Origin of the sequence: Curvibacter sp. PAE-UM (assembly GCF_001432305.1) — a bacterium.
Lineage (GTDB): Bacteria > Pseudomonadota > Gammaproteobacteria > Burkholderiales > Burkholderiaceae_C > Hylemonella.
The window spans coordinates 378,385-432,819 of the sequence record NZ_KQ483358.1; the positions used below are offsets into that span (position 1 = coordinate 378,385).

54 protein-coding genes and 1 pseudogene are annotated in these 54,435 nt (G+C 64.5%); 23 read left to right on the plus strand and 32 right to left on the minus strand.

Annotated elements, in window-relative coordinates; translation table 11 throughout:
- Positions 1–63: 63 nt before the first annotated feature.
- The gene (recG, locus tag AO057_RS01860) at positions 64–2,172 is read right to left on the minus strand and encodes an ATP-dependent DNA helicase RecG (protein WP_057674026.1); all 2,109 of its coding nucleotides are present in this window, start codon (positions 2,170–2,172) and stop codon (positions 64–66) included.
- Positions 2,173–2,286: 114 nt separating this feature from the next.
- Between recG and queA the strand changes: the two genes are divergently transcribed.
- On the plus strand, positions 2,287–3,336 hold the full coding sequence (gene queA, locus AO057_RS01865; protein WP_057674027.1) for a tRNA preQ1(34) S-adenosylmethionine ribosyltransferase-isomerase QueA: 1,050 nt from the start codon (positions 2,287–2,289) through the stop codon (positions 3,334–3,336).
- Positions 3,337–3,429: 93 nt separating this feature from the next.
- Positions 3,430–3,924, plus strand: coding sequence for a hypothetical protein (locus tag AO057_RS01870; protein WP_156404449.1), 495 nt, complete (start codon positions 3,430–3,432; stop codon positions 3,922–3,924).
- 198 nt (positions 3,925–4,122) lie between these two features.
- Here AO057_RS01870 and AO057_RS01875 read toward each other — a convergent pair whose 3' ends face one another.
- Positions 4,123–5,544 carry an FAD-binding oxidoreductase gene (locus AO057_RS01875; RefSeq protein WP_057674029.1) on the minus strand — a complete coding sequence of 474 codons (1,422 nt, stop codon included), beginning with the start codon at positions 5,542–5,544 and terminating at the stop codon, positions 4,123–4,125.
- Between the two features lie 200 nt (positions 5,545–5,744).
- Here AO057_RS01875 and AO057_RS01880 point away from each other — a divergent pair, with 200 nt between their 5' ends.
- From AO057_RS01880 to AO057_RS17360, 3 genes and pseudogenes are all read left to right on the plus strand, one after another.
- Positions 5,745–6,449, plus strand: coding sequence for a winged helix-turn-helix transcriptional regulator (locus AO057_RS01880; RefSeq protein ID WP_057674030.1), 705 nt, complete (start codon positions 5,745–5,747; stop codon positions 6,447–6,449).
- A 47-nt stretch (positions 6,450–6,496) separates the two neighbouring features.
- Positions 6,497–6,711 (plus strand): annotated as a pseudogene (locus AO057_RS18175) (S-adenosylmethionine:tRNA ribosyltransferase-isomerase); the annotation flags it as partial.
- 196 nt (positions 6,712–6,907) lie between these two features.
- A complete protein-coding gene (locus tag AO057_RS17360) occupies positions 6,908–7,726 on the plus strand; it encodes a toll/interleukin-1 receptor domain-containing protein (protein ID WP_082605371.1) in 819 nt (272 codons plus the stop codon).
- 116 nt (positions 7,727–7,842) lie between these two features.
- Here the strand turns inward: AO057_RS17360 and fghA are convergent, their stop codons facing one another.
- A complete protein-coding gene (gene fghA / locus AO057_RS01895) occupies positions 7,843–8,676 on the minus strand; it encodes an S-formylglutathione hydrolase (protein WP_057674033.1) in 834 nt (277 codons plus the stop codon).
- Positions 8,677–8,809: 133 nt separating this feature from the next.
- Positions 8,810–9,778, minus strand: a complete 969-nt coding sequence (locus tag AO057_RS01900) for a Bug family tripartite tricarboxylate transporter substrate binding protein (protein WP_057674034.1) — start codon at positions 9,776–9,778, stop codon at positions 8,810–8,812.
- A gap of 97 nt (positions 9,779–9,875) precedes the next feature.
- Here AO057_RS01900 and AO057_RS01905 point away from each other — a divergent pair, with 97 nt between their 5' ends.
- From AO057_RS01905 to AO057_RS01920, 4 genes are all read left to right on the plus strand, one after another.
- On the plus strand, positions 9,876–10,595 hold the full coding sequence (locus tag AO057_RS01905; RefSeq protein WP_057674035.1) for a class II aldolase/adducin family protein: 720 nt from the start codon (positions 9,876–9,878) through the stop codon (positions 10,593–10,595).
- A 118-nt stretch (positions 10,596–10,713) separates the two neighbouring features.
- Positions 10,714–11,895, plus strand: coding sequence for a tRNA guanosine(34) transglycosylase Tgt (gene tgt / locus AO057_RS01910; RefSeq protein WP_057674036.1), 1,182 nt, complete (start codon positions 10,714–10,716; stop codon positions 11,893–11,895).
- 42 nt (positions 11,896–11,937) lie between these two features.
- The gene (locus AO057_RS01915; protein WP_057674037.1) at positions 11,938–12,543 is read left to right on the plus strand and encodes a sigma-70 family RNA polymerase sigma factor; all 606 of its coding nucleotides are present in this window, start codon (positions 11,938–11,940) and stop codon (positions 12,541–12,543) included.
- Positions 12,537–12,731, plus strand: coding sequence for a zf-HC2 domain-containing protein (locus AO057_RS01920; protein WP_057674038.1), 195 nt, complete (start codon positions 12,537–12,539; stop codon positions 12,729–12,731). The genes AO057_RS01915 and AO057_RS01920 overlap by 7 nt, the downstream gene beginning before the upstream one ends.
- A 7-nt stretch (positions 12,732–12,738) precedes the next feature.
- On the opposite strand, the gene AO057_RS01925 is transcribed toward AO057_RS01920, so the two are convergent.
- Together AO057_RS01925 and ybaL are read right to left on the minus strand one after the other, a co-directional pair.
- On the minus strand, positions 12,739–14,604 hold the full coding sequence (locus tag AO057_RS01925; protein WP_057674039.1) for a hypothetical protein: 1,866 nt from the start codon (positions 14,602–14,604) through the stop codon (positions 12,739–12,741).
- A 55-nt stretch (positions 14,605–14,659) separates the two neighbouring features.
- Positions 14,660–16,381, minus strand: coding sequence for a cation:proton antiporter domain-containing protein (gene ybaL / locus AO057_RS01930; RefSeq protein WP_057674040.1), 1,722 nt, complete (start codon positions 16,379–16,381; stop codon positions 14,660–14,662).
- 146 nt (positions 16,382–16,527) lie between these two features.
- Here ybaL and AO057_RS01935 point away from each other — a divergent pair, with 146 nt between their 5' ends.
- Complete coding sequence (locus tag AO057_RS01935) at positions 16,528–17,370, plus strand: phosphate/phosphite/phosphonate ABC transporter substrate-binding protein (RefSeq protein WP_057674041.1); 843 nt, start codon at positions 16,528–16,530, stop codon at positions 17,368–17,370.
- Between the two features lie 2 nt (positions 17,371–17,372).
- The gene (locus AO057_RS01940) at positions 17,373–19,829 is read left to right on the plus strand and encodes a hybrid sensor histidine kinase/response regulator (RefSeq protein WP_057674042.1); all 2,457 of its coding nucleotides are present in this window, start codon (positions 17,373–17,375) and stop codon (positions 19,827–19,829) included.
- A 14-nt stretch (positions 19,830–19,843) separates the two neighbouring features.
- Here the strand turns inward: AO057_RS01940 and AO057_RS01945 are convergent, their stop codons facing one another.
- The 4 genes from AO057_RS01945 to AO057_RS01960 form a co-directional block, all read right to left on the minus strand.
- Positions 19,844–20,884: an HD-GYP domain-containing protein gene (locus AO057_RS01945; protein WP_057674043.1), complete on the minus strand. Its 1,041-nt coding sequence runs from the start codon at positions 20,882–20,884 to the stop codon at positions 19,844–19,846.
- A gap of 130 nt (positions 20,885–21,014) precedes the next feature.
- Positions 21,015–21,818 (minus strand): DUF2145 domain-containing protein, encoded by an 804-nt coding sequence (locus AO057_RS01950; protein ID WP_057674044.1) that lies wholly within the window; start codon positions 21,816–21,818, stop codon positions 21,015–21,017.
- Positions 21,815–22,270, minus strand: a complete 456-nt coding sequence (locus tag AO057_RS01955; RefSeq protein WP_057674045.1) for a hypothetical protein — start codon at positions 22,268–22,270, stop codon at positions 21,815–21,817. The genes AO057_RS01950 and AO057_RS01955 overlap by 4 nt, the downstream gene beginning before the upstream one ends.
- Before the next feature lie 26 nt (positions 22,271–22,296).
- A complete protein-coding gene (locus AO057_RS01960) occupies positions 22,297–22,758 on the minus strand; it encodes a YiaA/YiaB family inner membrane protein (protein ID WP_057677137.1) in 462 nt (153 codons plus the stop codon).
- 177 nt (positions 22,759–22,935) lie between these two features.
- On the opposite strand from AO057_RS01960, the gene AO057_RS01965 reads away from it, so the two are divergent.
- Positions 22,936–23,889 carry an IS1595 family transposase gene (locus tag AO057_RS01965; RefSeq protein ID WP_057674046.1) on the plus strand — a complete coding sequence of 318 codons (954 nt, stop codon included), beginning with the start codon at positions 22,936–22,938 and terminating at the stop codon, positions 23,887–23,889.
- A gap of 38 nt (positions 23,890–23,927) precedes the next feature.
- Here the strand turns inward: AO057_RS01965 and AO057_RS17665 are convergent, their stop codons facing one another.
- From AO057_RS17665 to AO057_RS01995, 10 genes are all read right to left on the minus strand, one after another.
- Positions 23,928–24,392 (minus strand): hypothetical protein, encoded by a 465-nt coding sequence (locus AO057_RS17665; protein ID WP_156404450.1) that lies wholly within the window; start codon positions 24,390–24,392, stop codon positions 23,928–23,930.
- Positions 24,393–24,402: 10 nt separating this feature from the next.
- Entirely contained in the window at positions 24,403–24,963 is a 561-nt protein-coding gene (locus tag AO057_RS17365; protein WP_082605372.1) for a Panacea domain-containing protein, read from the minus strand.
- Between the two features lie 218 nt (positions 24,964–25,181).
- A complete protein-coding gene (locus tag AO057_RS17370; protein ID WP_082605373.1) occupies positions 25,182–25,940 on the minus strand; it encodes a DUF1828 domain-containing protein in 759 nt (252 codons plus the stop codon).
- On the minus strand, positions 25,937–26,314 hold the full coding sequence (locus AO057_RS17670) for a hypothetical protein (protein ID WP_156404451.1): 378 nt from the start codon (positions 26,312–26,314) through the stop codon (positions 25,937–25,939). The genes AO057_RS17370 and AO057_RS17670 overlap by 4 nt, the downstream gene beginning before the upstream one ends.
- Positions 26,315–26,592: 278 nt before the next feature.
- A complete protein-coding gene (locus AO057_RS01970; RefSeq protein ID WP_057674047.1) occupies positions 26,593–27,150 on the minus strand; it encodes an NADPH-dependent FMN reductase in 558 nt (185 codons plus the stop codon).
- Between the two features lie 70 nt (positions 27,151–27,220).
- Entirely contained in the window at positions 27,221–28,483 is a 1,263-nt protein-coding gene (locus AO057_RS01975) for a TolB-like translocation protein (protein ID WP_156404452.1), read from the minus strand.
- Between the two features lie 118 nt (positions 28,484–28,601).
- The gene (locus AO057_RS01980) at positions 28,602–29,144 is read right to left on the minus strand and encodes a flavin reductase family protein (protein WP_057674049.1); all 543 of its coding nucleotides are present in this window, start codon (positions 29,142–29,144) and stop codon (positions 28,602–28,604) included.
- 266 nt (positions 29,145–29,410) lie between these two features.
- The gene (locus AO057_RS01985; RefSeq protein ID WP_168163347.1) at positions 29,411–30,754 is read right to left on the minus strand and encodes an ATP-binding protein; all 1,344 of its coding nucleotides are present in this window, start codon (positions 30,752–30,754) and stop codon (positions 29,411–29,413) included.
- A 156-nt stretch (positions 30,755–30,910) separates the two neighbouring features.
- Positions 30,911–32,839, minus strand: a complete 1,929-nt coding sequence (locus AO057_RS01990; RefSeq protein WP_240480714.1) for an MFS transporter — start codon at positions 32,837–32,839, stop codon at positions 30,911–30,913.
- Between the two features lie 13 nt (positions 32,840–32,852).
- Positions 32,853–33,614, minus strand: coding sequence for a hypothetical protein (locus AO057_RS01995; RefSeq protein ID WP_057674052.1), 762 nt, complete (start codon positions 33,612–33,614; stop codon positions 32,853–32,855).
- A gap of 137 nt (positions 33,615–33,751) precedes the next feature.
- Between AO057_RS01995 and AO057_RS02000 the strand changes: the two genes are divergently transcribed.
- Positions 33,752–34,483, plus strand: coding sequence for a helix-turn-helix domain-containing protein (locus AO057_RS02000; protein ID WP_057674053.1), 732 nt, complete (start codon positions 33,752–33,754; stop codon positions 34,481–34,483).
- Positions 34,484–34,504: 21 nt separating this feature from the next.
- Here the strand turns inward: AO057_RS02000 and AO057_RS02005 are convergent, their stop codons facing one another.
- Together AO057_RS02005 and AO057_RS17375 are read right to left on the minus strand one after the other, a co-directional pair.
- Positions 34,505–34,948 (minus strand): hypothetical protein, encoded by a 444-nt coding sequence (locus AO057_RS02005; RefSeq protein ID WP_057674054.1) that lies wholly within the window; start codon positions 34,946–34,948, stop codon positions 34,505–34,507.
- Positions 34,949–34,995: 47 nt separating this feature from the next.
- Complete coding sequence (locus tag AO057_RS17375; RefSeq protein WP_082605375.1) at positions 34,996–35,895, minus strand: CC_3452 family protein; 900 nt, start codon at positions 35,893–35,895, stop codon at positions 34,996–34,998.
- A gap of 351 nt (positions 35,896–36,246) precedes the next feature.
- Between AO057_RS17375 and AO057_RS02010 the strand changes: the two genes are divergently transcribed.
- Together AO057_RS02010 and AO057_RS02015 are read left to right on the plus strand one after the other, a co-directional pair.
- Positions 36,247–37,521 carry an NAD(P)/FAD-dependent oxidoreductase gene (locus AO057_RS02010; protein ID WP_057674055.1) on the plus strand — a complete coding sequence of 425 codons (1,275 nt, stop codon included), beginning with the start codon at positions 36,247–36,249 and terminating at the stop codon, positions 37,519–37,521.
- A 10-nt stretch (positions 37,522–37,531) separates the two neighbouring features.
- Positions 37,532–37,966: a hypothetical protein gene (locus AO057_RS02015; RefSeq protein WP_057674056.1), complete on the plus strand. Its 435-nt coding sequence runs from the start codon at positions 37,532–37,534 to the stop codon at positions 37,964–37,966.
- A gap of 11 nt (positions 37,967–37,977) precedes the next feature.
- Here the strand turns inward: AO057_RS02015 and AO057_RS02020 are convergent, their stop codons facing one another.
- The 5 genes from AO057_RS02020 to AO057_RS02040 form a co-directional block, all read right to left on the minus strand.
- Positions 37,978–39,234 (minus strand): FIST signal transduction protein, encoded by a 1,257-nt coding sequence (locus AO057_RS02020; RefSeq protein ID WP_057674057.1) that lies wholly within the window; start codon positions 39,232–39,234, stop codon positions 37,978–37,980.
- A gap of 7 nt (positions 39,235–39,241) precedes the next feature.
- Positions 39,242–39,802, minus strand: coding sequence for a PhaM family polyhydroxyalkanoate granule multifunctional regulatory protein (locus tag AO057_RS02025; protein WP_057674058.1), 561 nt, complete (start codon positions 39,800–39,802; stop codon positions 39,242–39,244).
- Between the two features lie 33 nt (positions 39,803–39,835).
- On the minus strand, positions 39,836–42,433 hold the full coding sequence (locus AO057_RS02030) for an EAL domain-containing protein (RefSeq protein WP_240480715.1): 2,598 nt from the start codon (positions 42,431–42,433) through the stop codon (positions 39,836–39,838).
- Between the two features lie 80 nt (positions 42,434–42,513).
- The gene (locus AO057_RS02035) at positions 42,514–43,491 is read right to left on the minus strand and encodes a tripartite tricarboxylate transporter substrate binding protein (protein WP_057674059.1); all 978 of its coding nucleotides are present in this window, start codon (positions 43,489–43,491) and stop codon (positions 42,514–42,516) included.
- Between the two features lie 46 nt (positions 43,492–43,537).
- Positions 43,538–44,419 carry a fumarylacetoacetate hydrolase family protein gene (locus AO057_RS02040; protein WP_240480716.1) on the minus strand — a complete coding sequence of 294 codons (882 nt, stop codon included), beginning with the start codon at positions 44,417–44,419 and terminating at the stop codon, positions 43,538–43,540.
- Between the two features lie 178 nt (positions 44,420–44,597).
- Here AO057_RS02040 and AO057_RS02045 point away from each other — a divergent pair, with 178 nt between their 5' ends.
- Positions 44,598–45,266 (plus strand): FadR/GntR family transcriptional regulator, encoded by a 669-nt coding sequence (locus tag AO057_RS02045; RefSeq protein WP_057674060.1) that lies wholly within the window; start codon positions 44,598–44,600, stop codon positions 45,264–45,266.
- A 3-nt stretch (positions 45,267–45,269) separates the two neighbouring features.
- Here AO057_RS02045 and AO057_RS02050 read toward each other — a convergent pair whose 3' ends face one another.
- The 3 genes from AO057_RS02050 to AO057_RS02060 form a co-directional block, all read right to left on the minus strand.
- Positions 45,270–45,725, minus strand: coding sequence for a copper chaperone PCu(A)C (locus tag AO057_RS02050; RefSeq protein WP_057674061.1), 456 nt, complete (start codon positions 45,723–45,725; stop codon positions 45,270–45,272).
- 49 nt (positions 45,726–45,774) lie between these two features.
- Positions 45,775–46,194 (minus strand): DsrE family protein, encoded by a 420-nt coding sequence (locus AO057_RS02055; RefSeq protein ID WP_057674062.1) that lies wholly within the window; start codon positions 46,192–46,194, stop codon positions 45,775–45,777.
- Between the two features lie 115 nt (positions 46,195–46,309).
- Positions 46,310–46,675 carry a DUF2946 family protein gene (locus AO057_RS02060; RefSeq protein WP_057674063.1) on the minus strand — a complete coding sequence of 122 codons (366 nt, stop codon included), beginning with the start codon at positions 46,673–46,675 and terminating at the stop codon, positions 46,310–46,312.
- A 107-nt stretch (positions 46,676–46,782) separates the two neighbouring features.
- On the opposite strand from AO057_RS02060, the gene AO057_RS02065 reads away from it, so the two are divergent.
- Positions 46,783–47,154 (plus strand): TraR/DksA family transcriptional regulator, encoded by a 372-nt coding sequence (locus tag AO057_RS02065; protein ID WP_057674064.1) that lies wholly within the window; start codon positions 46,783–46,785, stop codon positions 47,152–47,154.
- 45 nt (positions 47,155–47,199) lie between these two features.
- The gene (locus tag AO057_RS02070; protein WP_057674065.1) at positions 47,200–47,637 is read left to right on the plus strand and encodes a hypothetical protein; all 438 of its coding nucleotides are present in this window, start codon (positions 47,200–47,202) and stop codon (positions 47,635–47,637) included.
- 36 nt (positions 47,638–47,673) lie between these two features.
- Here the strand turns inward: AO057_RS02070 and AO057_RS02075 are convergent, their stop codons facing one another.
- On the minus strand, positions 47,674–48,840 hold the full coding sequence (locus tag AO057_RS02075) for a mandelate racemase/muconate lactonizing enzyme family protein (RefSeq protein ID WP_057677140.1): 1,167 nt from the start codon (positions 48,838–48,840) through the stop codon (positions 47,674–47,676).
- A gap of 105 nt (positions 48,841–48,945) precedes the next feature.
- Between AO057_RS02075 and AO057_RS02080 the strand changes: the two genes are divergently transcribed.
- Entirely contained in the window at positions 48,946–49,863 is a 918-nt protein-coding gene (locus AO057_RS02080; RefSeq protein ID WP_371258260.1) for a LysR family transcriptional regulator, read from the plus strand.
- Positions 49,864–49,874: 11 nt separating this feature from the next.
- Here AO057_RS02080 and AO057_RS02085 read toward each other — a convergent pair whose 3' ends face one another.
- The gene (locus AO057_RS02085; protein WP_057674066.1) at positions 49,875–50,885 is read right to left on the minus strand and encodes a fumarylacetoacetate hydrolase family protein; all 1,011 of its coding nucleotides are present in this window, start codon (positions 50,883–50,885) and stop codon (positions 49,875–49,877) included.
- 63 nt (positions 50,886–50,948) lie between these two features.
- On the opposite strand from AO057_RS02085, the gene AO057_RS02090 reads away from it, so the two are divergent.
- The 4 genes from AO057_RS02090 to AO057_RS02105 all read left to right on the plus strand — a co-directional run bounded on the left by AO057_RS02090 (position 50,949) and on the right by AO057_RS02105 (position 54,407).
- Positions 50,949–51,728 carry an IclR family transcriptional regulator gene (locus AO057_RS02090; protein WP_057674067.1) on the plus strand — a complete coding sequence of 260 codons (780 nt, stop codon included), beginning with the start codon at positions 50,949–50,951 and terminating at the stop codon, positions 51,726–51,728.
- Between the two features lie 2 nt (positions 51,729–51,730).
- A complete protein-coding gene (locus AO057_RS02095) occupies positions 51,731–52,753 on the plus strand; it encodes a DUF3108 domain-containing protein (RefSeq protein WP_057674068.1) in 1,023 nt (340 codons plus the stop codon).
- A gap of 73 nt (positions 52,754–52,826) precedes the next feature.
- The gene (locus AO057_RS02100; protein ID WP_057674069.1) at positions 52,827–53,117 is read left to right on the plus strand and encodes a BTH_I0359 family protein; all 291 of its coding nucleotides are present in this window, start codon (positions 52,827–52,829) and stop codon (positions 53,115–53,117) included.
- Positions 53,118–53,252: 135 nt separating this feature from the next.
- A complete protein-coding gene (locus AO057_RS02105) occupies positions 53,253–54,407 on the plus strand; it encodes an ABC transporter substrate-binding protein (RefSeq protein WP_082605376.1) in 1,155 nt (384 codons plus the stop codon).
- Positions 54,408–54,435: the final 28 nt, after the last annotated feature.

A 54,435-nucleotide genomic window follows, 5' to 3' on the forward strand; every position in this document is an offset into this window, starting at 1 on the left:
CGCGCGCCTAGATTGGCGCCGTTTGCACCCCGTTCGCACTTGAGAAATCAGTGTGAACAGGCCCTACGCCTTCAGGTAATCCGTTCGGCTGCCCAGCCAGCGCATCACGTGCCGTTCGGCCAGGTCCGGGTGCCGGTCCAGCATCACGGGCGCCGCATCGCGGGCCCAGGCCAGCAGGTGGCTGTCTTCCGCCAGGTCGGCAAAACGCAGCAGGGCTGCACCGGACTGGCGCGCGCCCAGGAACTCGCCCGGCCCGCGGATGTCCAGGTCGCGCCGCGCGATCTCGAAGCCGTCGCTCGTCTCGGCCATGGCTTTCAGGCGCTCGCGCGCCGTCTCACCCAGGCGTGGTGCGTCACCGGTGGAATACAGCAGCACGCAGGCCGAAGCCGCCGCCCCGCGCCCCACCCGCCCACGCAGCTGGTGCAGCTGCGACAGGCCGAAGCGCTCGGCATGCTCGATCACCATCAGCGTGGCATTGGGCACATCCACCCCCACCTCGATCACCGTGGTGCTGACCAGCACGCCCATCTGCCCGCTGGTGAAGAGCGACATCACGGCCTTCTTCTCGGCCACGGGCATGCGCGAATGCAGCAGGCCCACCAGCACGCCGGGCAGAGCTGCGCTGAGCTCCGCGTGCGTCTCGGTCGCGTTGCTCAGGTCCAGCATCTCGCTCTCCTCGATCAGCGGGCAGACCCAGTACACCTGCCGCCCCTGCGCCAGCTGGCCGCGGATGCGCTGGATCACCTCGTCGCGCCGCTGCTCGGACACCACCTTGGTCACGATGGGGCTGCGGCCCGGCGGCAGCTCGTCGATGGTGGAGACGTCGAGGTCCGCGTAATAACTCATGGCCAGCGTCCTCGGTATCGGGGTCGCCGTCATCATCAACATGTGTGGCTCCAGGTCCTCGCCGTTGGTCTTGCTGCGCAGGGCCAGGCGTTGCGCAACGCCAAAGCGGTGCTGCTCGTCGATGATGGCCAGCGCCAGGTTCTTGAACTGCACCTGCTCCTGGATCACCGCGTGTGTGCCCACCACCAGGCCGGCCTCACCGCGCTCGATCAGGCCCAGCATCTCGGTGCGCTCTTTTTTCTTCTGGCTGCCCGTGAGCCAGGCCACGCGCACGCCCAGCGGCTCCAGCCAGCCCACCAGCTTGCGGAAATGCTGGTCGGCCAGGATCTCGGTGGGCGCCATCAGCGCGCACTGCCAGCCCGCATCCATGCAGATCGTGGCGGCCAGTGCGGCCACCACCGTCTTGCCGGAGCCCACGTCGCCCTGCAGCAGGCGGTGCATCGGTTGGTGCAAGGCCAGATCCTGTGCAATCTCCGTGCACACGCGGCGCTGCGCTGCGGTCAGCTGGAACGGCAGCGCGGCCAGCAGGCGTTCGTGCAGCGCACCCGCGCCCCGGGTGTGCAGCTCGGGCGCGCGCAGGTGCTCGCGCTCACGCCGCGACTGCAGTTGCGAAAGCTGCTGGGCCAGCAACTCCTCGGCCTTCAGGCGCAGCCAGGCGGGGTGCGTGTGGTCTTCCAGCTGGGCCAGCGAGACATCGGGGGTGGGGTGGTGCAAAAAGGTCAAGGCCTGGCGCAGGTCCCACAGCGGCTTGAACCTGAGCCCGGCCGCCAGCTCGGGCGCAAAGGTGTCGGACAACTCCGCGCGCGCCAGGCCGCTGAGCACGGCCTTGCGCAGATAGGCCTGGGGCAGCGCGGCCACCGTGGGGTAGACGGGCGTGAGCGCCGTGGGCAGTTCGCCACTGGCGGCCCGGGTGTGCGGGTGCATCATGGTCCAGCCCAGGAAACCGCCACGCAGTTCACCCCGCGCGCGGATGCGCGTGCCCACGGCCAGGGCCTTCTGTTGCGAGGGGTAGAAATTGAAGAAGCGCAGCACGCAGGTGTCGCTGCCGTCGTTCACCGTCACCAGCAGCTGGCGGCGCGGGCGGTAAGCCACCTCACAGGCCGTGACCTCGGCCTCGATCTGCGCCGTGTCGCCTTCGCGCGCGTCGGCCAGCCTGGTGATGCGCGTCTCGTCCTCGTAGCGCAGGGGCAGGTGCAGGGCCAGGTCGATGTCGCGCCGCAGGTTGAGCTTTTCCAGCGCCTTCTGCGGCAGGCTCTTGGCCGGCACGCCAGCGGCCGAGGCCCTGGGGGCTTTTTTCTCGGCGGTAGCGGGTCGCTTGGCGGGCATGGGACAATTCTGCCTTCTCTTTCACTTGGAATGGGTTTCTCCGCCTTGCGGCGAAACCCGAAGGGTGTTTCATGAAATGCATCGCGACCGCGATGCATAGCAACCCTCAAGCACATGCCTACCGTCTCCGGCGCCCAACGCGCCCACACCCTCAGCGATTTCGACTTCGAGCTCCCGCCCGAACTCATCGCCCAGCACCCCACAGCCGAACGCAGCGCCTCGCGCCTGCTCGACGGCCGTGGCGCGCAACCGGTGGACCGTATCTTCCGAGAGCTGCCTGGTCTGCTGCAGGCCGGTGACCTGCTGGTCTTCAACGACACCAAGGTGGTGAAAGCGCGCCTCTTTGGGGAGAAGCCCACCGGCGGCAAGCTGGAGCTGCTGATCGAACGTGTGCTGACCGGCCACGAGGTGGTGGCCCACATGAAGGTCAGCAAAAGACCGGCCGTGGGCACGGTGCTGCAGATGACCGGGGGCTACACGGCAGAGCTGCTGGGCCGCTGGCCCGATGAAGACGGGCAACTCTTCCGCCTGCGTTTCAGCGATGAGCCGCACCAGTTGATGGAGCAGCACGGCCACGTGCCGCTTCCTCCCTACATCGAACACGGCGACAGCGCCGAAGACGTGGCGCGTTACCAGACCGTCTTCGCCGCCAAACCCGGCGCCGCCGCCGCACCCACCGCCGCCCTGCACTTCGACGAAAGTCTGCTGGCCGCACTGGAAGCGCGCGGCGTGCAGCGTGCCAGCGTCACCCTGCACGTGGGCGCCGGCACCTTCTCGCCCGTGAAGACCGAGAACCTGGCCGAGCACCGCATGCACCGCGAGTGGTACGAAGTGCCCGCCGCCACGCAGCAGGCCATTGCGGAAACGAAAGCGCGCGGCGGCCGCATCGTGGCCGTGGGCACCACCACCATCCGCACCCTCGAATCCTGGGCCAGGACGGGCCAGGCCAGCGGCGACACCGAAATCTTCATCACCCCGGGCTTCGCGTTCAAGGTGGCTGACCTGCTGGTCACCAACTTCCATCTGCCCAAGTCCACGCTCATGATGCTGGTCAGCGCCTTTGCGGGCTACGAGCACATCATGGGGCTGTACCGGCATGCGATCAGCGAGCGCTACCGCTTCTTCAGTTATGGGGATGCGATGCTGCTGGAGCGGTTGCGGTAGTCACAACTGTTACGGATGCGCCGCTGGCGGCCAGGAACGGCCTGCAGCAGGCGCCCGTAGAATACATAAGACAACCTGCATGGATAAACCCCCGTGTTGAACACCGACTTCCGCCCCTCCCAGCTCCCCGAGTTCACCCCACCTTCGGTGCCGCAAACGAAGCTCAAAAGAGCGGCGGCCGAATACGCGCTGGTTGCGCTCGCCGCGGGCATCGGGGGCGTGCATGTGCTGGTGACCAGTTACCTGACCCGCCTCGCGCTGGCGCCTGCCATCGCCATCGGGGTGCTGCTGACCCTGCACCTGGGCACGGTGTTCGTGGCACGACTGCGGCAAGGCGAATGGCTGGGGCTGACCGGGCTTCTGATCACCCTGCTGGCGGCCCTGGTGGCACCGGCTACCGCCGGCCTGGCCGACCCCACGGACCACATGGCCCCGGCGGGCGGCTACGTGCCCCTGCCCACCGCGTCCACGGACCACTCGATCGCGGGCAGCGCCCGCGCCCTGGCCGACAACGCCGGCCCCATCGTGGTGATCATCGGCGCCCTCATCAGCAGCTGGTTCGCGGTGCACAACGCCAAGCCGAGATAGGCTGCGGGGATAGCCCCGGGCCCGGCAGCCGGGCTGCTTTCTGGCTTGCGGCGACGCCGAGATCTTCATCACCCCGGGCTTCGCGTTCAAGGTGGCCGACCTGCTGGTCACCCCATCAATTTACCGTCGTCCTCTCAGGGAAGCCAAGCGCACCGTATCAAGCGCTACCTTTGGGTGACATCAGACCTCGCTGGCTTATCAAGCCGTAACCCTCTTCGTATGGCGGAAGAAATTGCCGGGGTCGTATTGCTGCTTCAGTGCCGCGAGCTTGTCCAGGTTGGCCTTGCCATACGCGGCTTCGATGCGGTCCGCCCCCTCCTCTTCGGTCAGGAAATTGATGTAGGTGCCTCCCGTCGAACAGGGTCGCATGGCCTCAAAGCAGGCGCGGGCCCACTGCATATGAAGGTCATCCTCCCCTGGCTTCTCCCAGGATGCCGCAATGTTCAAGACATAGGCCGCGTCGCGATTGCCAGCGGGAGAATGCCCGGCCGGCAACTCGCCCAATGCCCCCTGTATCTGGAACAGAAGAATGGCTGAATGGGGTGATTGAATTCGGCCCGCATGTTCCACGGCGAGGTCTATGGTTTTTTGCTCGATGCCGGCCAGGTAGTGTGACTTCCAGTAATAACGCCGACCCTTGGGCTGCGTGCCATCCAGCAAGGATTGCATTTGCGCATAGGGCCGACGCGTCACGATGTCGGCCACGGGCTGCCCGATGGCACGCAGCGTCTTCATGAGGGCTTCACCCTCTTCGACCTTGCCGGTATGACACACGAAAATGGCCACGATGGGCTTGCCATGCACCTCCTTGGGCAGCCAGGGTGCCGGTGGCGCAATCCGGAGCACGGCCACACTGGTCAGTTCCCGTGGTGCTGCAGCGCTGAATGCCCGATAGGCCTGGAGAACCTCCTGGGCCTTGTCGCCGGTCCAGGCCATGGCACCCCCGAGGATTTCGGGCCCGACGGGAAAGAGCTGGTATTCAAAGGACGTGACGATGCCGAAATTGCCGCCGCCGCCCCGCAAGGCCCAGAACAGGTCTTGGTTCTCGTCGGCCGATGCACGCAACACCGTGCCGTCTGCGCTGACCACTTCCATCGACACCACGTTGTCGCACGTCCAGCCATGGCGGCGCGTCAGGTAGCCAAATCCACCACCCACTGTGAGGCCCGCGATCCCCGTGGCCGAGACAAAACCCAGCACGGCGGCGAGACCGTGCAGTTGCGTCTCGCGGTCGACGTCAGCCAGTGTGCAACCCGCTTGAGCGCGCGCCCTGCGGTTCACCGGATCGACCCAGACGGCACGCAGGAAAGACATGTCGATCATGAGCCCGCCGTCGCAGACGGAAAGCCCGGCAATATTGTGGCCACCGCCGCGCACAGAACTGAGCAGACCGTGTTGTCGTGCGAAACGCACGGCCTGCACCACATCGGCCGTGCCGGTGCAGCGCGCCACCAGGCCGGGCCGCCGGTCGATCATCGCGTTCCAGATCGTGCGGGACTCCTCATACTCCGGGTCGTCTGCCGTCAGAACCCGTCCCTTGAATGCAGTCTTGAAGGCCTGCAGGGTCTCCGGTGCCAGGTCGACGGTGCCGCCGTCCAGTGTCGCGAGCTTGATGGTCATGGTGATCCGCCTTGGGTGTGTTGAAGTCTCAGGCTGCCCCATCGGCCACGATGTACCGATGCAGTCAGCCGCCTGGTTTCTCCCTACCCGCGCGTACCGGTTCAAGGTCTACGCGATGTAGGGCAGGGCCAGCTTGCGCGTGACAAGCCACGGTGACCAGTCCAGAATCTGAAGTGTTTCCAGTTTTCGGAGGCGATGCGATGGAAGCCAGCTACGGCCAGTTCTGTACCGTTGCACGGGGTGCGGAGGTCTTGTGCGAGCGATGGACGCCGCTGGTGGTGCGCGAGCTGCTGTGCGGAAGCAGGCGCTTCAACGACCTGCACCGGGGCGTGCCGCGCATGTCCACCAGCCTGCTGGTGCAGCGGCTTCAGCGCCTGGAAGAATTCGGGATCGTGCGCCGCACTGCTGTCGGCAAAGTCTGGGAATACAGCCTCACGGCCGCCGGCGAGGATTTGCGTCCGATTGTGATGGCGCTGGGCCATTGGGGCGCGCAGTGGATAGGCAGCCGCTTGCGCGACGATGAACTGGATGCCGGCCTGCTCATGTGGGACATCCGCCGATTCGCGCGCGTCCAGGAGTTCCCGGAGAAGCCCGTGGTGATCAACTTCCAGTTCCGGGACGCACGCATACGCGAGGATGCATGGTGGCTCGTGGTGGAAAGCCGTGTGGCCGACCTGTGCCGCGATGACCCCGGGCGCGAATTGACCCTGGTGGTGGATGCCTCCGTGCGTGCGCTGACCGAGGTATGGGCCGGCGACCTGACCCCCCAACAGGCCCTGCGTTCGCGCGAAATCCGTGTGGACGGGCCGAAGCGTGACGCGGAAGACCTGTGGCGATGGCTGGGAACCAGTGCGTTTGCCCCAACACGCCTGAAAAGAGGTGGCTCATCGAAGAGGATGCGCTGAATTTCTGCGGGGTTCAAGGGCCTGCGTTAGCAGCAAGGCTGCATCCGGCTGGTGACACCGAAATCTTCATCACCCCGGGCTTTGAGTTCCAGGTGGCCGACCTGCTGGTCACCAAATCCAATTTACCAAAGTCCCCCCTCATGGTGCTCGTCAGCACCTTTGCGGGCTACGAACACATCATGGGGCTGTACCGACATGCGATCGCGCAGCACAATCGGTTTTTAGTTATAGGGATGCGATGGTGCTGAAAAATCAGCGCTAATTTTTTTTACAGCCTAAGGTCAGAGGCAGTTTGAAGTACCGTCGAAGCTAATCAACCACGCGGCCCCGCAAAAAAGTGAATCCACCTAAGTGGGCACGGCTCTTAGAATCAGTCGTAGTGTTTCCGTCAGGTGCAAATGCTGCTTAGCCCCGCTCTCTTCAAACGTTGTCAGCCCTAGCGGGATGGAGAAAATGAAATGGCATCTTTGAAGTTTCGGGAGAGGAAAGTTCTTGAGGATTTCCTTGAGATGGGTAGCGGCTATGTCTTGAATTTCAGTGATCGCACGTTTGCTGAATTCTTTCGGGACTTTGGCGTCGATATTGACGATGCTCAGTACCTTGAAGGACATAGCGGCTCCAAAGCCAATCGGATGCGTAGCTTCTTAGATCGTGCACCGGACTTGTTGGCAGGGGAAGTAATCGAAGAGCTTATTGGCTACGCAGAGTCGTACCGAATAGGCCACAAAACTGCCAGTCAATGCCTGTCTATCGCTGCTCGACTACGGGAAACGCAATCGAATCCGTCTAAACCTTCGGCGACCGCAGCCGCTAGCCCTTACGGAATACAACGATTCAGTGCGCGCCCAATCGAAATCTTCTTCTCTTACGCACATGAGGATGAAGCGCTGATGGATGTTATTCGCCTTCAGCTCGTAGTGCGAGAACGCATCGGCGAGATCGTAAAGTGGCATGACCGCATGATTCCTGCGGGCGACGAATGGCGAACCCAGATTGACAAGAGGATTGAAAGCTCTCACGTCATCCTGCTCTTCATAAGCCCTCACTTCCTCGCTTCTCGCTACTGCTACGAAATTGAAGGTGAGATCGCCCTTCGCAGACACCGAGAAGGCACTGCACGGGTCATCCCCGTGATACTGAGAGCCTGTGATTGGACCGTTACTCCTTTTGCTGAGCTTCAAGCGCTCCCCAGGGATGGCATTCCGATCACACAATGGCCCGATCGAGATCAGGCATCTCTAGATGTCGCGCGTGGGATCATGGAAAGTGTCCAGTGATTATTTTGCCAAGGGCTCTAAACCAAGCGCTTTGGCAAGCTTAGTTTGATCGAAAACCAGCGTTCCATCACTAAGCAACGCTTCAGTTTCGGTGGCCATTAGCCTACCAATCACTACTAGCCTTTAAGGCCCTGCGCATGATGCGCAAAATGGTCCGCCATGAAGCTCGCAATGAAGTAATAGCTGTGGTCATAACCCGCATGGCGGCGCAGCGTGAGCGGATGGCCCGCGGCAGTGCAGGCAGCCTCCAGCAGCTCCGGCCGTAGCTGCTTGCGCAAAAACTCATCGGTCTCGCCCTGGTCCACCAGGATAGGCAGACGTTCCTGCGCGGTGGCGACCAGTTCCACCGCATCCCATTCCTTCCACGCTGAAGCGTCCGCGCCCAGATAGGCCGTGAAGGCCTTCTGGCCCCAGGGCACCTGGCTGGGGGCGACCACGGGGGCGAAGGCCGAGACGCTGCGGTAACGGCCGGGGTTGCGAAGGGCGGTGACGAGCGCGCCGTGGCCGCCCATGCTGTGGCCGAAGATGCCGCGCGCATCGGTGGCGGGGAAGTTCTGCTCGATCAGTGCGGGCAGCTCCTGCGCCACGTAATCCTGCATGCGGTAGTGCTGGGACCAGGGGGCCTGGGTGGCGTTCACATAAAAGCCCGCGCCTTCGCCCAGGTCGTAGCTGTCTTCATTGGGCACGCCGGGGCCGCGTGGACTGGTGTCGGGGGCGACGAGGATGAAGCCGTGGCGCGCGGCGTGTTCCTGCGCGCCGGCCTTGGTGATGAAGGTCTGTTCGTTGCAGGTCAGGCCGGCCAGCCAGTAGAGCACGGGGCAGCGCTGGCCCTCGACAGCAGCGGGCGGCAGGTAGATGCCGAACTTCATGTCGCAGCCCAGCACTTGGGACTGATGTTTCCAGACTTCCTGGCGGCCGCCAAAGCTGGCGTGTTTCTCAACGCGGTTCATGGGTTTCCTCGGGGTGAATCACGAAATTATCCCTTCGGGCCTGGCCCTTCGCCAGGCCCAGGGCAAACGGCGAGCACAAAGAAAAGCCCGGCGTACCGGGCCAGGCCTGGATGCGGCCGCAGGCCGCTGCCGCTTATTCAGCCTTGATGCCCGCATGCGCGGCCACGCGCGACCAGCGCACCAGCTCGGAGCGCATGAAGTCGGTGGCCTCGTCCGGGCTGGCGTAGACGATGTCGAAACCCATGCCTTCGAGCTTGGCCTTGGTCTCGGGCTGCTTGAGCACCTTGGTGTAGGCAGCGTGCAGGCTCTTGACCACGGCCGGCGGCGTGGAAGCCGGGGCGTAGAGCGCGAACCAGTTGGAGACCTCGGCGCCGGGGTAGCCGGACTCGATCAGCGTGGGCGTCTGGGGCAGTTCGCGGTGGCGCTGCTTGGCGGCCACGGCCAGCACGCGGATACGGCCCTGCTTGATGAAAGGCAGGGCGTTCTGCAGCGGGCTGAACATGTAATCCAGCTGGCCGCCCACCAGGTCGTTCATGGCCTGTGACTGGCCCTTGTAGGGGATGTGGTTGGAGCGGGTGTTGGCGAGCTGGTTGAAGTACTCGGCCGTGAGGTGCTGCGAGCTGCCCGTCCCGGCCGAGCCGTAGTTGAGCGCGCCGGCCTTGCTGCGTGCCAGCTCGACGAACTCTTTCACGTTCGCCGCCTTGACCGAGGCGTGCACCACCAGGGCCACGTCGGTCTGACCGACCAGGGCCACGGTCTGGAAATCCTTGAGCAGGTCGTAGGGCAGCTTGCGGTAGACCGCCACATTGGTGGCGATGGTGCTGGGCGAGAACAGCAGGGTGTAGCCGTCGGCCTTGGCCTTGGCCACGTACTCGGTGCCGATGTTGCCGCCGGCGCCCGTCTTGTTCTCCACCACCACGGGCTGGCCCAGCAGCTCACCTACCTTCTGGCCGACCGCGCGGGCCATCACGTCGGTGCCGCCACCGGCCGAGACGGGCACGATGAGCTGGATGGGGCGTTGCGGGAAGCCCTGCGCCAGGGCTTGCGAGAAGCCCAGCGCTCCCAGCACCAGGCCAGCGGACATGCGATGCAGAAAGTTCATGGCGGTCTCCTTATGTTGTCGAAATCGATCTTATGACGATAATCATACTTATCATCAATGCAAGTCAGGAAAACACTGACTGCCCAGGAGACCCGACATGAACCCCACAGCCAACCCCGCGCTGATCGACGACCTCGTCATCGCCAACCACATCCTCGTCAACGAGGGCGTGCTCGACGGCTTCGGCCACATCAGCGTGCGCCATGACAAAAATCCCGACCGCTTCCTGATCGCACGCAGCATGGCGCCGGGCCTGGTGACGGCCGACGACATCGTGGCCTGTGACCTGGACGGCAACGTGCACGACGAGCGCGGCCGCAAGACCTATGTGGAGCGCTTCATCCACAGCGAGATCTACCGTTGCCGCCCCGACGTGATGGCCGTCATCCACAGCCACTCGCCGGCGGTCATCCCCTTTGGCGTCACGGGCGCGCGCCTGCGGCCCATCTGCCACATGAGCGGCTTTCTCGGCGCGCAGGTGCCGGTGTTCGAGATCCGGCACACGGCCGGCGAGAGCAGCGACCTGCTGATCCGCAACCAGGCGCTGGGCAAAGCCCTGGCGGCCAGCCTGGGGCAGCAAGCCGTGGCCCTGCTGCGCGGGCACGGCAATGTGGTGGTGGGCTTCTCCATCCAGCAGGTGGTGTTCCGCGCCATCTACACCGAGAGCAATGCCCGCCTGCAGAGCGAGGCCATGCGCCTGGGCGAGATCAACTACCTGACGCCCGAAGAAGCCCAGGCCACTTCGGACATGAACGACGAACACCTGGGCCGCCCCTGGGAAGTCTGGAAGAAGCGGGCGCTGCAAAACCGCTTCTGATCTCTGCACGGGCCCGGCCGTTCGGGCTGAGCCTGTCGAAGCCTGGCCTGCGCAGAACCCTTCGACAAGCTCAGGGTGAACGGGGAACAGGTGTGGCGCCTAAAATCGGCCCCACACCATGCTGAAATTCGAACTGCTCAAGACCGACGGCCACGCCCGCCGCGGCCGCCTCACGCTCAACCACGGCGTGGTCGAAACCCCCATCTTCATGCCCGTGGGCACCTACGGCACGGTCAAGGGCGTGATGCCCCAAAGCCTGGAAGACATGGGCGCGCAGATCATCCTGGGCAACACCTTCCACCTCTGGATGCGTCCGGGCCTGGACGTGGTACAGACCTTTGGCGGCCTGCACCGCTTCGAGAACTGGGGCAAGCCCATCCTCACCGATTCGGGCGGTTTCCAGGTCTGGAGCCTGGGCGAGATGCGCAAGATCTCCGAAGAGGGCGTGCGCTTCTCCTCGCCGGTCAACGGCGACAAGCTTTTCCTCACGCCCGAGGTCTCGATGCAAATCCAGACCGTGCTCAACAGCGACATCGTCATGCAGTTCGACGAGTGCACGCCCTATGTCTCGCTGGAGCCCAAGACCAAGGGCCAGCTGACCACCGAGCGCGAGGCGCGCCTGTCCATGGAACTCAGCATGCGCTGGGCCAAACGCTGCAAAACCGAGTTCGAGCGGCTGGAGAACCCCAACGCGCTGTTCGGTATCGTGCAGGGCGGCATGTACGAGAACCTGCGCGACGAATCCCTGGCCGGGCTGGAGGAGCTGGACTTCCCCGGCATCGCGGTGGGCGGTGTCAGCGTGGGCGAGCCCAAGGAGGACATGCAGCGCCTGATGCGCCACGTCGGCCCCCGGCTGCCGGCGCACAAGCCGCATTACCTGATGGGCGTGGGCACACCGGAAGACCTGATCTACGGCGTGCAGCACGGCATCGACATGTTCGACTGCGTGATGCCCACGCGCAATGCGCGCAACGGCCACCTGTTCACGCGTTTTGGCGACCTGAAGATCCGCAACGCGCGCCACAAGAGCGACGAGCGCCCGCTGGACGAGACCTGCAGCTGCTACGCCTGCGCCGGCACCTCGGGTGTGCCCTACCAGCAGGGCGGGCGCGACGGTTTCAGCCGCGCCTACCTGCACCACCTGGACCGCTGCGGCGAGATGCTGGGCCCCATGTTGGCCACGGTGCACAACCTGCACTACTACCTGAACCTCATGCGCGAGGTGCGCGCCGCGCTGGATGCGGGCACGTTCGGCGCCTTCGTGGCGCAGTTCCACGCCGAGCGGGCGCGCGGCGTCTGAGTTCCTGTAAGAAACCCGCGCCCCGCGCGACCAAGGTATCGAATGGACACTGACCAGACCACGCGCGAGCCCATCGCCAACGAGCACCTGGCCGCCATCCGCCCCGACATGCTGCGCTTCGCCCGCCTGCAGCTGCGCGACGCGGCGGCCGCCGAAGACGCGGTGCAGGAAGCCCTGCTGGCCGCGCTGGCCAACGCCCGGCAGTTCGCCGGCCGCTCCGAGGCCAAGACCTGGGTCTTCGGCATCCTCAAGAACAAGATCGTGGATGTGATCCGCCAGCAGAGCCGCAGTTGCAACATCTCGTCCTTCTCGGATGGCGAGGAAAGCCTGGACCAGACCTTCGAGTCCCTGTTCCGCGAGAACGCGCACTGGACACCGGCCTCGCGCCCGCGCGACTGGGGCAGCCCCGAAGCCGCCCTGCGACAGCAGCACTTCTGGGGCGTGTTCGAAGTCTGCCTCAACCACCTGCCCGAGAACACGGCGCGCGTCTTCATGATGCGCGAGTTCCTCGATTTCGAAACGCCCGAGGTCTGCCAGGAGCTGGGCATCACGGTGAGCAACTGCAACGTCATCCTGCACCGCGCACGCAATGCCCTGCGCCTGTGTCTGGAACGCGGTTGGTTCACCGCAGGAGAAAAAACATGCTGAACTGCAAGCAAGCCACGCAACTCATGTCCGAAGCCCAGGACCGCAAGCTCGCCCTGGGCGAGCAACTACCGCTGCGCCTGCACCTTTTCATGTGCGTGGGCTGCCGCAACTACGGCAGGCAGCTGGATTTCCTGCGGGCCGCCACCCGGGAACTCAAGGCCGGCAGCGAGCCGGCTCCCAAGGACTAGGGCCTGTTCAACGCCATTGGTCTCTTAGCACCCAGGCAAACGCCGCCAGCAAGACCACGGCCACGATGCCAAAGTACAGGGCCCAGGGCTTTTTCTTCTCGGCGTAGGGATCGGTCAGCGCGCGCTCGGCATTGGGCGGCAGGTGCGCCACCTGCGTGAGCGAGGTACCGAAGGGGATGTTGATCTTGGCGCGCGCATTGATGGCCCAGCCATTGGCATCCAGGATGGGGCCCAGGTTACGGCTGCGCAGCTTGAACCAGGCCAGGATGACCGCGGGGCCCGAGATCGCCAGCATCAGCCCGGCCAGCGCGAATGGCACCTGCCACCATTTGAGCGCCAGCAGGCCCACCAGCACCGAGGCCAGCGCCGTGCCGATGGCGCCCACGGCCAGGCCGATGGCGGCAAAGATACCGGCGAACTTGCCCACGTCGAAAGGCGGCGGGGGCGTTGCCGGTGCGGCGGGGGCCGCGGCCACCTTCTTGGTGCCGTCGACCACGGCGGTGGTGAGCTTCTCGTCCGAGGCCTTGGCCTTGCTGGCGGCGATCTTCTGCAGCTGCTCGCCGACGAAACGCGCCAGCCGCTTGTAGGGCGACCAGAAGGCCTGGCGCAGGCTGATCGGGTGGTCGATGATCTTGGTGATGGTGGCGTCCCAGTCGCGGCCCAGGCGGTCGTAGAACACGCCGTTGCGGCTCACCATGAGCTGGTCCGAATCGCCCGCGGTGAAAGCCGCAGCGATGCTCAGCTTCTCGGCGCCGCGCGTGCAGTCGCAATAGACCAGGCACATGCGCGAGAGCGTGGCCAGCGTGGCATGGCGAGCCGCGTCGTTGACCGCCACGCAGAGTTCGGCCGAGCGGCCGTCCAGGTAGAGCGTGCCAACCTGGAAAGTGGCCTTGCCCTGGCGGGTGTAGAAATCGCGGAAGGCAACGAAGTTGTTGGCGAGTGACAGCAGGTCGCGCACGTAATGCGCCAACCGCTCCAGCTGACGCACGGCATCGGCCTCGACAGCCGCATCGGGTTTGGCGGCCAGCCAGGCGGCATAGGGCGCGAGCTTGTCTTTCAGCGCCGCCCAGTCGGCCTCGGTCAGCAGCGCGCGATCACCCAGCAGCGGCTGGACGGCGGCCTGCTGCAAGGTGGCCATGCGGGCCGCCCAGGCCGGGTTGAGCCCCGTGCCCAGCGGCAGCGCCACACCGGCCTGCACGTGCGCCAGCGGCAGCGCGGCAATGCTCTCGGTATCGGTCTTCAAGGTGACGCTGCCCAGCGCGACCAGCGTCGCATCGGCCGCGTTGAGGGCCGCACCGGCACGCGCATCGAAGGCCGCCAGACGGCAGCGCACGAACCAGTCTTCCACCTTCTCGGCCACGGCCACCAGGGCCTCGTGGGCCGCGGCGGTGGCGTCGCCCAGCGGGCGGGCGGCCTGGCCGGCCGCTTCCCAGGCGGCCAGCGCGCGTTGGGCGTGGCGGGTCTGCGCGGCATTGGCGGCGGCGACCGTCACCAGGCCGTCAGTGCTGCCGATGTCGGCGAGCAGCTCGCGCGCGGCGGTGGCGATGGCGGCGCCCTCTTCGTCCTCGTCACGGATGGCCGCCAGCGGCACACCCGGGAGTTTCTGCGCCAGCACATTGGTGTCTTTCAGGCGCCCGGCAGCCCACTGCACCGCAGCGATCAGTTCGGGAGCGCGCACCTGGCCGTCGCCATCACCATCGACAAAGGACAAGGTGCGGGCGTCGAACTCGATGCCCTTGACGGGGCAGGACAGGGCCACCCAGAGTTTCTGGTCGAGGGCGCCGATGTTGAGCAGTTCGGCCGCGGTGTCCAGGCGGACCTGGTCAAAACCGCCGGCACGGAAGAAACGCCAATGGGGCTGGGGTGAGGTCATGTGCAGGTCCTCCAGGATGGTTGGATTTCATCTTACCCGCAGCCCGGGCCCGGCCTCAGCTGCGCAGGTTCACCGTGCCGTGGTGCGGACGCATGCGGTCCAGGACCTGCGTGCTCATGCTGCGCGACAGCTCTTCCTTGCCCAGGAAGACCGTGCCCAGGCCTTCCTGGCGCAAAAGCACGGCCTCGTCCTCGCTCAGGGTGCGCAACAGCACCTCGACCTGGGGATTGAGCGCACGGGCGGTCTCCACCATGCGACGCGCGCGCATGGAGTCGGGCGGCGTGATGACCAGCATGGCCGCGCGCGCGATGTGCGCCTGGATCAGCACCTCGGGCTCGGCGGCGTCGCCGCTGACCGCAGGAATGCCCTCCTTGCGCAGCGTCTCCACGATCTCGCGGTTCTGCTCGGCCACGACAAAGGGGATCTGCTGTTCCCGCAGCTCGGCCGCCATGCGCCGGCCCACGCTGCCGTAGCCCACCAGCACCACCTGCCCCGTCAACTGCTTCGGATCGGTGGACATGGGCAGTTCGGCCAGCGGGTCGTCGCGCTGCTCGAAACGGCGCACCCGCTCCGAGCGCTGGCGCAACCACTGCTGCAGCGGCCCGATGGCGGCAAAGACAGCCGAGTTCGCGGCAATGGAGATCAGCGCACCGGCCAGCACCAGGCTCTGCCCCTGTGCCGGCAACAGGTTCAGCGCCACACCCATGCCGGCCAGGATGAAAGAGAACTCGCCGATCTGCGCCAGGCTGGCGCCAATGGTCAGCGCCGTGTTGAGCGGGTAACGGAACAAGAGCACCAGGCCGATGGCCGCCAGCGTCTTGCCCACCATGATGATGGCCACCACCGCCAGCACCTTGAGCGGCTCCTGCCAGAGCACGGCCGGGTCGAACAACATGCCGACCGAGACGAAAAACAGCACGGCAAAGGCGTCGCGCAGCGGCAGCGACTCGTCGGCCGCGCGGTGGCTGTACTCGGACTCGCGCATCATCATGCCGGCGAAGAAGGCGCCCAGCGCGAAGGACACGTCGAACAGCAGGGCCGCGCCAAAGGCCACGCCGATGGCCGCCGCCACCACGCACAGCGTGAACAGCTCGCGCGAACCGGTGCGCGCCACCCACCACAACAGCTTGGGGAACACGCGCCGCCCCACCACCAGCATCACGGCGATGAAGGCCGCCACCTTGGCCAGCGTCAGGCCCATGGCGGTCCAGAGCTCGCCGGCGTCGGCCGAGCGGCCGGCGCCCGCCCCGCCCCTGACACCCGCCAGGGCCGGCACCAGCACGAGCACCAGCACCATGACCAGGTCTTCCACCACCAGCCAGCCCACGGCGATGCGGCCGTTGATGCTGTCGAGCAGGCCCTTGGCTTCGAGCGCGCGCAGCAGCACCACCGTGCTGGCCACCGACAGGCACAGGCCGAAGATCAGCGCCCCGCCCCAGTGCCAGCCCCAGCTCATGGCCACGCCCATGCCCAGGACCACGGCCACCGCGATCTGGACGATGGCGCCCGGCACCGCGATGCGCCGCACCGCCAGCAGCTCGCGCAGGGAAAAATGCAGGCCCACGCCGAACATCAGCAGCATCACGCCGATCTCGGCCAGCTGGCCGGCCAGGCCGACATCGCCCACGAAACCCGGCGTGGCCGGGCTGATCACCACACCGGCCAGCAGGTAGCCCACCAGCGGCGGCATCCTGAGCTGGATGGCCAGCAGGCCCAGGATCATCGCCAGGCCGAAACCGGTGGCGATGGTGGCGATGAGACTGACGTCGTGGGGCATGGGTTCTATCATGAAGGATTCGTGAAATCGTAGCGTCCTGGAGGGATACGACGGTGCCGCGCTCTGGCGTGCGCACCCTGGCGGGAGTAAGCTTGAACTGAGCGCATTGGCCCATGCGTCGTCGCCTGCAAAAAAGACCTTAGACCATGAAAAAACACCTGATGGCGCTTGCCGCCTTCCTGTTGACACTCACACCGGCCTGGGGCCAGCCTGCCAATGCCGGCTACCGTTTCTCGCCGGTCAACCAGTTCGACATCAACCTGACGGCGGCCTACTGGAACCCGATCATCCAGCACGTCTCCGAGAAAAGCGGTGTCAAGCTGAGCCTGAAGATCGGCCGCACTTCGGCCGACACCACGGCCTATGTGCTGACGCAGGAAGTCGAGTTCGTCTTCACGAACCACCTGTTCAGCCCCGAACGCGAGCAGCTCGGCTGGAAGGTTTTCGGCCGGCGCCAGATGCCCGCCATCGTCGGACAGATCGTGGTGCCCGCCGATTCGCCCATCACCGATCTGGCGCAACTCAAGGGTGAAGAGGTCGCCTTCGCCGGCCCCGAGGCCTTCGTCGGCTACAAGGTGCCTTACGCACAGTTGCTCAACCGCGGCATCGACATCAAGGTCGTGTTTGGCGGCAACCAGAACGGCGCGCTGGCCCAGCTCTTCGCCGGCAAGGTCAAGGCGGTCGGCGGCAACTCGCAGCTGATCGAAGGTTATGCCAAGCGGGAGAACCGCAAGTTCCGCGTGCTGTGGTCCTCCGAGACCTTCCACGACCTGGCGCTCATGGTCTCGGGCAAGGTGCCGGAGAAGGACGCCCAGGCCGTGGCGCAGGCCTTCCTGAACATGCACAAGGACCCCAGGGGCCGCGACATCCTGCACCAGACCTCGCAAAAGGTGGGGCTGCCGGTCGACGCCTACTTCATTCCCGCCAGCGCGGCCGACTACGATTCCTATCGCAAGTTCTACCAGTCGGCACCGCCCTCGCTGCGCTGAGCATGCCCACGCCGCTGATCAACCTGCTGCCCAACTCGCTGGTCCAGCGGGTCTTTGCGCTGTACGCGGTCACCATGCTGCTATTTGTCGGCGCGGGTACCTGGCTGTTCCTGCATTACCAGTTCACCCAGGAGATCGAAGGCGTCCAGCAGTCCGCCACCATGATGGTGGAAGCGACCGCACAGACCATCACCGACAGCGCGGTCATCGGCGACTACGACACCATCCAGCGCACACTCGACCGCGGCATCCTCCAGTCCCAGTTCTCCTCGGCCGCCTTCATCGACCTGCGCGGCGGTGTCGTGAAAAGCCAGAATCACTCAGGCCCGGAAGGCTACGTGCCGGCCTGGCTGCGCGAGCAGGTGGGCTCGAAGCTGTACGACATCAACCGCACCATCTCGGTGGGCGGACATGACTACGGTGTGCTGCGGCTGGAATTTGCGGTGGGCGTGGTGGCCCTGCATCTCTGGAACCTGCTGCTGGCCGCGCTCGGCCTGTCCATCGCAAGCCTGCTGGGCGGCCTGCTCCTGATCTGGTATTCGCTGCGCCGCTGGCTCTCTTCCTTCCAGCGCATGGACACGGTGCTCTCCGCCAGCGACCCGCAATTCGAGAAACTGGCCGGCGAGATGGTGCTGGCCGTGCCCGTGGAATTCCGCCCCACCTTCGAAGCCCTGCACCGCGTCTCGGGCAGCCTGCGCCTGGAGCTCAGGCAGCGTGAGCAGGCCCTGGCGGCGCTGCGCCGCGTCCTCTCCAACCTGCTGCCCGACGCGCCCTCCCCCGAATCCCAGAGCATGGACATCGCCGCCCTGTCGCGGGTGGTGCTGCAAATCATCCAGGAGCGCGAGGGCAGCCGGCAAGCGCTGCAAGATGCCATGCAGGCGGCCGAGGCAGCCAACCGCGCCAAGAGCGAGTTCCTGGCCGTGATGAGCCACGAGATCCGCACCCCCATGAACGGCATCATCGGCATGACGACGCTGACGCTCGAGACCGAGCTCAGCGCGCCGCAGCGCGAATACCTCAATCTGGTCAAGAAGTCGGCCGACAGCCTGCTGGCCATCATCAACGACATCCTGGACTTCTCCAAGATCGAGGCTGGCCAGCTCACGCTGGACCTGCGCCCCTTCCGGCCGCACTCGCTGGTGCGCGGCACACTCAACAGCCTGGACACCCAGGCCCGCCTCAAGGGCCTGCGCCTGGCCTACGAACCGCAGGCCACCGTGCCGCCCCACCTGATCGGCGACGCGGGCCGTCTGCGCCAGATCCTCATCAACCTGATCGGCAACGCCATCAAGTTCAGCAAGCAGGGCGTGGTGCAGGTGCGCGTGCTGCGCCAGCCCGATCAGCGGGGGCAGGCCGTGCTGCGCTTCGAGGTGCAGGACCAGGGCGTCGGCATCGTGCCCGAGAAGCAGAAGGTGATCTTCGCCCCCTTCACCCAGGCCGATACGTCCATCACGCGCCACTTCGGCGGCACGGGCCTGGGCCTGGCCATCTGCGCGAAGCTGGTCCGCGCCATGGGCGGCGAGATCGGCGTGCACAGCACCCCGGGACAGGGCAGCACCTTTTTCTTCACGGCCGCCTTCGACATCGACCACAGCGAATCGAGCAGCGACATCATGTCCCTCTCCGACGCAGAAGAAGCGTCGGACGCGTTCGACAGCCTGCGCGTCCTGCTGGTGGAGGACAACGAGATCAACCAGAAGCTCGCCCTCAGCCTGCTGGAGCGCGAAGGCCATGAAGTCGATGTCGCCTCCGACGGCGCCCAGGCCGTGCGCATGGCAACCCAGTCCGACACCCCTTATGACCTGATCCTGATGGACATGCAGATGCCGGTCCTGGACGGCCTGGAGGCGACCCGCCGCATCCGCGCCCACGAGCGCAACACGCGCGAGCATGTGCGCATCGTGGCCATGACGGCCAACGCCATGACCGGCGACCGGGAGCGTTGCCTGGCCGCCGGCATGGACGAATACCTGGCCAAGCCGATCAAGCTCGACGAGCTGAGGGCCGCACTGCGCTGGCAGGACGCCGGCTACAGCCCCGCCACCGTGCCGGGCGCCTTGAGCGCCGTACCGCCGACGGCGCCGGCACCCCTGGTGACCGCCGCGGCGAAGCCGGCCGCGGGCCGGGCCTTCGATTACGCCGCGGCCATCGCAAGCGCCGACGCCATGGTGGTCCGCATCATTGGTGACTCCTTCCGCGGCAACTGGCCCGTCCAGGTTCAGAACCTGCACGCGGCTGTGGCGCAAGCCGATGCGCCGCTGCTCCAGCGCAGTGCCCACACCCTGCGCGGGATCGTGGGGCATTTCGGCGCGGCACCGGTCGAGACGCTGAGCCGCCAGATCGAGCTGCTGGGCGCCAAGGGCACCGTGGACCAGGCGGCGGCCCTGGTGGCGCAGCTGGAAACCGAACTGAAAGCGCTGGACCAGGCGCTGACCCGGTTCCTGGGCCAGACGGCCTGAAGACTCTCAGCCTCTCAGGCCTCGTCGGCAAAGCGCTGGCGCACGGCCAGCACCTCGTCGAAACGCTCCAGGAAAGCGTCCACGCACTGCGGATCGAAATGGATGCCGCGCTGCGAGCGCATCAACTCCACTGCGGTGTCCACGTCCCAGGCCAGCTTGTAGGGGCGCGCCGAAGTCAGCGCATCAAACACGTCGGCCACCGCCACGATGCGCCCCACCAGCGGGATCGCTTCACCGGCCAGCCCATGGGGGTAGCCGCTGCCGTCGAACTTCTCGTGGTGGCTCAGGGCGATCACGGCCGCCATCTGCAGCAGCGGCGAGCCGCTGTCCGCCAGGATCTTGTGCCCGATGATCGGATGCTGTTTCATGATGTCGAACTCGGCCGGGTCGAGCCGGCCCGGCTTGAGCAGGATGTGGTCAGGAATGCCGACCTTGCCCACATCGTGCATGGGGGCCGCTTCCAGGATGAGCCTCTGGTGCTCCGGCGGCAAGCCCAGCCGCACGGCGATCAGCCAGGAGTAGTGCGCCATGCGCTGGATATGCGCGCCGGTCTCGGGGTCGCGGAACTCGGCCGCCTTGGACAGGCGCAGGATGGTCTCACGCTCGCGCCGCACGATCTCGTCCGTCGCCTTGAGCACCTCCTCGGCCAGCCAGCTGGCCCGGTCCTCCAGCCGCTTCTGGTTGGCGCGCAGCGCCAGCATGTTGCGCATGCGCGCCCTGAATTCGATCTTGTCCAGCGGCTTGGTCAGGAAATCGTTGGCCCCGGCTTCGAGCGCGCTGTAACGCACCGTCAGCTCGTCATTGGCCGTCACCATCAGCACCGGAATATCGGCGCGCCCCGGCGCAGCGCGAAAACGCTGGATGAAATCGACGCCATTGAGCTCCGGCATCATGTAGTCCACGATCACCAGGTCGGGCACGGTGCCCTGGCAATGCGCCAGGGCCTGCTGCGGATCGGTGAACGCTGCGACCTCGTGCGCCTCGCCCAACTGCGTGATGAAATGCTTGAGCAGGAGCAGATTGGCTTCCACATCGTCGACGATCACAATCTGCATGGCGGGTCCGTTCGGGCATCGATACTACTGACCCTATCTTAGGCCAGTCGCAGCCAGTGGAGGAGCCGGGGCGGCAGTCACAGGCTGCCAGCGTGACGAAATACCGCCCCGATGCCTCAGACACCGCCGCTCAGTAGCGCAGCACCACCGGCGAGCCGCCCAGCTGGGCGCGCTGCAACCAGACGAAGACCGAATCCACCGTCACCGTCTCGATGCGGTCGCTGTAGCGCTTCTCGCCGGGGTGATCGTCGAAGGCCACGTTGGCGGCGCCCAGGCGCCCACCCAGCCGCGTCAGCGCCCCGATCTTCAGCGTCGTGGGCTGGTAGCCCTTGAACTGCAGCCAGGCCTGCGCACGCTCACGTGAGTACACCGTGGGCTCCATGGCCGCCGCCAGCGTCTCGATGGCCCACTGGTTGCTCTGCTGGTACTTCTGGCTCCAGGGGTAGCTCACGATGTTGTAGGGCCGGTGGTGTAGCGCAATGGCGCGTTGCTCGTGTTGCAGAAGCGCGTGCAGCTTGGCCTGCACTTCCGGCGTGGGCAGCACCCAGGCAGCCTCCAGGCGCCAGAGGTCGTCCAGAAAAAACTCGCCCAAGCCCTGGCGGTAGATCGCCGCCTCCTGCGTGCCACAGTGGTTGAGCTTGTGCAGCACGCGCCACACGTGGCCGCCGTTGCCATCGGGCTGCTTGTAGGCAAAACCCAGGTGCGACCAGCGCAGGCCGTACTTGCTCAAATCCTGCCCGGCGCGCGCCAGCACCACCACCTGCGCGCCGCTGGCGTCCAGCGCCTGCAGGGTGCGCTCGGCCAGTGTCAGGCCGCGCTCCACGGTGATGGCCTGCAGCGGCCGGTTTTCGCAGCTGCGTCCGGCGTGGGCTGGGGCCACGGTCAGCAGCAATGCGGTGGCCAGCAGTGCCATGAATTTGCGCAAGGCTTTCATAAGGTCACCCGCTCGTTGTGCAGCAGGGCGCGACCCAGCGCATTGGGAATGAAGGCGATGGCCTCGCCCGCCACCGAGAGCACCACACCGGCACCGATGACACTGACCATGAGCACCGTGCCCACGCCCACTGCAGAACCAGCCAGGCCCTTGCCCACGATCTCGATGCTGGCCACCGCGCCGTCGGACGCGCGCTCCAGCACATACACCGTGCCGCGTGCGGTGGACTCGATGGTCTTCACCACCAGCACCGCGCCGGCGGCGGACAGCGCCACGGGCACCATCACCACGGCGGCAGCCGCTGCGCTGCCCACCACGACCACCGAGGCGACGGGCAGGGCCGAGAGCGTGCTGAGCGCCGAGGCCTCGGTGTGGGCGCGGGCCGGCAGGCTGACTGCGCTGCCCAGGGCCAGGGTCACCGCCAAAGTCAGGGATACCAAACGTTGTTTCATGATGACTCCTTGTGTCGCGGTGTCATTCATTCGCCGCGCATCGCGCTGCGGCGGCCGTCCAGGCGGGCTTCGGCCAGATCGGCTTCGTGGCGGTCACGCAGGGTCTTGGCCAGCGTGAAGGTGGTGGTGATCAGGTAGAGCCAGCTCACGCCCAGGAAGGCCTTGTAGGTCTCGCTGATCTCCATGCGCAGCAGGCCCCAGCCCGTGAGCGCCATGGCCAGGAAGAAACCGATCCAGACCACGAACTTGAACATGGGGGAGTCGGCCGCCTTGCCTTCGGCTTCGGCCTTCTCGTTGTCGCGCACGAACTTGGCCAGCACGAAGGCGGCCGAGAGGCAGAAGAAGTAGCCCATGACCATGAAGGCGCGGTCCAGGTCCTTGCCTGGCAGCCAGGCCAGGCCCACGCCGCAGAGGAAAACGGCCAGCAGGAAGGAAACCCAGACCTGGAGGGACCAGGCTTTGGAATCGCGGTGGATGAGCACTTGCATGTAAGACCCCTTGGGGTTGTTGAACATGCAGCGGAGTGTGCCGATGGCCTTTCAAAAAGGAGGCATCTGGATAGCCCGGTCCGAACTATGCAAACTAAAAGTATCTCTAATCGAGACTTATATACTTGACAAACCCTTAAAAAGGGCGCATAGTGCTACCCATACCGGAGCACAACCATGGCCGAATCCATCCTGAACCAGCCGCAATTCCAAGACGCAGACAAGGCGCGTGAGCACCTGGAAGCACTGCGCTGGCCCAATGGTCCAGTCTGCCCGCACTGTGGTTCTGTCCGTGCTCCGTTGAAGCTGGAAGGCAAGTCCTACCGTCCCGGTCTGTTCAAGTGCAATGACTGCTATGAGCAGTTCACCGTGACTGTCGGCACCGTGTTTGAGCGCTCCAAGATCGGCCTGAACGTCTGGCTCCAAGCCGTCCACCTGATGTGCGCCAGCAAGAAGGGCATCAGCGCGAAGCAACTGGAGCGCATGCTGGGCGTTACATATAAGACTGCCTGGTTCATGGCTCACCGCATCCGTGAGGCCATGACTTCCGAATTGGCTGGACCGCTCGGTGGTTCCGGCAAGATCGTTGAAGCCGATGAAACCTATTGGGGCTCTGAGGCTGGGAGCAAGGCAAACGCCAAGAAGTCCGGCGCTCGTCGTGCTGGTGGTGCTCTCAAGGACTCCAACAAGGTTGTTGCCCTAGTCGAGCGCGGCGGCAATGTCCGAACCTTCCATGTCCCCAGCGTATCCGGCCAAAACCTCAAGTTGGTTCTTGAGTCTCAGATCCACCCTGATACGCACGTCATGACGGATAGCAGCCCGCGCTACAACCTTCTCAAGCGTGAAAACGGTTTCAAGGCCTATGAGCAAGTGAATCACTCCAAGGCTGAGTACGTGCGAGGCATCGCTCACACGAACACGGTGGAAGGTTTCTTCTCGGTTTTCAAGCGCGGCCTGATCGGCACGTTCCACCACGTTGCCCCGAAGCACCTGCAACGCTACAGCGAGGAATTCAGCTTCCGCTACAACACCCGCACTTCGCTGGGCTACAGCGATACGGACCGCGCTAATCTGGCGCTCAAAGGTATCACCGGCAAGCGCCTGACATATCGGCGGACTGCTGGAGAGTGAATTCCCGACAACGGAAAAAGTTCTCGTCCGACTTTTGATTAAGAAAGCTTAGCGAGTTCGTTGCAAAGCGGCTGCGTCAAATTCGGAGCTATGGTGCTTGATGTAGTCAGGGACGTGACGATTCTGTCTCGTAGCTCAAGAGAAATCGCACCCAACATCCATTCAGTGCGCTCCATTAAGTCGCTAACAACCTGACTGGTTTCGAAGGTCTTTGTCTGTGTGCAGTCAACGAAAGAATCATGGTCCATGAAGACATGCGAGCTAGCATCCATTGGGACATGGTGTCGCGCAAGTGTCGGACGTGCTTGCACAAACGCATTTTTTTCTGAGTTGACAACACAGCAGACAGTTTTTGCAGTCACACTTAGCACAACATAACGCTTCTCTTTGACGTTGCCGTCATTCATGCGTGCGTTGAGTTTGATGACAGCGCCAGGTTTGAGGCGCTGAACTATTCTCTCCCGCAGGATCTGCGGAGGCAGCTTTGCGCCAATAGTTGCCATATTTCAGGCTTTAGGCGGAAAGGCTTTCGAGAACTTCTTGAGCGTTTGGTAATGTACCTGCAATGGCCTCTAGTGCCATTGGGTAGCGTCGAGTCTGCTTCTGTTTTGCGATGGCCCATGCTTCTTCATAAGCTTGGTCATGGCTCAGTTTAGTTCTCTCCTCAAAAGACAATGCGCCGTACTCGGCAATTGCTTTTTCTATTGATTCAACATCAGACGGAGACAAAAAATCAGTATCGGCATCCCGCAGCACATGCACGCCATGCGGTTTCGTGGAGTCAACTTTCAGCGCACCCTTGACTAGAGACCCAAAACGACGCGCATCATAGTCACTCCCGTTTCCTCGGGCGACTTTGAGCAAGTCGTAAATATTCGTCGCAACGGGGCCAAAATCCATTGCGAAATACTCATCGCCACTTGCAGGGAATCCGTATTCAGAAAAATGGAGTTTGTCCGCAAAATAGCGAATCTTCAGCACCTCGTGGACATCAGGCTTTGTGAGCCGCGAGGCGATATATAGAACAGTCTCAAGTGCACGACGGGGTGAGATACCAAGCTCTTTGACAGCCATGTTTCTCCTTCGGTGGTCACTTAGATAAGCAATGCATGTTAGCACTTGCTATCCATCTTGTCAATTTCTAAGCATGCATGCCTTCCTGACTAGAGATTAGCTGTCGGCTGGCTGCGTCTTTTCTGGCTTGGATGGAATGTGCGGCTTCGGCGGGGTCTGTAGCATCCGCTTGAGAACGTCATCCATCGGCGGAGTGGCAGGTGTTGGATTCTCTTTTTTCATGCTCGCCTCTGGTTGGCCCACGCACTTAGCCTGGAGTAGCGAACGACCGGTGAACTATCGGACAGCAAAGAAATTGCTGTATTCATTTCAGAATCATTTGCAGACTCTTGAAGAACGATCAGGCGCTGAGAGTCGCCACTCTTCGAATGCTTGATGTCCGTCATGCGACCCCAGGCCTCATAGACACGCTTCCAATCCATGGTGTTTTCATCGGAAGCTGCAATTGGTTGGACATAGATAAGTTCAACTCCATTCCTAATTGCCAATGGCAATTCAAGCTGATGACCGCTCGCGCCTAGTACAGCCACCTTTTTAAGCACTCGCTCACCAAAAGAATTCTCTAGAGTTCTCTCCACGTCTCGCAGGAAAGACTCCGCCTTTTGGCGTGGCTTCCAAGCTGGTTGAAAGTGCGATACGGCCAAGGCAGCATTTAAGACGGCCGCCATCGCGGCTCCAAAATTTTCACTTGAAGAGTAAGCAGAAATCTCCCCGCCATCAGACAGTGTTGCGCTGTCACCGACTGCGCGGCGAACGGCTTCCATTCGAGGATTCGTCAATTGAATTCCCATGGATGCAGCGTGCATGAGCGCCTCGCATCCGTCTGTCACTCGATAGCCGTTGCGCGTTTGTTCAACATAAAAGCCAACACGCTCTCCGTCACCTGTGTAGGTGAATGGCGACCAGACGCGCAGAGTCCCCTCGCCTAAGTCTCGGCAAGAAAATCCTAAGCTAGAAATAACGGTTTCACAGTTCATAGCTCCAGCTCCGGCTGGTTGTCATCTGGATGAAAAAAATCATGTTCGCCAATATTGGCACGCTTAAGAAAAATCTTCCAAATCACTTCTGGCTGATCAAGTGGGACTTGTATTGGCTCAGCATATCCGTCCCCCTCTTCAACCCAAACGTGTTCGTGGACTCCATCTATCTCCATCTCAAAATATGACCGTCCTCTGCCAACTTGATTTGAGTGCTTAGATGTTGGCTGCGCATGCAGTGCATAAATCCGATTCCCTTGGTAGATCAGATTGAACACCCAATGTTCCGGGACCTTGTTGCCTCTTTTTCTCCATTGGCATTCCACGAAGAATTGTTCTCGCACTTCAGCCTCTTGATCCAACTGGACAGCCATGCGAGATGAGTGCCACTGAAACTCAATCTTGCCCCGCTTCCCGCTCCAGACCATTTCCGACACCAAACTCTTTGGCTGAGAAATTAGATCCTTGACTTCCGATAGTGTTATCAAGTCGCCCCCTTTTCTGGGCATCGTACTCAAACACTACACTCACGCCAAGCAGGCTAACCATGGGCCTACTCATTAAAAACCTCGTGGTTTTTTAAGTATATAAGTCTCTCTAATCGATACTTTTTAGCGGCGCATAGGCGCGGTGGCGGCCAAGAGCAGAGGGCTCAGCGGACGGGAAAGGTGGGCCCTTGCCTGCTACCGCCCTCCAAGACCGCAGCCCTCAGATCCGTCAACGCGGCCAGGATGGCCTGCGCCACGGGCGGCGATGCCAGCATGCCCTCTTCCGTCAGCGTATCGGCTGTCAGCTGAATGCTGACCGATGCGGACTCGACCACAGTGGCAGACATGGTCTTGAGCGTTTCCCGCAACGCGGTGTCAGAAAAGTGGGCACGGGGCTGCGCGTTCAGCAGAGCAACCGGTTTGCAGACAAAGGACTCCAGGCTCACCAGCCAGTCGAGTGCGTTCTTCATGACACCCGAGACGCCGTGGGCGTACTCCGGACTGGCAATCAAAAGGGCGTCTGCGCCGCTCACAGCCGCGCGCAGCGTGACCACGGCTGGGGGAACAGACGACTCCAGATCGATGTTGAACAGCGGCAGATCACCCACCCCGTGGAACACCTCGATCTGCAGGCCCGGTGGCGCGAGCCTTGCTGCGGCACGCAGCAAGGCGGAGTTGATGGAGGCCGCGCGCAGGCTGCCGGACAAGGCGATCACTTTCATCTCAGTCCAGGTTGAACAAACCAATCGTGACCGGGCGCCAGCAAATCCAGCACCTTCCCGCATGGCGTCTCTAATCAATAGCGGCCACGACCTCTGCCACCAGCTCATCTCTCAGCACCAGTTGAGGCGTACCTTCCTGGCTCAGCACGAATACGCCGCGGCCGTTGGAGTAGATGATCGTGCCATCGGGGCTGATGTCGTAAGACGCCACATTCGTGGCCAGCACCCGCTCCGCGCCTTGCTGATCACGCCTGACCAGTTCCCAGCTATCAGGCACCAGCGAAGGAACGCCCTGTACGGGGCGCGCGCTACGCACCGCCTTTTCCGCGTCGACACGGCGCCCTTGCAGCAATATGTTCTTGACGTCGGCCTGCACTGCCGGCCCGTTGGCACTGGTCAGTGGCTTGCGCGAGTACATCAGCGAAAAAAAGTTGAGATAGTGGAACGCCGCGCGCAGCAGGCGGAAAGGAAACAGCAGCGTATCGGCAAGCATGCTGCCGTAACCATAGTGCGGCGCCTCGAACGGTCGGCGGATGTAGAGCAGATCTCCTGCCGGGGAGACGCGCGGCTTGAGATGATCGTAGCGCGGGTCATCCAGTATCGGTGTCACGCTGCCAGACTCCATATCCAGCTTCTGGATGCTCGCCGGCCCCTGCGCGACGATGTAGCCCTCCGCGTTGCGCGCCAGCCCTGACGACTGGAACAGCAGGCGATTGGATGCACCAGGAATCCACGCCGGAGCGCAATCCACCGAGTCTCCCCCGGTCAACTCGCGCATGTTCGCGCCGTCATCCTTCAACAGGACGATATTGGCCACACCTGCAGTTTGCCGGGCGGAAGCCGCCAGCAGGCCTCCTTCGGGCGAGGGATTCAGGTCACCAAGGTGCAAGTTCTGCTTGAGCAGCACCCGCTGCTCTGTACCACTGGCCGCCTCGCGCCGGAACAGGCCGCCGATGGCCTCGTCCTTGAGGAAGTACAGCAAATTCCCATTGGCCTCGTAGGCCGCAGACGTCACCAGCAGCGGCACGCCACCCGCCTCGAAACTGCGCATGCCACCGCCGGCCGCAATACCGAAACTCGTACCCTTCTTCCAACTATGCCGCTCGCGGGTACGCTCGAGGCGATCCAGCACCTCCTGCACATAGGTGCTATGCACCTGCTTCAACTCTCCGCCGCGTTCACGGCAAAAAAGCTGCCCGTTCGAGAGGAAAGCAACTCCCCGCTCACTGCGCGGAGTTGCGGCATCGGTGGTGGCAGCTGCCGAAGCGAAATATGCGCGGTAAACCAGATAGCCCAGCAGTGCTGCGACCAACAAGCCAACGATGACATGCATGAAGCCCCCCTTCGTCTTCTAATGTTATGAATCGGCATCCCGGCACTCAGGCGCCCATACCGGCCGCCAGATGCGGTCACTCAGATACTAAACCAGCCAGTCCTGCGTGAACCAGACCCTAGACGCCCGCCGGGAGCTTGGAGGCCATCGCCTTGCGGCGGTCCAACTTGCGGCCGTCGGCGATGAAAGTGCCGTCGCCCACGGCGTGCAGCAAACGCCGTTCCTTGCGCGCGGTGTCCAGCCAGGCGGCCACGCCCTGCAGGAAAACGACGCCGTGTTTCCTGTTGTAGTCGATCAGCTTGCACTCGATGTTGGCCAAGCACTCCTGGATCAGCGGCGCCTGTACCTTGCTGGCCTTGAGCGGCGTGAGCTTGAATTGGGCGAACTTGTCCGTGTCGGTGCCCGAACAGGTGCCCACGCCCACCACCTGGTCCAGCAAATCCACCGCAGGGATGGCGATCACACATTCTTTGGTCTTGCGCAGCGCGGCAAAGGAATGGTTCCAAGGCCCGGTGGTGATGGCAAACACCGGCGTGAAGTCCACGACCATCGTCCATGAGATCGTCATGATGTTGGGCTGCTTGCCGTCATGGGTGGTGATGAGCACCACGGGGCCGGGTTCGAGCAGAGTGAAGGCTTTGTGGAGTGGGAGTTTTTTCATCCGTCCTCGTTTTCTATTCGACTGCGTAACGCGATCTGTTTGAAACTGAACGCCCCCGTGTTCTGCTCAGTGGCATTGCACCGCGACCCCGTTGCGCGAGATCTGTTGCGGGAGAGTTTGCATCTTGGACTCGGTCAATGAGTGTTGACTTCGAGACTTGATCCCAAGGCTTTCACTTTCGGGGCGTCGTACCAAGTTGCTGCTGTTGGTTCGTGCCCCAATTTGCTCCCTACCTTAGGCCCACCTGAGAACTGGGATGTTGAATGCTAATCCCTGCTAACAATGGATTTGGTCACTACCCTGAGCTTCATTGAAGAACCATTCGCCGCCTGGAGTTCAAGAAACTGCCGCAAAAGCTTCTCTAACTCCGTTGACAACGTCTCAGACTGACGATGTCCCATTTTTTCTTCAAACAACACCATCCCAAAGACTTTATAGAACGGATCAGCGTAAGAGTAGCAATTTGACATTGGCGAAAAACGGATTAATGCACCGTAGTCGTCAAGCTGCAGTTTGTGGAGAAAGTACTCTAAGTTTGAGTTTGGATAGTTGGGATGAGTTTTTCGAATTGATTGCAGAAGTGATGCTCTTGCCAGTCCATCTTCGCCAACCTTGCACAGTGCTTTTAAAATAATTCGAGCGTTATCGAACTTGTTTTTTCGCTCCTCCTTTAACGCTTTGTCAAATGCACTCTTAATACTGTCGGACGCCTCTTGAACATAGAGCTTCAATGCCTCCTTGAGAGCATCTGCCGGGATGGGAACCGGCGTTGCAGAAGTCTGGGTAATTCCGGCCGCATCGCACAAGTTCAAGCACAAATGATGGCAAACAGAGGCCAATCCGCTCGAATAGCTCACGATTGAATCTTTTACGCCCGTGCTAAATGTAATATTTAATGCGGACTCTCCCTTGCGAATTATTTCTCGAATCTCGCTCGGCTCCATCAAGTCCACACGTATCTCGGCGATACGATTCTTCATTTCTCCATCGTAATCAACGACTTGCCGCGCGGTATCAACCGCGCCGAGCGCGATAATTTTCAGTGCAGGGAAGTCATCTGACATATCCATAAAGACTTTCATTAGCTGGGACAGACGCGGTTTTTCCGCATCGTCTATTTTGTGAAAGTCTTCCAGAACCCAGCAGCAATTGGCTGCGCCAATAAAACGGGCCAAGTTTTGTGGCGTCAATTGAGGCGGCAAAATTCGTTTATATATCTCACCAGACTCTTGCGTCGTCGAGCCCGCAAGCTTCGAGGCAATCAACTGGTATGACGCCGATAGCTCCACCGTATTAGTCACCTTCTCCGCCTGAGAAGCCTCTGACACGTAGAAGGGCGAGAGTTGATCAAACGCATCCAAGATGAGTTGATCGAACGTCAAACCTCGCATGCATCTTGTCGTGATGTGTCGTTCGTATAGTTGATGTAACTTGTTAACCAATAGCGTGGTTTTCCCTGACCCGGAATGACCATAGACAACGACCTGCTTTCCAGGCGTCTGCATTGCATTTACCAACTTCGTGTTTATGCTTTCTCGCTCGATAAACGTTACCCGTGCCGGAGTTGTTGGAGTAAAGACTTGGCGGACTTGATAGATATCGTCAGGCATATAGGTTTTCCGGGAAATTTGCATCACACTTCGTTCACCAGAACTTCCTCGACGACGTAAGGCGGGAGGATTCCAAATACAAGAGAAGAGAACATCCTAGGCGAATTTTTTCGCGTTGACCATCCCACAAATGGGGGTGCGCGCGACACCTCATGCCTACGCTAACAACCCCTCCACCTGCGCCCGCAAGCCCTCCAGCTGCACCTCCCCCGCCGCCAGCGGCTCCCCCACATTCAGCCCCACCGTATTGAAGATGCCCCGCCGAAACGGCTTGGCCATCGCCGTCGGCTTGCCTCCCACCAGTTCGGCACGGCTAAAAAAGGAGCCCCAGAGGTTCGTCAGCGCCATGGGCACCACGGGCGCGGGTTGCAACTCCAGGATCTTCATGAGGCCGCCCTTGAACTCCTGCAGGGTGCCGTCGTGGGTGATGCCGCCTTCGGGGAAGATGGCCAGCAGGTCGCCCTCTTTCAGCACCTGGGCGGCGGCGGTGAAAGCCGCGTCGTAGGCCGCCGGGTCTTCCGCACGCGGGGCGATGGGGATGGCCTTGGCCAGCTTGAAGAGCCAGCCCAGCACCGGGATCTTGAAGATGCGGTGGTCCATGATGAAACGGATGGGCCGCGGGCTGGCCGCCATGAGCAGCACCGCGTCCACGAAGCTCACGTGGTTGCAGGCCAGGATGGCGGGGCCGGTGGTGGGGATGTTTTCATCGCCCGTGACCTTGAAACGGTAGACGAAGTGGCTCATGACCCAGGCCACGAAGCGCAGCAGGTATTCGGGCACCAGCAGGAAGATGTAGAGCGCCACCACGGCGTTGGCCAGGCCCACCAGGAAGAAGATCTGGGGGATGGTGACGTCCATGGCCAGCAGGGCGCCAGCGATCAACGAGCTGGCGATCATGAACAGGGCGTTGAGGATGTTGTTGGCCGCGATGATGCGCGCGCGGTGCGTGGCCGGGCTGCGCAGCTGGATCAGCGCGTACATGGGCACGCTGTAGAGGCCGGCGAACAAACTCAGCAGCAGCAGGTCGGCCATGACGCGCCAGTGTGCGCCCTGGGCCAGGAAGGCGGCCAGGCCCATCACGTCCGACGCCGGCAGGCCGCGCGAGGCGAAGTAGAGGTCGATGGCGAAGACCGTCATGCCGATGGCACCCAGGGGCACCAGGCCGATTTCCACATGGCGGCGGCTGAGCATTTCGCACATGAGCGAGCCGATGCCGATGCCGATGGAGAACACCACCAGCAGCAGCGAGGCCACGTGTGCATCACCGTGCAGCACCTCCTTGGCGAAGCTGGGGAACTGGCTGAGGAAGACCGCGCCGAAGAACCACATCCAGCTGATGCCCAGCAGGGAACGGTAGACCACGATGTTGCCGTGCGCGAGCTTGAGGTTGCGCCAGGTCTCGGACACCGGGTTCCAGTTGATCTTGAGGCCGGGGTCGGTGGCCGGTGCGGCAGGGATACGCGCCGCCGCGGCGCGGCCGACCACGGCCAGGGCCACGCAGGCGAAGGCCACGTTCTGGTGGCCCACCTCGGGGATGGCGACGATGAGGCCGCCCACCACATTGCCCAGCAGGATGGCCACGAAGGTGCCCATCTCCACCATGCCGTTGCCGCCCGTGAGCTCACGCTCGCTCAGCACCTGGGGCAGGTAGGCGAACTTGACCGGACCGAAGAGCGTGGAGTGCAGGCCCATCATGAAGGTACACAGCAGCAGGGCCGGCACATTGGCCATGATGAAACCCCAGCCCGCCACCAGCATGATGGCGATCTCCAGGTTCTTGACGAAGCGGATCATGGCCGTCTTCTCGAACTTGTCGGTCAGCTGGCCGCTGGTCGCACTGAAGAGCAGGAAGGGCAGGATGAACAGCGCGCCGATCACCAGGCCCGCCATGGCCGGGGGCAACCAGCTCACCTGCAGCTGGTAGGTCACCATGACGGTGAAGGCGAACTTGAAGAGGTTGTCGTTGGCGGCGCCGCTGAACTGCGTCCAGAAGAAGGGCGCGAAGCGGCGCTGGCGCAGCAGGGCGAACTGGTTGGGGTGTTCGTCGTGCGGCGCAGCGGCCGACGGGGTGTTGTTCTTGTCCAAAGCGGTCTCCTCTTTATTGTTTGGCATTCTGCCCGAGCAGATGCAGCGCGCTGATGACAGGCCATGCGGCGAACGCGGCCACCAGGTGCTTGAGGCTGTGGCCGGAGACGAGCTGCCCCGTCCACTCGAACACCGCCGCGTCGTACTGCTCCAGCGCCTTGGCCACGGCGTAGATGGCGACGACCAGGCCCCAACGCACGGCCAGTGCGCCAGGCAGAGGTTTCATCACGGCCAGGACGAGCAGCAGCAGCAAACCACCGCCCTGCAGCAGGGCCCAGGGCAAGAGGTTGCCGCTGGCCGTCCAGACCCACACGCTCAACGGTCCGCACAGCAAGACGGCCCAGGCGAAACACTGTCCGGCACGCGTGCTGACATGGCTGGCCACGCCCAGACCCAGCAGGCCGGCGAAGGCCACCGTCATGCCCAGGCGGTCCACCGCCAGGCCCGCGTTGTCCGGCGCCCAGTGGTACCAGGACGAGCACAGGGCCGTGAGGATGAGGCCGGCAAAAAACAGCGTGGCCAGCTGGCGCTGCGCTGCGGGCAGCGCCGTGGCCGGCACGCGGCCCAGCGCACGCAGGCCCCAGGCGCCGAAGAGCGCAAAGGGCAGGTTGCTCAGCACGTCGAGCGCGCAAGGCAGGCCCAGCCAGCTGCGCTGGTCGGCGAAGTCATGGAAGTGCGGGGCTTGCGCCAGCGGCGGGGCGAAGATGGCCAGCAGGCCGAGCAGCAGCACGGCGCCCAGCAGAACAGCTTCGGCGCGGGAGAACGATGGAAACATGAAGGGCTCCGGGAATGACGATGGCCGCACTGTGGGGCGCACGCGTCGCCACCGGGGCTATTTCATGCGACTCCTGCGCATTTGTCTACCGGGAGTATCGATAATCGATACCACCGCGACACCCCCGAGAACAAGCCATGAGCACCACCGCCGACCTCGTCCTGGCCCTGAAGAAGGAGCTCAAGGCCGCCCACCTGACCTATGCCGACCTGGCGAAGAAGCTGGGCATGGCGGAAAGCAGCGTCAAGCGCATGCTGGCCCGGGGCGACATGCCGCTGTCACGCATCGACGCGATCTGCCGCGCGCTCAAGCTGGACTTCGGCGAGCTGGCGCGCCGCGTGGCCGACGCCCAGCCCCTGCTGGCCGAGCTGACACAGCAGCAGGAAAAGGCCGTGGTGGCCGACAAGAAGCTGCTGCTGGTGGCCATCTGCGTGCTGAGCCAGTGGACGCTGGAGCAGATGGTGGCGAGCTACCGGCTCAGCGAGGCCGAGTGCGTGAAGTACCTGGCGCAGCTGGACCGCATCGGCATCATCGAGCTGCGGCCGCTCAACCGCTACCGCCTGAAACTGGCCAAGACCTTCCGCTGGCGCCCGCACGGCGCGGTGATGGACTATTTCCGCGAGCACGCGCTGCTGGACTATTACAGCGGCGGTTTCGACGGCCACGGCGAGGGCCTGCTGCTGGTGCACGGCAGCATCAGCCGCAGCCTGGCGCCTTCATTCATGGAGCGCCTGCAGCGCGTGGCGCAAGACTTTGCCCAGCAACACCAGGCCGACCAGAAGCTGCCCGAGAAGGACCGCGAGGGTTACACCCTGCTGCTGGCCATGCGGAGCTGGGAGTTCGAGGCCTTTGCCGCCTTGCGGCGTTGAGGGTGATTGCGATGCCTGGCGTTAACGCGGAAGGGTTCCCAGCACCCACGGCTTGAACACCGGCCCGGAAGCCAGCGGAAAGTTGGCTGTGCCGTTGTCGGGAAGGTATTGCAGGTAGGGAACCCCGCGCCCATTGTCCAGAACCACGTTGCATCTGTAGTTGGTCGCATTCGCCGGATGGGCAAATGGATCTCTTGCCGTCGTTACCGTCACATTGACCACGACGCTGGTGTTCACGGCCCCGCCGCTGATGGCGCCGCTTGTCGTCCCGCTGGCCATGGTGAGGCTGCGCGCCGTGCCAACGGAGCAATTGACGTTGTATTGGCTGATTTCCGGCGCCAGGTTGGCGAGTTGCAGCGGCACGGTAAACGTGAAATGCGGACCGGGTGGCAACTGCGCTTGTGTCATGGTGGCAAAAACCATTGCCACCATACCCAACAAGACAGCGGTGAGTTGACGTGTCATTTGCATTTCCTCCTGTGCTCCAGATTGAACTCCGCAAACCCTGATTCCTAGCGAACCGAACCGGTGCCGGTCACGGCCATGCCGTCAGTACGCACGCTTTTCGGCGTGAACGGCAGATTTACCGTCACGCGCCCCGTACCCGTCACTGTCATCGCTTCGGTACGGATGTCTTTGCGCGTATAGGCCAGCCGATCGATCAGCCGCCCCGTGCCAGTCACGGCCATGGCTTCTGTCCGGATACTCACCGGATAGCTGCGCGAACCGGGCACCGATGGCGCCGCCGTCCCCACGGGAGGTGGCTGCGGCGTGGCAACGCCGTCGCCCTGTGCGGCAGCTTGCGTTGTGCCTTTTGCACCAGCCGGCTTCTTCACCGGATTGGTCGTTGTTGTCGGCTTCGTCGTGGCCGATGGTGAGCCGGAAGTGTTGGTGGACGGCGTACGCGGCGATGCCGCAGCCCGGTGTGGCGCATCCGGAAGCGGCTGTGCGCGCAGCGTGAGGTCATCGGCGGTGATCAGACGTTTCGAGTGAGGGCTGGCACTCGATGCCGGATCGGGTGTTGTTGTCGGCTTCGCCGGAACTTGCGGTTTCTTCACATCGGGTTTCGCAGCTTCGACCACGGCCGCCACGCTGTTGCATTGCTGAAGTTCCTGGGGGCTCAAGGCGTGGTTCGCGACCTTGAAGCTTTTGATCACACCGACTTCACGCGCAAGCGCTTGGCACGCCGTCATTGGTGCGGCCACGGTCGAGGGCGTGACCGAGGCGCTGCAGTGCAGCTTTTTGCACGTCCAGTTGACGCCGCTGGCCTTGAATGCGCCCTGGTGACGTGCACTGTCCCGTGTATCGGCCACGGCACTGACCGGCTTTGTCGAGATGGGTTTTGGGGCGTCGCTTACCGCGGCATGGGCACCCAGACTGCCCGCCAGCGCGGCCAGCAGCACGCACTGCATGGCTCCAGATGATTGAGTCCCTCGCATATCCCAGCCTCCGCCTCTCGAGTCGTTGGTCGTGATCCGCGTAGCTGCCGCTGCACGCATGCGCCGGTGTAGCAATGGCGCAGTATGCTCTTCAAGGAAGGGGGCAACAAGCCCCGGCCAGGAGCCGCCTGACAGGCCCCCGTGAGAGCGGCACCCTGCTGCCAGCAATGCGCAGCTGGGAGTTCCAAGCCTTGGCTGCACTGCGGCGCTGACTTTCCTTGCGTCTGGATTGATATGGATCAAGCCGGATTGATACCCCGGTGCCTATAACTGTTGCACAGCCGCGCCCGATGGCAGGCGCGACACACACCAGGAGACAGGACCATGGCCCATATCGTGATACTCGGCGCAGGCATCGGCGGCATGCCGATGGCGTATGAGATGCGTGCGCTAGCGCGCGCGGAAGACAAGATCACCGTCATTTCGAACAACCCCAAGTTCCACTTCGTGCCCTCCAACCCTTGGGTGGCGGTGGACTGGCGCAAGCGCGACGATATCGAGATCGAGATTGCGCCGGTGCTGGCGAAGAAGAAGATCGACTTCATCGGCGTGGGGGCCAAGCGCCTGCACCCGGAGAAGAACCAGGTCGAGCTGGACGACGGCCGCACGGTGGACTACGACTATCTGGTGATCGCCACCGGCCCCAAGCTGGCTTTCGACGAGATCGAGGGCCTGGGCCCCAAGGGCCACACGCAGTCGATCTGCCATGTGGACCACGCGGTGGAGGCGGAAAAGGGCTGGCAGGATTTCGTGAAGAACCCGGGCCATGTGGTGGTGGGCGCGGTGCAGGGGGCATCCTGCTACGGCCCGGCCTACGAGTACGCCATGATCATGGACACCGACCTGCGCAAGCGCAAGATCCGCGACAAGGTGCCCATGACTTTCGTGACGGCCGAGCCCTACATCGGCCACCTGGGCCTGGGCGGGGTGGGCGACTCCAAGGGCCTGCTTGAATCGGTCATGCGCGACCGCCACATCAAGTGGATCTGCAATGCCAAGACCACCAAGGTGGAAGCCGGCAAGATGTACGTGACCGAGCACAACGAGGACGGCACGCCCAAGAAGGAACATGTGCTGGACTTCAAGTTCTCCATGATGCTGCCGGCCTTCAAGGGCATCGACGCGGTGTTCGGCATCGAGGGGTTGACCAACCCGCGCGGTTTCATCCTGATCGATCCGCAGCAGCGCAATCCCAAGTTCAAGAACATCTACGCCGTGGGCGTGTGCGTGGCCATTCCGCCGGTGGAAGCCACACCGGTGCCCACGGGTGCTCCCAAGACGGGCTACATGATCGAGTCCATGGTGACGGCCACGGCGCACAACATCCGCGACGAGCTCGACGGCAAGCAGCCCTCCACCAAGGCCACCTGGAACGCCGTGTGCCTGGCCGACTTCGGCGACACCGGCGCCTGCTTCGTGGCGCTGCCGCAGATTCCGCCGCGCAACGTGAACTGGTTCTCGCAGGGCAAGTGGGTACACCTGGCCAAGATCGCCTTCGAGAAATACTTCATGCGCAAGATGAAGGCCGGCACTTCGGAGCCGCTGTTCGAGAAGATGGTCATGAATGCCCTGGGCATCATGAAGCTCAAGGACAAATAAGCCCCACACCATGGCCACCGGCTATGTGTTCTTCGAGACCGATCTGCGCGATCGCTTCGTGCAGGGGCTGGTCGCGCGTGCGCTGGAGAGCAGCACACGCGAGGACGTCATGGAAGGCTGGGTGGTCGAACTGGCGGCTGAGCCGTCCGACGAGGTGATGGAGGCCATCGAGGCCGACTACGAGGCGCTGATGCAGGAGCAGATGCAACGCGCCGAGGCGCGGCCCGACTGGGGCAGCCACCAAGTGGCCAGCCTGAACATCACGCGCGCCGATGGCAGCCCCGCCGTGGTGCGGCTGCCGCCGGCGGTGGCGCGGCCGCTGATGGAGCACTTCAGCGCCGAGGAAGCGCACGCGCTGGTGACGGCGATAGCGCACAGCCTGGAGAACCCGGTGGACGGGCCGCTGTGCCGCAAGGACCTGCTGAAGACCCGGCCACAGGGCTGAAGCGCCGGGCGCTACGCCGAGAGGAAGACCGTCAGCACGCCGGTGTAGCCATAGATGTGGTGGCGCGCGATCTCGCCGCCGGCGAAGAAGCCGATCAGCGGCACATCGCCCAGGGCGTGGCGCACGATCTGCAGCTCGGCGCTGGGGCCGCCGAAATGCGGGCCGCCACGGCCGGAGCAGCTGACGTAGACGGCGCCCACCATGCGCTGCGGTGTCTGCACCGGGGGCTCGGCCTCCAGGCCGCCCGCGGTGAGCGGCAGTTCCTCCGGCTCCAGTTCCTCGCGGATTTCGGCGCAGATGCGCATGAGGTCGGCGCGCGCGGCCTGCACATTGCGCTGGCAGAAGGCCAGCTGCATGCCCGTCTCCACCAGCTCGGCCAGGGCCACGCCGCCGCGCTGCGGATCGAGGCCCACGATGTGGCGCACACGCACGTCGCTGCCGAAGTTGCCGGTGCGGCTGATGGCGCGGCCGTCGGCCGCCACGTCCTGCAGATGCACCAGGCCGGCCAGCGTGGCGCGCACGGTGTTGATGGCCTGCTCGGGTTCGTCCAGCGTGACATCCAGCTCGCGCAGCAGCACCTGCAGCGCGGGTTCGCCGTCGAGCTGGTAGACCACGTTGCGCTCGGCTTCGGTGATGGTGTGGCTGCCGGCCACCGGGCAGCAGCCCTGGGTAACGCGCGAAACCACCTGCACGCCTTCGCTGAAAGCCACGCCGCTCAGGCCGCCGTGGAAGACGCCGGTGGAGCGGCCCTGGCCGCGGATGAAACCGTCTCCGCCCAGCGCGAACTGCACGCTCTCGCCGCGGCTGGCGGCCAGGCCGCCGAAGAGGTAGCCGCTGTCGGTGCGCGCGGCCATCTCGTCGATGAGTTCGGAGAGTTCGGGCGTGTGGCCGTCGGCATGCACCAGCGCGGTGTGCGCCTGGAAGCCCAGGCCCAGGGGCGCCACGCCGGAGAAGACACGGTACTGGTCGGCGGGCAGATCACACAACATCACAGCCAGGGCCGGCTCGTCGAAGTATTCGACATTGGTGGCCGCTATGCCCACGCCCACGGTGCCAGCCCAGTCGGTGACCTCGGGCAGCTCGGCACTCAGGTGGGCGAGGATGGCCTCGGCCTCGGCGGCGTAGTGGTCGGTGATGTAGAGCAGGGCCAGCGTGGGGCTTTGCGCGGCACCGGGCAGGGCCAGCTGCGCGCGCAGCTGCGCCAGCACCAGCGCGGCGGCCATGCGCCATTGCGGGTGGGTGGCGTGGGCCAGGGGAAAGTTTTTCATCGGCGTCTCAAACAGGCTTGGGCTTGCGCGGGGCGGCTTTTTTCGCAGCCTTGGCGGCGGGCTTGGGTGCGGCTGCCGCAGCCGCGGCGCTGCGCTCGGCCGCGTCTTTCATGGCCTGGCCGGCGATCTGCTGGAACTGCTGCGTCAGCGCGCCCCAGTACTGCATGGGGTCGGCCATCGGTGTGGCGCTGGCAGCGGGGCTTTCTGTCTTGGCGGCAGGCGCGGCCTTGGGCGCCTGTGCTGCAGCAGGCTGGGCCGCCGGCGCAGCGCCCGGCACGGGCCAGGCCATGCCGGCGCCGGGCATGGGCACGTTCATGCTCTTGAGCGTGGCCAGTGTCATCTTCTGCACTTCCAGGGCCTGGATGGTGGCCTTGAGCGCGGCGGCGTTCTGGTCCAGCCAGAACTGCACGGCCTTGAGTTCGGTGATGCGCTTGTCCAGCGCCTCGGCGTCCAGGGTGGGTGCCACCCAGCTGGCCATGGACGCGTTGCCGCCCTGGGCCAGTTTCTGCAGGAAGTCGAAACCCGGCACGAATGGGCCGAAGCCGGCGGGGTCTGCCTTGTTGCTCATGGTGGCACTCCTCTGATACGCGCTGTTGCCAGCTTACTCCATGACCGTCGACAAGGGCAGGGACTGCGCTGCGAGGCCCTCGAAGACCGCAGCCGGCACCGGCCGGCTGAAGTAGAAGCCCTGGTAGACCGGGCAGCCTTCGTCGGCGAGGGCCTGGCGCTGGGCCTCGGTTTCCACGCCCTCGGCCACCACCTGCAGGCCCAGGCTGCGCGCCAGGGCGATGATGGTGCGCACGATGGCCGCATCGTTGGGATCTCTCAGCAGGTCGCGCACGAAGGAGGCATCGATCTTGAGCTGGTCCAGCGGCAGGCGCTTGAGGTAGCTCAGCGAGGAGTAGCCGGTGCCGAAATCGTCGAGCGAGAAGCTCACGCCGTGCGCGCGCAGAGCCTCCATCTTGACGATCACGTCCTCCACGTCTTCCATCAGCAGGCTCTCCGTGATCTCCAGCTTGAGCCGCGCAGCCACGGCCCCGGTGCGCATCAGGGTTTCGAGCACGTGCGAGACGAAATCCGGGTGACGGAACTGCTGCACACTGACGTTGACGGCCAGGCTGAGCTTGCGCAGCGCCGGCTGGCCGGCCCAGGCCACCAGCAGTTCGCAGGCGCGCTGCAGCACCCACAGCCCCAGTTCGTGCATCATGCCGCCCTCTTCGGCCACGGGAATGAATTCGACCGGTGAGACGTACCCGCGTACCGGATGCGCCCAGCGCAGCAGGGCCTCGGCACCCACCACACGGCCCGCCGTATCTACCTGCGGCTGGATGTGCAGCGCCAGCTGCCCCGTGTGCATGGCCTCGCGCAGGTCGCTTTGCAGCGAGGCGCGCGCCGCCACCACGGTCTGCATGCGCGGATCGAAGAAACGCAGGCTGTTGCGGCCCGCCGCCTTGGCCTGGTACATGGCCAGGTCCGCCTGCTTGAGGAGTTCGTCGCCCTGGACCTGGCCGTTCGTGAACAGGGCCACGCCGATGCTGGGGGTGCTGTGGTGCTGGCTGTTGCCCAGGCGGTAGGGCTGGCTGAGCGCGGCCATGATCTTGCGGCCCACCGCCTCGGCCTGGCCGGCGGCCACTTCGGCCACCTCGCCGAGGTCTTCGATCAGCACGATGAACTCATCGCCGCCCAGACGCGCCACTGTGTCGCCCACCCGCACGCAGTAGCTGATGCGCGCCGCCACTTCGCGCAGCAGCTGGTCGCCGACGTCGTGGCCCAGGGTGTCGTTGATGGTCTTGAAGTGGTCGAGGTCGATGAACAGCACGGCCCCGCCGCCGCCGTGTCGCGCACTGGCGGCCAGCGCATGCTCCAGGTGGTCCATCAGCAGGCGCCGGTTGGGCAGGCCGGTGAGGACGTCGTAGAAAGCGAGCTGGTGGATCTTTTCCGCGGCCGCCTTGCGGTCGCTGATGTCGACCGCGGTGCAGGCCAGCAGCTCGGGGCGGCCCTGGGCATCACGCAGCAGCAGGCCGCTGCTGAGCATGGGCAGCTCGCGGCCATCGCCCGCCAGCTGCAGCAGCTCGTGCGGCGCGCCGTCCCCGCCTTCGCGCACGCTGCGCCAATAGGCTTCGGCCGTGTCCTGCCCCGCGGGGGCATACAGGGTGAGGTAACGCTGGCCGATCAGCTCCTGCGGCTTGCGCCCCTGCAGGGCCGCGCAGCGCGCGTTCACATAGACCAGCAGGCCGTCCAGGCCGGCAATCCAGGCGGCGAAGGTGGACTGGTCGAAGATGGCCTTGAAGCGGCTCACCTCCTCGTTGGCGGCCTGCAGGGTGCGGGTGCGGGCGACCACCTGGCCGCGCAGCAGCCACGCCAGCAGCATGGCCAGCAGCAGCAGGCCGCCGACCGCGGCCAGCCCCCACCAGAAGGCGCGCGGCACGGCGGGCTCGGCAACCTGGCCGCCCCACTGCCGGATGATGGCGAAATACATGGAGCGTGGATCGTTCTGCCAGTCGCGCAGGTAGCGGTCGATCGTTGCCAGCAGCTCGGGGTTGCGGTCCTGCCCGGCGGCAAAAAACAGGCGCGACGGCTGGAACACGATGGGCGTTTCGACCAGCCGGTAGCGCGGGCTGAGGCGGTTGCCGAAGAAGTGGTTGGCGATGGCCGCATCGGCCTTGCCGGCGGCCACCTGGCGGAAGGCCTCGTCCAGCGAGGGCACCGGCATGAGCACCGGCTTCACGCCGAAGCCCGTCACCAGCTCTTTGAACAGGGCGGTCTGGATGGAGCCTTCGAGCAGGGCCACCCGTTTGCCATCAAGATCCAGGATGGAGTTGATCGACACGGACGGATGCCGGTAGAGCTGCGACCAGCTGTGCATGACCGGAACCTGGTGGAAGTCGAAGCGCTGGTCGCGCTGGGCGCTGTAGGCCACATCGGGCATCAGGTCGATGCGGTCGGCCTCCAGCGCATCCAGGCAGGCCTGCCACTCGCAGGGCACGAACTCCAGGGTCCAGCCCTCACCCTTGGCGATTTCGCCCAGCAGGTCCGCGAAGATGCCCGTGGCGCGGCCCGCCGCGCTGAAATAGATCTTGGGTTCGTTGGCATAGACGCCGACGCGCACGGTGCGCGGTTGCGCCCAGGCCGCCGCAGACTGCAGGCCCAACAGCAGGACCAGCAGCCACGCGCCCCAACGAGGATGGATATACGACAAAACCGCCTCCCGACAGCCCCGGATTCAGGGCCCATCTTAGGCCCTTTCACCCCGGGGCCGCAGGCCCGCGGCCCGCCGCCTTACTCGACGCGACCGATGCGCTGCACCAGCGCTGCCATGGCCTTGGCGTCCGTCTGCACGAAACGCTCGAACTCGGGCGCGTCCTGGTACATGAAGGAGGTGCCCGCGGCCAGCAGCGACTGCTTGGCGCGCGCATCTTCGGAGGCCGCCTTGGCGGCCTGGCGCAGCCGGGTCACCACGGCCTCGGGCGTGCCTGCCGGCACGAACAGGCCGGACCACTGCGAGTAGCTGATGGGCACGCCGAGTTCCTTGAAGCTGGGCACGTCCGGCAGCGCGGCCAGTCGGCCTTCGCCCCAGTGTGCCAGCACGCGCAGCTTGCCGGCGCGCACGTGCTGCATCACGCTGGACGGGCCGGTGGACAGCGCGTCGATCTGGCCGGCCAGCAGGGCCAGCACGGCCGGGCCAGCGCCGGTGTAAGGCACGTGCAGCATGAAGGTACCGGTGGCGACCTTGAGCTGCTCCATGGGCACGTGCATGGTGCCGTAGTTGCCCGAAGAGCCGAAGGTGACCTGGCCGGGTCTGGCCTTCACATGGGCGATGAAGTCCTTGTAGGTCTTCCAGGGGCTGTCGGCACGCACCACCAGGGCGGTGGGGTCGGCGGTGAAACGCGCCACGGGCTTGAGCTGGTCCAGCGTGAACATGGGGTTGCGCTTGAGCACCTTGTCGGCTTCGGGCAGCACGACGACGGACGAGAGCGACATGAGCACGCTGTAGCCGTCGGCACGCGACTTGGCCACTTGCGCCATGCCGATGCCGCCACCGGCGCCGCCCTTGTTCTCGACGATCATGGTCTGGCCCAGCGCGCGGCCCATGGCCTCGGCCACGGGGCGGCCCACGGTGTCGGCCACGCCGCCCGGCGGGAAGGGCACGAGCATGGTGACGGGCTTGCTGGGGTAGGCGTCCTGCGCGAAGGCGGGCAGGCCGGCAGTGGCCAGCGCGGCTGCGCCCAGTTGCAGGAATTCACGGCGTTGGGTCATGGTTGTCTCCTCGTTGTGGAACGAAAGTCTCGGTCGGAACCTGGGTTCAGATTTCCTGGACAGGATTATTGAGCTCACCCAGGCCGCTGATGGCCACGCGCACCACGTCGCCGTGCTTGAGGAACTTCGGGGGGGTGAAACCGATGCCCACACCCACCGAGGTGCCGGTGAGGATGATGTCGCCGGGCAGCAGGGTCATGGCCGCGCTCATCTGCTCGATCAGGGTGGGCACGTCGAAGATCAGCTGCGAGATGTGGGCGTTCTGGCGCTGCTCGCCGTTGACCCAGGTCTGCATGCGCATGTCGGTGGGGGCTTCGTCGGTGCTGGTCATCCAGGGGCCGATGGGGCAGAAGCCGTCGAGCGATTTGCCCAGGAACCACTGCGCGTGGTTCTTCTGCAGGTCACGCGCGGTCACGTCGTTGGTGGCCACAAAACCCCAGACCTGTTTCATGGCGTCGGCCTTGCTGACGTTGCGGCAGGTGGTGCCGATGACGACACCGATCTCGCCCTCGTAGTCCACCGACTGGGTGTGCTTGGGGTTGAACTGGATCGGGTCGGTGGGGCCGTTGAGCGTGAGCGTGGCCTTGGTGAAGATCTGCGGGAAGGCGGGAATGGCCGAGGCGCCGCCGGTGGTGGCGTTGAAGCCGCTCTTGTCGAACTCCATGGCGTGCTCGTGGTAGTTCTTGCCCACGGCGAAGGGGTTGCGCAGGAAGGCCGAGAGCGGCGCCATGAATTTCACCTGGGCCATGGGCACGCGCGCCGTGACGGCGGCCTGCAGCTGCGCTGCGCTCACGCCGAGCTGGATGACATTGAGCACCGGGTTGGGATGCTGGGCCAGCGGGCCGCCGACCAGGGCGACTTGCTGTTTGGCTTCATCGACCAGGGCCAGGTGGATCTGGCCGTCTTTTTGCACACGTGCGATTTTCATGCGAACTCCTGCAGCAAAGGGCAACCGGTGATTGGTTGCCATTGGTTTATCTTGGATGAAAATTATAAAGACCGGACTCCACTCTGAGCCCAGTGGAAAACACGTAGACCGTGTTTGCATTGGTTGGATTTGGTTGTTTGCTTGCTAAGATCACGGCTTCACCGCCCGCCCCCGCACCATGGACCCGTCTGCCCTGCTCCGCGAAACCCTGCTCGACAAGCTCAAATCCGGCATCTGGCGCGCCGGCCACCGCATCCCGACCGAACGCGCGCTGTGCGCCGAATACGGCCTGGGCCGCTCGGCCGTGCGGCGGGTGCTGGGGCAGCTCAAGGCGCTCGGCCTGATCACACAGACGGTGGGCAGCGGCACCTATGTGAGCGAACGCATCGCAGCCCTGCTGCCGGCACTGGAAGCCCCGGCCGTCGCGGCCGTGAGCCCGGCCGAGCTGATGGAAGTGCGCATGGCGCTGGAGCCGGCCATCGTGGAGATGGTGATCCGCAATGCCACGCCGGCCGATTTCACACGCATGGCCCAATGCTGCGAACGCGCCGAACAGGCCCGCTCGCTGGAGGACTTCGAGCACTGGGACGGCCTGCTGCACGAGGTGATCGCCGAGGCCGCGCACAACAGCTTCGTGGGCCAGGTCTTCAAGCTCATGAACCAGGCCCGCATGCAGGGCGAGTGGGGCATGCTCAAGCGCAAGAGCGTCACGCCGGAGCGGCGCGCGGCCTACCAGCAGGAACACCGCCAGCTGGTCGCCGCGCTGCGCGAGCGCGACCTGGAGCGCGCGCTGGAGTGCACGCGCGGCCACCTGCAGCACGTGCAGCGCAACCTGCTGGGCCGCTAAACCTCAGTGCTTCGCGGGCATGGCAGCACCGGGCGCCATGCTGCGCACCGGCAGCTGCACCTCGACCTTGCTCTCCACCCCCTTGGCGTCCTTGAAGAGCAGGGTCAGGAGAATGGTGCTGTCCTTCTTCAGCGCGGTCTTGAGGTCCATCAGCATGACGTGGTAGCCGCCGGGCTTGAGCTCCACGGTCTGGCCGGCCGGCAGCTCCAGCGCGGAGACGGCGCGCATCTTCATCACGTCGCCCTCCATCTTCATCTCATGCACCTCGGTGATGCCAGCCACCGGAGAATCCGCGCCGACCAGGCGCGTGCCCTCCTTCGCCGTGAGCTTCATGAAGGCGCCGCTGGACTTCTGGTTCGGTACGGTGCTGCGGGCCCAGGCGTCGCGCACTTCGACGTTCTGCGCGTGGGCGGCGGCGGCCATGACGAAGGCCGCGAGTGTGATGATGATGCGTTTCATGGTGAAGTCCTGATGGTTGAAATATAGGGAGTTTGGATAGTCGCTCGGCTTACCAGCTGAGCGCGCGGGCGTGCTCACGAAACAGTGCCTCGCCCGTGAGTTTGCGGTTGCTGATCTGCAGACCGGGCATCAGGTCACTCTCGCTGACACCGTGATGCTTCATGGACAACGGCGCCACGAGGACGGTGGCGCCCTGTTGCAGCAATTCGGCCAGCATGGCCTGCTGCGCGGCGTAGCGCCCGGAGTGCGCCTTCGAGCCCAGCAGCACGCCTTTGTCGTTGAGGAAGAGGGTCAGCGGGTGCCCGCCTTGCTGCTGGTGCAGGCCGAAGGTCAGGCCAGCAGCAGCGCGATGAGCTTCGTCGGTGCTCAGGTTGATGAAAAGCGGGTCGCTCGCCCCGGCGTGCGCCGGGGCCATGGCAAAACCGGCTGCCACGGCCAGCGCCAAAAATAATGTGCACACGAACCTCATGGTGGGTTTCCTCGCGTTCGAACAGGGCCTTGGAGCCTGGGGCTCCACAATCCGCGCAGCCGGTCGGCGGGCGCGGCAAGTCTCCCGCCGGCAGACGGGCGGGATGGACGGGGACTCAGGCGAGGAAAGGCGGGCCGCGTGGCGGCAGCGGCGCAGCCGTGCGGCTGGCGATGTGTGCAGCGGTGACAGGGCGCGAGGCCTGCGCCAGGGACGAAGGCGGGGACGCTTGCACCCGGGCCAGAGGAGGCGGTGCGCCGACCGTGGCGCACAGGGGGCAATCCAGCGTGTGGCTGGATGAGGTCTGGCTGCCGTCATCGCTCTTGACGATGAGCTTCATGGCCCCGCCGCTGGCGCAGACCAGCTCGATGGCCTGCGGCTTCACGATGGGAGAAGCGATGGCCACCCCCAGCGCCAGCGCAAACCACACCAGCACGAGGCGGGCGAGGAAACGGGTTTGGCGCAGGGTCTGCATGCCTTGCATTATCGCCGACCGTCCCCGGGCCGCGGCCGGCACCGGTCTTGACCTGCGTCAAAGACCGGCGCAGAGTGGGAGCGCATGATGAAGTTTGACCGACCAGGAGATACCGCATGAGCACCCAGATCACCGCGCCCTTCAAGCAGCAATTGCTGCAGCAGCGCACCACCCTGCTGGCCCAGCTGGCCAGCCTGCGCGGCGGCAACGTCGGCCGCGCGCAAGCTTCGGCCGACCATTTCGGCGGCCAGAAGGAAGACTCCCGCGCCCAGATGGAAACCGAGCGCGACCTGGAGTTCACGCTCGACGCCCGCGAAAGCGCCGAGCTCGACGCCGTGGACGCCGCGCTCAAGCGCATCGAGGCCGGAACCTATGGCGTGTGCACCGATTGCGGCACCGACATCCCGGCCGCGCGCCTGCACGCGGCACCCGAGACGCCGCGCTGCCTCGCCTGCCAGGACAAGCTCGAACACAGCCGGCGCGCCTGAAGCGCGCGCCCTTCACCTCTTCACGACACCGAGAAAGAACCCACCATGCCCACCTTCCACGCCATCGTCTGGCTCGACCGTTCCGAAGCCCACATCATCCTGTTCGACCGCGAGCACATCGCCGCGCAGAAGATCAAATCGCGCAGCCACCACAAGGCCACGGGCGGCCACACCGGCTCGCACCAGGGCTCGGGCCGCGGTGACAGCGCCAGCGGCCACCACAGCCCCGCCGGCGGCCACTCAACGCACGACGAAACCTACTACCACTCGATCGCCGAAGCGCTCAAGGGCGTGCACGAGATCCTGGTGACCGGCCCGGCCCAGGCCAAGGATGAGTTCAAGGCGCATTGCGCACGCCACGACAAGGCCATCGACCAGGCCATCGTCGGCGTCGTCACCAGCGACCACCCGAGCGACGGCCAGCTGGTGGCCATGGCCAAGCAGTATTTCCTGAAACACGACAAGATGAACGGCCAGGCCTGAGTCCTGCGCCGGCACCCCGCCTGCGCCCGGGCGGGATCAGGCAGAGAGTGCCTGCATATGGCTGTACAGATCGGCCTTGCCCTCGAAGCCGATGCCCGGCAGATCGGGCAGGGTCACATGGCCGTCGACCACCTTCACGCCATCGGGGAAACCACCGAAGGGCTGGAACAGGTCCGGGTAGGACTCATTGCCGCCCAAGCCCAGGCCGGCGGCGATGTTCAGTGACATCTGGTGTCCCCCGTGCGGGATGCAGCGGCTGGGCGACCAGCCGTGCTCCTTGAGCATGTCGAGGGTGCGCAGGTATTCGACAAGGCCGTAGCTCAATGCGCAGTCGAACTGCAGCCAGTCGCGGTCGGGGCGCATGCCGCCATAACGGATCAGGTTGCGCGCATCCTGCATGGAGAACAGGTTTTCGCCGGTCGCCATCGGGTTCTTGTAATAGTTGCGCAGCGTGGCCTGCAATTCGAAGTCCAGCGGGTCGCCCGCCTCTTCGTACCAGAAGAGGTCGTACCGGGACAGGGCCTTGGCGTACTGGATGGCGGTGTCCAGGTCGAAGCGGCCGTTGGCATCCACGCAAAGCTTCTGTCCGTCCTGCAGCACGCTCAGGATCGAGTCGATACGACGCAGATCCTCGTCCAGCGAGGCGCCGCCGATCTTCTTCTTCACCACGGTGTAGCCGCGGTCGATGTAGCTGCGCATCTCGTCTTTCAGCTTGCCGTGGTCCTGCCCGGGGTAGTAATAACCACCGGCGGCATACACAAAGATTTTCCGGTTCGGCTTGCCGTTGCCGTAGCGGTCGGCAAGAAGCTGGAAGAGCGGCTTGCCTTCGATCTTGGCCACGGCGTCCCACACCGCCATGTCGATGGTGCCGATGGCGACCGAGCGCTCACCATGGCCGCCGGGCTTTTCGTTGGTGAACATGGTGTTCCATATCTTGTGCGGATCCAGATTCTTGCCACTGTCATCCATCAGGGCATCCGGCCTGGCTTCAAGCACACGCGGGATGAAGCGCTCACGCATCAGCTTGCCCTGCCCGTAGCGGCCGTTGGAGTTGAAGCCGTAGCCGATCACTGGTTTACCATCACGAATGACATCGGTGATGACCGCCACCAGGCTCAGCGTCATCTTGCTGAAGTCGATGTAGGCGTTGCGGATGGGGGAGCTGATCGGCAGGGTGATTTCACGGATGTCTACGATTTTCATGGCGCTCACTTCTGAGGTGTTGGTGGACAAGCAAATTGTCATCAGAAGGGGATCGCTGGACCAATGCTGTTTTTTTTGACTTCCATGCTTTGAAAGCACCGCCCCATGATTTCAATGAATTTTTCATGGCTGGATGACTTTCGCGCGCTGGCGGACAGCGGGAATTTTTCGCGGGCAGCCGAAGAACGGCACATGACCCAACCGGCTTTCAGCCGCAGGATCCGTGCGCTGGAGGAGTGGCTCGGGACGGATCTGTTTGACCGCAGCAGCCAGCCAGCAAAGCTGACGCCTGCGGGCGTATGGTTCCAGGGCGTGGCGCAAGATCTGACCTCACGCGCCTTGCGCATCCCCGGCGAAGCGCGTGCGGTCGCTGATGCTCACGCGACCACCCTGCGTTTCGCGGCCACGCACGCCCTCTCTTTCACCTTCATGCCCGGTTGGCTGCGCGGACTGGAAACACGCCACTCGGTGGGCCCCATCAGCCTGGTCTCCGATGTACTGGCGCGCTGCGAGTCACAGCTGCTCCAAGGGGATGTGCAGTTCGTGCTTTGTCATGCGCACCCGCTATCCACCAGTGAGCTTCAGGCGCACAGTTATCCCTGCGCACGCGTTGGGACCGACGTGCTCGTTCCCGTATCGGCACCAGATGCAGAAGGAAAACCGCGACATTCTCTTTTTGGCGAAGCTGGCGAAACCCCTGCCCACGTTCTAAGCTACAGCGCAGAGTCCGGGCTGGGCCGCATCCTTCGTGAGGTTCACGGTGCGGCCCTCGACCGTCACTTGGCCCAAAGTGTCTTCACGGCCCACCTGGCCTCCGTGCTGCGAACCATGGCGCTGGACGGCCGCGGACTGGCATGGCTGCCCAGAACCTTGGTCGCAGAAGACCTTCAGCAAGGGCGCCTGCTTGAGGCAGCACCTCCCGAAGGGTTCATCGAGTTGGAGGTACGCCTCTATCGCGACCGCGGTCCGCTGGGTACGGCGGCGGAAGACTTCTGGCAGGCCGTTCTCGCTTCAGATCAGTAGCGCCTTGGCGCTTACCTGGCCAAAGGCACGATCTTCTGTTCGATGGCGCCGAAGACCGACTGGCCGTCGCGGCCTTTCATCTCGATGCGGATGGTGTCGCCGAACTTCATGTAGTCGGTGGCGGGCTGGCCGTCCTGGATGGTCTCGATGGCGCGTTTCTCGGCAATGCAGCTGTAGCCCTTGCTCCATTCCTTCTTGCCGTTGACCTCGGTGGCGCGGTTGCTCACCGTGCCGGAACCGATGATGCTGCCGGCGCGCACATTGCGCGTCTTGGCCAGGTGAGCGATGAGCTGGCCGAAGTGGAAGGTCATCTCCTCGCCGGCTTCGCACATGCCGACCGTGCGGCCATTCCAGGCGCTTTGCAGCGTGAGGTGCAGCTTGCCACCCTGCCACGCATCCCCCAGCTCATCGAGCGTGACGGCCACCGGGCCGAAGGCGGTAGCGGGTTTGCTCTGCAGGAAGCCGAAGCTCTTGGCCAGCTCGTCGGGGATCAGATGACGCAGGCTGACGTCGTTGGCGATCATCACCAGGCGGATGCCATCGAGCGCTTGCTCTGGCCCGGCGCCCATGGGCACGTCGGCGGTGACCACGGCGACCTCGGCCTCGAAGTCGATGCCGTGGTCTTCAGTGACACAGACCACGTCGTCGCGCGGGCCCAGGAAGTCGTCGCTGCCGCCCTGGTACATGAGCGGCTCGGTGTAGTAGTTGGCCGGCACTTCCGAGCCGCGTGCCAGGCGCACCAGTTCCACGTGGTTGATGTAGGCCGAACCGTCGGCCCACTGGTAGGCACGCGGCAGCGGGGCCATGCACAGCGCCGGATCAAAGGGGAAGGCATGGCGTGCCTTGCCCTGGTTGAGCGTGACGTAGAGGTCCTGCAGTTGCGGGGAGAGGAAGTTCCAGTCGTCCAGCACCGGCTGCAGATGGTGGGCGATGCCGGTCGCATAATGCGCCGTGCTCAGGTCGCGCGAGACGACGACCAGCTGGCCGTCGCGCGAACCGTCCTTGTAGGTGGCAAGCTTCATCGAAGGTTTCTCGAATGACGTATCGTTAAGGCCTGTCGGAACAGGTACCCCTCCAATTACATCATGGTCAAGACACGCGCAGGCATCCAGTCGGTCGAGGTGGGCTTTGCCCTGGTCGACGCGCTGGCGCGCGCGCCAGGCCCGCTGATGCTGCGCGACCTGGCCGCCGCCGCCGGCATGAGCGCGGCCAAGGCGCACCGCTACCTGGTGAGCTTCCAGCGCCTGGGCCTGGTCAGCCAGGATGCGGCCAGCGCGCGCTACGACCTGGGCCCGGCCGCATTGCGCATGGGCCTGGCCGCCATCACGCGGCTGGACGCCGTGAAGCTGGCACGTGAACGGATGCCGGCGCTGATGCAGCACATCGGCCACACACTGGCGCTCGCGGTCTGGGGCAACCATGGCCCGACCATCGTGCACTGGGAAGAGTCGCCGCAATCCGTCACGGTGAACCTGCGCCTGGGCGATGTGATGCCCCTGCTGTCCTCGGCCACCGGGCGCTGTTTTGCGGCGCACGTCTCGCGCGAGGCCATCGCGCCGCTGCTGCGCGCCGAGCTGGCACGCAGCAGGCAGTTGGGCCGCACCGACCTGCCGCGCAACCAGGCCGAACTCGGCGCCTTGCTCAAGGACGTGCGCACCCACGGCATGGCCCGCGTGGTGGACACGCTGCTGCCGGGCATCGCGGGCTTTTGCGCACCGGTGTTCGACTTCGACGGCCACATGGTGCTGGGCATCGTGGCCATGGGCTCGGTGGCCACGGTCGACACGGCCTGGAACGGCACGGTCGCCACGGCCCTGGGCCAGGCCGCGCGCCAGCTCTCGCACGAGTTGGGTCATACCCGCTGAGCATGACGACCGCCGGCGATACCGCGGCCCGTCGGCGCCGGCTGCTGCTGCCAGTCCTGCTGGCGCTGCTCATCCACCTGCTGGTGCTGCTGCTCGTGAACCCGCGGCCTGCCCCCGTGGCCCCGACGACCATCCTGCGCTCGCTCATCTACGACGCCCCACCCGAGCCTGTCACGGCCGCCCCGGCACCGCGGCCCCGGGCCGCCCCCACCCGCAGGCCGCGCCCCGTGGCAGCGCCGGAACAGCCGGCGGCCGTGTCGGACGCGCCTGGGGCGGCGCCAGCCCCGGCCGCCGCCGAACCCCCTCCCGCGGTGGAGCCAGCAGCAGCCCCTGTGCCCGCAGCCGCTGCATCGGCTGCGGCCGCGCCACCCCCGGTGGCGGTGCAGGCCGTCATCCCCGGCTCGCTGCGCCTGAAGTACACACTCCGCGGCGAGCTCAGCAGCCTGTCCTATCAGGCCAGCGGGGAACTGCTGTGGGCGCACGACGGCCAGAACTACGAGGCGCGCATGGAAGTGGGCGCCTTCCTGCTGGGCTCGCGCGTGCAGCACAGCCGGGGCCGCATCACGCCCGCCGGCCTGCAGCCGCTGCGCTTCGCCGACCGGGTGCGCCAGGACCGCGTGGCAGAGTTCGACCACGCGCAACAGCAGATCCGCTTCAGCGAAGGGGCGCCACCCGTGGCCCTGCCGCCAGACGCCCAGGACCAGCTCAGCGTCTTCGTGCAGCTGGGCAGCCTGATCAGCACGACACCGCAGCACTACCCGCGCGGGACGGCCATCACGCTGCCGGCCGTGGGGGTCTACGGACCGGAAAGCTGGAGTGTCGTCGTCGAAGGCGAGGAAACACTCGGTCTGCCCGGCGGGGAGTTGCGCACACTCAAACTCTCGCGGGCGCCCACGCGCGCCGATGAACCGCGAGCCGAGATCTGGCTGGCACCGGCGCTGGGCTGGCTGCCGGTGCGCATCCGCCTGTCACAAGAGAACGGCGACTTCATCGACCAGCAGTGGCGCGGCAGCGAGACACCCTGAGCGGCCCGGCCCCTTGAAATCGGCATCAGCAGCGCCAAGTACCCAGCAGGCACCTTTTGCCTCCTGACGCACCATGCACACGCTCTACGACTCCGACGACTACATCGTGACCCACATGCAGGCCACGGTGGAGCCGTCGCCAACGACCCCCGACGGCGTAGCCGTCCTGCCTGCCCTGCTGCGCCATGGCTTCGAGATCGTGGACAAGCGCGCGGGCAAGGAGCTCTACCTGGACGGTTCCTGGGCCGAACTGTTCCAACAGCGCCTGGCCGAATGGCAGCGCACCACCCCCACCCAGGAAGAGGTGGAAGACACGCTGGCCCAGTACGCCGAGCTGGCCACCATCCCGCTGCACCTGCACTGAGCCGCCTGTCCGGTGTGACTTAGTCCACGGCCATGGCACCCCACTGTCGTGGCCGTGCCTCTTTGTGACTTAGCTCACAGAGGAAATCCGGGTTTCCCCTTAGGCTCTGGGTTTTACACCCGTCTAGGCTTGTTCATGATGTCGCCAATCATTTCCCGACTGCACCGTTGCGTGTACTGGCTCATCCTGATGCTGGCCGGCCCCGGCACGGTGCTGGCCCAGGGTGTCACCCCGAAACAGATCCTGATCGGCCAGAGCATCACACTGCAGGCCGGCAAGAACGAGTACGGCATGGCCGTGATGGACGGCATCAACGCCTACCTGCAGGACGTTTATGCCAAGGGCGGGGTCAACGGCCGCCAGATCGTGCTCACGACCCTGGACGACGACAACAAGGCCAGCCAGGCCGAGGCCAATGCCCGCAAGCTGATCGAGGAAGACAAGGTCTTCATCCTGTTCGGCTCCATCGAAGGCGGCCCCTCCAACGCGGTGATGAAGGTGGTCAACGAACTGAAAGTGCCCCTGTTCGGCCCCATGGCCGGCTCGCCCACCCTGCGCCGGCCGCACCAGCCGCTGGTGTTTCCGGTGCGCGCCGAGCACCGCGACGAGTTCCGCGTGCTGCTGGAGTACATCCGCTCCACCGGCGGCAAACGCGTGGCCTTCTTCCGCGCGGATTCCGAAGTGGGCCTGCAGCACCTGGAGAATTTCAGGCGCCTGTGCCAGGAGCTGGGCCTGGAGCTGGTGCTGGACCTGCCTTTCAAGTCCGACGTGACGGACGAGCAGCTCGCGACCATGGCCGGCCGCATCGCCGCGGCCAACCTGCAGGGCGTCGTCAACCACGGCAGCGCCGGTCTCTACGAAAAACTGATCCGGCAGACACGCACCAAGGGCAGCCCCACGCCCTTCATGGCCGTCAACTCCGGCTCCACCCAGCTGGCCCGCCATCTGGGCCAGCTGGCGCACGGCATGCTGTTCGCGCAGGTGCTGCCCAGCCCCTGGGAACGCAAGACCGATCTCACGCGCGAATACCAGGATGCCTTCAAACGCCACAAACCCGGCGTGGACTTTTCCTACGGCAGCCTGGAGGGTTATATGACGGCCAAGGCCCTGGTGGCCGCCCTGCGCCTGGCCGGCCCGCAGCCCACGCGCGAGAGTTTCATCCAGGGCATCTACAAGGCCGGCGCGTTCGACCTCAATGGCCTGCGCACCAGCTACCAGCCCGGCGACCACGCGGGCCTCAAGCTGGTGGACCTGGCCATGTACACCCGCGAGAACCGCTTCCGGCACTGAGCGACTGCCGCCTCGACTGCGCGGCGCG

Excerpts from the sequence above, each read along its gene's own strand:
- recG (WP_057674026.1), bottom strand. The coding sequence starts at position 2,172 with ATGCCCGCCAAGCGACCCGCTACCGCCGAGAAAAAAGCCCCCAGGGCC.
- queA (WP_057674027.1), top strand. The coding sequence starts at position 2,287 with ATGCCTACCGTCTCCGGCGCCCAACGCGCCCACACCCTCAGCGATTTC.
- AO057_RS01875 (WP_057674029.1), bottom strand. The coding sequence starts at position 5,544 with ATGACCATCAAGCTCGCGACACTGGACGGCGGCACCGTCGACCTGGCA.
- AO057_RS01880 (WP_057674030.1), top strand. The coding sequence starts at position 5,745 with ATGGAAGCCAGCTACGGCCAGTTCTGTACCGTTGCACGGGGTGCGGAG.
- AO057_RS17360 (WP_082605371.1), top strand. The coding sequence starts at position 6,908 with ATGGCATCTTTGAAGTTTCGGGAGAGGAAAGTTCTTGAGGATTTCCTT.
- fghA (WP_057674033.1), bottom strand. The coding sequence starts at position 8,676 with ATGAACCGCGTTGAGAAACACGCCAGCTTTGGCGGCCGCCAGGAAGTC.
- AO057_RS01900 (WP_057674034.1), bottom strand. The coding sequence starts at position 9,778 with ATGAACTTTCTGCATCGCATGTCCGCTGGCCTGGTGCTGGGAGCGCTG.
- AO057_RS01905 (WP_057674035.1), top strand. The coding sequence starts at position 9,876 with ATGAACCCCACAGCCAACCCCGCGCTGATCGACGACCTCGTCATCGCC.
- tgt (WP_057674036.1), top strand. The coding sequence starts at position 10,714 with ATGCTGAAATTCGAACTGCTCAAGACCGACGGCCACGCCCGCCGCGGC.
- AO057_RS01915 (WP_057674037.1), top strand. The coding sequence starts at position 11,938 with ATGGACACTGACCAGACCACGCGCGAGCCCATCGCCAACGAGCACCTG.
- AO057_RS01920 (WP_057674038.1), top strand. The coding sequence starts at position 12,537 with ATGCTGAACTGCAAGCAAGCCACGCAACTCATGTCCGAAGCCCAGGAC.
- AO057_RS01925 (WP_057674039.1), bottom strand. The coding sequence starts at position 14,604 with ATGACCTCACCCCAGCCCCATTGGCGTTTCTTCCGTGCCGGCGGTTTT.
- ybaL (WP_057674040.1), bottom strand. The coding sequence starts at position 16,381 with ATGCCCCACGACGTCAGTCTCATCGCCACCATCGCCACCGGTTTCGGC.
- AO057_RS01935 (WP_057674041.1), top strand. The coding sequence starts at position 16,528 with ATGAAAAAACACCTGATGGCGCTTGCCGCCTTCCTGTTGACACTCACA.
- AO057_RS01940 (WP_057674042.1), top strand. The coding sequence starts at position 17,373 with ATGCCCACGCCGCTGATCAACCTGCTGCCCAACTCGCTGGTCCAGCGG.
- AO057_RS01945 (WP_057674043.1), bottom strand. The coding sequence starts at position 20,884 with ATGCAGATTGTGATCGTCGACGATGTGGAAGCCAATCTGCTCCTGCTC.
- AO057_RS01950 (WP_057674044.1), bottom strand. The coding sequence starts at position 21,818 with ATGAAAGCCTTGCGCAAATTCATGGCACTGCTGGCCACCGCATTGCTG.
- AO057_RS01955 (WP_057674045.1), bottom strand. The coding sequence starts at position 22,270 with ATGAAACAACGTTTGGTATCCCTGACTTTGGCGGTGACCCTGGCCCTG.
- AO057_RS01960 (WP_057677137.1), bottom strand. The coding sequence starts at position 22,758 with ATGCAAGTGCTCATCCACCGCGATTCCAAAGCCTGGTCCCTCCAGGTC.
- AO057_RS01965 (WP_057674046.1), top strand. The coding sequence starts at position 22,936 with ATGGCCGAATCCATCCTGAACCAGCCGCAATTCCAAGACGCAGACAAG.
- AO057_RS17665 (WP_156404450.1), bottom strand. The coding sequence starts at position 24,392 with ATGGCAACTATTGGCGCAAAGCTGCCTCCGCAGATCCTGCGGGAGAGA.
- AO057_RS17365 (WP_082605372.1), bottom strand. The coding sequence starts at position 24,963 with ATGGCTGTCAAAGAGCTTGGTATCTCACCCCGTCGTGCACTTGAGACT.
- AO057_RS17370 (WP_082605373.1), bottom strand. The coding sequence starts at position 25,940 with ATGAACTGTGAAACCGTTATTTCTAGCTTAGGATTTTCTTGCCGAGAC.
- AO057_RS17670 (WP_156404451.1), bottom strand. The coding sequence starts at position 26,314 with ATGGCTGTCCAGTTGGATCAAGAGGCTGAAGTGCGAGAACAATTCTTC.
- AO057_RS01970 (WP_057674047.1), bottom strand. The coding sequence starts at position 27,150 with ATGAAAGTGATCGCCTTGTCCGGCAGCCTGCGCGCGGCCTCCATCAAC.
- AO057_RS01975 (WP_156404452.1), bottom strand. The coding sequence starts at position 28,483 with ATGCATGTCATCGTTGGCTTGTTGGTCGCAGCACTGCTGGGCTATCTG.
- AO057_RS01980 (WP_057674049.1), bottom strand. The coding sequence starts at position 29,144 with ATGAAAAAACTCCCACTCCACAAAGCCTTCACTCTGCTCGAACCCGGC.
- AO057_RS01985 (WP_168163347.1), bottom strand. The coding sequence starts at position 30,754 with ATGCCTGACGATATCTATCAAGTCCGCCAAGTCTTTACTCCAACAACT.
- AO057_RS01995 (WP_057674052.1), bottom strand. The coding sequence starts at position 33,614 with ATGTTTCCATCGTTCTCCCGCGCCGAAGCTGTTCTGCTGGGCGCCGTG.
- AO057_RS02000 (WP_057674053.1), top strand. The coding sequence starts at position 33,752 with ATGAGCACCACCGCCGACCTCGTCCTGGCCCTGAAGAAGGAGCTCAAG.
- AO057_RS02005 (WP_057674054.1), bottom strand. The coding sequence starts at position 34,948 with ATGACACGTCAACTCACCGCTGTCTTGTTGGGTATGGTGGCAATGGTT.
- AO057_RS17375 (WP_082605375.1), bottom strand. The coding sequence starts at position 35,895 with ATGCAGTGCGTGCTGCTGGCCGCGCTGGCGGGCAGTCTGGGTGCCCAT.
- AO057_RS02010 (WP_057674055.1), top strand. The coding sequence starts at position 36,247 with ATGGCCCATATCGTGATACTCGGCGCAGGCATCGGCGGCATGCCGATG.
- AO057_RS02015 (WP_057674056.1), top strand. The coding sequence starts at position 37,532 with ATGGCCACCGGCTATGTGTTCTTCGAGACCGATCTGCGCGATCGCTTC.
- AO057_RS02020 (WP_057674057.1), bottom strand. The coding sequence starts at position 39,234 with ATGAAAAACTTTCCCCTGGCCCACGCCACCCACCCGCAATGGCGCATG.
- AO057_RS02025 (WP_057674058.1), bottom strand. The coding sequence starts at position 39,802 with ATGAGCAACAAGGCAGACCCCGCCGGCTTCGGCCCATTCGTGCCGGGT.
- AO057_RS02035 (WP_057674059.1), bottom strand. The coding sequence starts at position 43,491 with ATGACCCAACGCCGTGAATTCCTGCAACTGGGCGCAGCCGCGCTGGCC.
- AO057_RS02040 (WP_240480716.1), bottom strand. The coding sequence starts at position 44,419 with ATGAAAATCGCACGTGTGCAAAAAGACGGCCAGATCCACCTGGCCCTG.
- AO057_RS02045 (WP_057674060.1), top strand. The coding sequence starts at position 44,598 with ATGGACCCGTCTGCCCTGCTCCGCGAAACCCTGCTCGACAAGCTCAAA.
- AO057_RS02050 (WP_057674061.1), bottom strand. The coding sequence starts at position 45,725 with ATGAAACGCATCATCATCACACTCGCGGCCTTCGTCATGGCCGCCGCC.
- AO057_RS02055 (WP_057674062.1), bottom strand. The coding sequence starts at position 46,194 with ATGAGGTTCGTGTGCACATTATTTTTGGCGCTGGCCGTGGCAGCCGGT.
- AO057_RS02060 (WP_057674063.1), bottom strand. The coding sequence starts at position 46,675 with ATGCAAGGCATGCAGACCCTGCGCCAAACCCGTTTCCTCGCCCGCCTC.
- AO057_RS02065 (WP_057674064.1), top strand. The coding sequence starts at position 46,783 with ATGAGCACCCAGATCACCGCGCCCTTCAAGCAGCAATTGCTGCAGCAG.
- AO057_RS02070 (WP_057674065.1), top strand. The coding sequence starts at position 47,200 with ATGCCCACCTTCCACGCCATCGTCTGGCTCGACCGTTCCGAAGCCCAC.
- AO057_RS02075 (WP_057677140.1), bottom strand. The coding sequence starts at position 48,840 with ATGAAAATCGTAGACATCCGTGAAATCACCCTGCCGATCAGCTCCCCC.
- AO057_RS02080 (WP_371258260.1), top strand. The coding sequence starts at position 48,946 with ATGATTTCAATGAATTTTTCATGGCTGGATGACTTTCGCGCGCTGGCG.
- AO057_RS02085 (WP_057674066.1), bottom strand. The coding sequence starts at position 50,885 with ATGAAGCTTGCCACCTACAAGGACGGTTCGCGCGACGGCCAGCTGGTC.
- AO057_RS02090 (WP_057674067.1), top strand. The coding sequence starts at position 50,949 with ATGGTCAAGACACGCGCAGGCATCCAGTCGGTCGAGGTGGGCTTTGCC.
- AO057_RS02095 (WP_057674068.1), top strand. The coding sequence starts at position 51,731 with ATGACGACCGCCGGCGATACCGCGGCCCGTCGGCGCCGGCTGCTGCTG.
- AO057_RS02100 (WP_057674069.1), top strand. The coding sequence starts at position 52,827 with ATGCACACGCTCTACGACTCCGACGACTACATCGTGACCCACATGCAG.
- AO057_RS02105 (WP_082605376.1), top strand. The coding sequence starts at position 53,253 with ATGATGTCGCCAATCATTTCCCGACTGCACCGTTGCGTGTACTGGCTC.